45 protein-coding genes and 1 tRNA gene (1 of these 46 running past the window's edge) are annotated in these 43,776 nt (G+C 29.0%); 21 read left to right on the forward strand and 25 right to left on the reverse strand.

Features of this window, described 5'->3' with window-relative positions:
- The 5 genes from rsmA to prfA form a co-directional block, all read left to right on the forward strand.
- Window positions 1–238, forward strand: the 3' portion of a protein-coding gene (gene rsmA, locus L8X33_RS04050; RefSeq protein WP_263670022.1) for a 16S rRNA (adenine(1518)-N(6)/adenine(1519)-N(6))-dimethyltransferase RsmA. 584 nt of this gene lie to the left of the window's left edge; only the last 238 of its 822 coding nucleotides appear in the window; the start codon falls outside the window, past its left edge; its stop codon occupies window positions 236–238.
- On the forward strand, window positions 204–2,162 hold the full coding sequence (locus L8X33_RS04055; protein ID WP_412175224.1) for a ribonuclease J: 1,959 nt from the start codon (window positions 204–206) through the stop codon (window positions 2,160–2,162). The genes rsmA and L8X33_RS04055 overlap by 35 nt, the downstream gene beginning before the upstream one ends.
- Window positions 2,163–2,171: 9 nt before the next feature.
- Window positions 2,172–2,933 carry a pseudouridine synthase gene (locus L8X33_RS04060; protein WP_133319094.1) on the forward strand — a complete coding sequence of 254 codons (762 nt, stop codon included), beginning with the start codon at window positions 2,172–2,174 and terminating at the stop codon, window positions 2,931–2,933.
- A gap of 89 nt (window positions 2,934–3,022) precedes the next feature.
- Window positions 3,023–3,286, forward strand: a complete 264-nt coding sequence (gene rpsT, locus L8X33_RS04065) for a 30S ribosomal protein S20 (protein ID WP_039617063.1) — start codon at window positions 3,023–3,025, stop codon at window positions 3,284–3,286.
- 3 nt (window positions 3,287–3,289) lie between these two features.
- On the forward strand, window positions 3,290–4,357 hold the full coding sequence (gene prfA / locus L8X33_RS04070; RefSeq protein ID WP_263670025.1) for a peptide chain release factor 1: 1,068 nt from the start codon (window positions 3,290–3,292) through the stop codon (window positions 4,355–4,357).
- An 8-nt stretch (window positions 4,358–4,365) separates the two neighbouring features.
- Here prfA and L8X33_RS04075 read toward each other — a convergent pair whose 3' ends face one another.
- From L8X33_RS04075 to L8X33_RS04085, 3 genes are all read right to left on the reverse strand, one after another.
- A complete protein-coding gene (locus L8X33_RS04075) occupies window positions 4,366–4,944 on the reverse strand; it encodes a lytic transglycosylase domain-containing protein (RefSeq protein ID WP_220566962.1) in 579 nt (192 codons plus the stop codon).
- A gap of 68 nt (window positions 4,945–5,012) precedes the next feature.
- Window positions 5,013–6,584 (reverse strand): single-stranded-DNA-specific exonuclease RecJ, encoded by a 1,572-nt coding sequence (gene recJ, locus L8X33_RS04080; protein ID WP_263659219.1) that lies wholly within the window; start codon window positions 6,582–6,584, stop codon window positions 5,013–5,015.
- Window positions 6,574–8,211: a CTP synthase gene (locus L8X33_RS04085; RefSeq protein ID WP_263661397.1), complete on the reverse strand. Its 1,638-nt coding sequence runs from the start codon at window positions 8,209–8,211 to the stop codon at window positions 6,574–6,576. Before L8X33_RS04085 ends, recJ begins: the two co-directional genes overlap by 11 nt.
- A gap of 100 nt (window positions 8,212–8,311) precedes the next feature.
- On the opposite strand from L8X33_RS04085, the gene thyX reads away from it, so the two are divergent.
- Complete coding sequence (gene thyX, locus L8X33_RS04090) at window positions 8,312–8,944, forward strand: FAD-dependent thymidylate synthase (RefSeq protein WP_039617054.1); 633 nt, start codon at window positions 8,312–8,314, stop codon at window positions 8,942–8,944.
- Window positions 8,945–8,957: 13 nt separating this feature from the next.
- On the opposite strand, the gene L8X33_RS04095 is transcribed toward thyX, so the two are convergent.
- The 12 genes from L8X33_RS04095 to dnaA form a co-directional block, all read right to left on the reverse strand.
- Complete coding sequence (locus tag L8X33_RS04095; protein ID WP_263666490.1) at window positions 8,958–9,167, reverse strand: alkylphosphonate utilization protein; 210 nt, start codon at window positions 9,165–9,167, stop codon at window positions 8,958–8,960.
- A 9-nt stretch (window positions 9,168–9,176) separates the two neighbouring features.
- On the reverse strand, window positions 9,177–9,821 hold the full coding sequence (locus L8X33_RS04100) for a porin family protein (RefSeq protein ID WP_263666491.1): 645 nt from the start codon (window positions 9,819–9,821) through the stop codon (window positions 9,177–9,179).
- Window positions 9,822–9,873: 52 nt separating this feature from the next.
- Window positions 9,874–10,260 carry a preQ(1) synthase gene (queF, locus tag L8X33_RS04105; RefSeq protein WP_039617048.1) on the reverse strand — a complete coding sequence of 129 codons (387 nt, stop codon included), beginning with the start codon at window positions 10,258–10,260 and terminating at the stop codon, window positions 9,874–9,876.
- Window positions 10,261–10,306: 46 nt separating this feature from the next.
- The gene (locus L8X33_RS04110) at window positions 10,307–11,059 is read right to left on the reverse strand and encodes an urease accessory protein UreD (protein WP_263661886.1); all 753 of its coding nucleotides are present in this window, start codon (window positions 11,057–11,059) and stop codon (window positions 10,307–10,309) included.
- Window position 11,060: 1 nt separating this feature from the next.
- Window positions 11,061–11,660: an urease accessory protein UreG gene (ureG, locus tag L8X33_RS04115; RefSeq protein WP_039617044.1), complete on the reverse strand. Its 600-nt coding sequence runs from the start codon at window positions 11,658–11,660 to the stop codon at window positions 11,061–11,063.
- Between the two features lie 10 nt (window positions 11,661–11,670).
- Window positions 11,671–12,339 (reverse strand): urease accessory protein UreF, encoded by a 669-nt coding sequence (locus L8X33_RS04120; protein WP_263660418.1) that lies wholly within the window; start codon window positions 12,337–12,339, stop codon window positions 11,671–11,673.
- A gap of 2 nt (window positions 12,340–12,341) precedes the next feature.
- Window positions 12,342–12,809, reverse strand: a complete 468-nt coding sequence (locus L8X33_RS04125) for an urease accessory protein UreE (protein ID WP_263662724.1) — start codon at window positions 12,807–12,809, stop codon at window positions 12,342–12,344.
- Window positions 12,809–14,506, reverse strand: a complete 1,698-nt coding sequence (ureC, locus tag L8X33_RS04130) for an urease subunit alpha (RefSeq protein WP_263670027.1) — start codon at window positions 14,504–14,506, stop codon at window positions 12,809–12,811. Before ureC ends, L8X33_RS04125 begins: the two co-directional genes overlap by 1 nt.
- The gene (ureB, locus tag L8X33_RS04135) at window positions 14,503–15,174 is read right to left on the reverse strand and encodes an urease subunit beta (RefSeq protein WP_133319084.1); all 672 of its coding nucleotides are present in this window, start codon (window positions 15,172–15,174) and stop codon (window positions 14,503–14,505) included. The genes ureC and ureB overlap by 4 nt, the downstream gene beginning before the upstream one ends.
- Before the next feature lie 520 nt (window positions 15,175–15,694).
- Entirely contained in the window at window positions 15,695–18,013 is a 2,319-nt protein-coding gene (gene gyrB / locus L8X33_RS04140; RefSeq protein WP_263665293.1) for a DNA topoisomerase (ATP-hydrolyzing) subunit B, read from the reverse strand.
- Between the two features lie 9 nt (window positions 18,014–18,022).
- A complete protein-coding gene (dnaN, locus tag L8X33_RS04145) occupies window positions 18,023–19,090 on the reverse strand; it encodes a DNA polymerase III subunit beta (protein WP_039617031.1) in 1,068 nt (355 codons plus the stop codon).
- Between the two features lie 132 nt (window positions 19,091–19,222).
- On the reverse strand, window positions 19,223–20,551 hold the full coding sequence (dnaA, locus tag L8X33_RS04150; RefSeq protein WP_133319081.1) for a chromosomal replication initiator protein DnaA: 1,329 nt from the start codon (window positions 20,549–20,551) through the stop codon (window positions 19,223–19,225).
- A gap of 122 nt (window positions 20,552–20,673) precedes the next feature.
- On the opposite strand from dnaA, the gene ruvC reads away from it, so the two are divergent.
- Window positions 20,674–21,150 carry a crossover junction endodeoxyribonuclease RuvC gene (gene ruvC / locus L8X33_RS04155; RefSeq protein ID WP_039627288.1) on the forward strand — a complete coding sequence of 159 codons (477 nt, stop codon included), beginning with the start codon at window positions 20,674–20,676 and terminating at the stop codon, window positions 21,148–21,150.
- Between the two features lie 2 nt (window positions 21,151–21,152).
- Here ruvC and L8X33_RS04160 read toward each other — a convergent pair whose 3' ends face one another.
- Complete coding sequence (locus L8X33_RS04160; protein WP_133319079.1) at window positions 21,153–21,785, reverse strand: hypothetical protein; 633 nt, start codon at window positions 21,783–21,785, stop codon at window positions 21,153–21,155.
- Between the two features lie 122 nt (window positions 21,786–21,907).
- Here L8X33_RS04160 and L8X33_RS04165 point away from each other — a divergent pair, with 122 nt between their 5' ends.
- Window positions 21,908–22,528, forward strand: coding sequence for a DUF305 domain-containing protein (locus tag L8X33_RS04165; protein WP_133319078.1), 621 nt, complete (start codon window positions 21,908–21,910; stop codon window positions 22,526–22,528).
- Window positions 22,529–22,553: 25 nt separating this feature from the next.
- Here the strand turns inward: L8X33_RS04165 and L8X33_RS04170 are convergent.
- The 3 genes from L8X33_RS04170 to L8X33_RS04180 all read right to left on the reverse strand — a co-directional run bounded on the left by L8X33_RS04170 (window position 22,554) and on the right by L8X33_RS04180 (window position 25,022).
- Window positions 22,554–22,629: transfer RNA gene (locus L8X33_RS04170), tRNA-Val, on the reverse strand.
- A 48-nt stretch (window positions 22,630–22,677) separates the two neighbouring features.
- A complete protein-coding gene (locus L8X33_RS04175; protein WP_263666502.1) occupies window positions 22,678–23,868 on the reverse strand; it encodes a replication-associated recombination protein A in 1,191 nt (396 codons plus the stop codon).
- The gene (locus tag L8X33_RS04180) at window positions 23,868–25,022 is read right to left on the reverse strand and encodes a YdgA family protein (protein ID WP_263666503.1); all 1,155 of its coding nucleotides are present in this window, start codon (window positions 25,020–25,022) and stop codon (window positions 23,868–23,870) included. Before L8X33_RS04180 ends, L8X33_RS04175 begins: the two co-directional genes overlap by 1 nt.
- Window positions 25,023–25,160: 138 nt before the next feature.
- Between L8X33_RS04180 and glmM the strand changes: the two genes are divergently transcribed.
- The 3 genes from glmM to hemJ are packed head-to-tail and all read left to right on the forward strand — an operon-like array spanning window position 25,161 to window position 27,389.
- Window positions 25,161–26,498: a phosphoglucosamine mutase gene (gene glmM, locus L8X33_RS04185; RefSeq protein ID WP_039629248.1), complete on the forward strand. Its 1,338-nt coding sequence runs from the start codon at window positions 25,161–25,163 to the stop codon at window positions 26,496–26,498.
- Window positions 26,491–26,946, forward strand: coding sequence for a signal peptidase II (lspA, locus tag L8X33_RS04190; RefSeq protein WP_263666504.1), 456 nt, complete (start codon window positions 26,491–26,493; stop codon window positions 26,944–26,946). The genes glmM and lspA overlap by 8 nt, the downstream gene beginning before the upstream one ends.
- Window positions 26,940–27,389, forward strand: coding sequence for a protoporphyrinogen oxidase HemJ (gene hemJ, locus L8X33_RS04195; protein WP_039629243.1), 450 nt, complete (start codon window positions 26,940–26,942; stop codon window positions 27,387–27,389). Before lspA ends, hemJ begins: the two co-directional genes overlap by 7 nt.
- A 21-nt stretch (window positions 27,390–27,410) precedes the next feature.
- On the opposite strand, the gene L8X33_RS04200 is transcribed toward hemJ, so the two are convergent.
- Window positions 27,411–28,748 (reverse strand): coproporphyrinogen III oxidase family protein, encoded by a 1,338-nt coding sequence (locus tag L8X33_RS04200; RefSeq protein WP_263670028.1) that lies wholly within the window; start codon window positions 28,746–28,748, stop codon window positions 27,411–27,413.
- Between the two features lie 75 nt (window positions 28,749–28,823).
- Here L8X33_RS04200 and L8X33_RS04205 point away from each other — a divergent pair, with 75 nt between their 5' ends.
- Entirely contained in the window at window positions 28,824–29,015 is a 192-nt protein-coding gene (locus L8X33_RS04205; RefSeq protein ID WP_263659238.1) for a mini-MOMP protein, read from the forward strand.
- A gap of 18 nt (window positions 29,016–29,033) precedes the next feature.
- On the opposite strand, the gene L8X33_RS04210 is transcribed toward L8X33_RS04205, so the two are convergent.
- From L8X33_RS04210 to ccoG, 5 genes are all read right to left on the reverse strand, one after another.
- Window positions 29,034–30,476, reverse strand: coding sequence for an efflux transporter outer membrane subunit (locus tag L8X33_RS04210; RefSeq protein WP_263670030.1), 1,443 nt, complete (start codon window positions 30,474–30,476; stop codon window positions 29,034–29,036).
- Complete coding sequence (locus L8X33_RS04215; protein ID WP_263660428.1) at window positions 30,469–33,591, reverse strand: efflux RND transporter permease subunit; 3,123 nt, start codon at window positions 33,589–33,591, stop codon at window positions 30,469–30,471. Before L8X33_RS04215 ends, L8X33_RS04210 begins: the two co-directional genes overlap by 8 nt.
- Window positions 33,591–34,688, reverse strand: coding sequence for an efflux RND transporter periplasmic adaptor subunit (locus L8X33_RS04220; RefSeq protein ID WP_133319066.1), 1,098 nt, complete (start codon window positions 34,686–34,688; stop codon window positions 33,591–33,593). Before L8X33_RS04220 ends, L8X33_RS04215 begins: the two co-directional genes overlap by 1 nt.
- An 83-nt stretch (window positions 34,689–34,771) precedes the next feature.
- Window positions 34,772–35,395, reverse strand: a complete 624-nt coding sequence (locus L8X33_RS04225; RefSeq protein ID WP_133319065.1) for a TetR/AcrR family transcriptional regulator — start codon at window positions 35,393–35,395, stop codon at window positions 34,772–34,774.
- Window position 35,396: 1 nt separating this feature from the next.
- Window positions 35,397–36,770, reverse strand: coding sequence for a cytochrome c oxidase accessory protein CcoG (ccoG, locus tag L8X33_RS04230; protein WP_263670031.1), 1,374 nt, complete (start codon window positions 36,768–36,770; stop codon window positions 35,397–35,399).
- A 185-nt stretch (window positions 36,771–36,955) separates the two neighbouring features.
- Here ccoG and rpsU point away from each other — a divergent pair, with 185 nt between their 5' ends.
- From rpsU to L8X33_RS04275, 9 genes are all read left to right on the forward strand, one after another.
- Entirely contained in the window at window positions 36,956–37,168 is a 213-nt protein-coding gene (rpsU, locus tag L8X33_RS04235) for a 30S ribosomal protein S21 (protein ID WP_002780697.1), read from the forward strand.
- A 42-nt stretch (window positions 37,169–37,210) separates the two neighbouring features.
- Window positions 37,211–37,816 carry a LysE family transporter gene (locus L8X33_RS04240; protein ID WP_263659242.1) on the forward strand — a complete coding sequence of 202 codons (606 nt, stop codon included), beginning with the start codon at window positions 37,211–37,213 and terminating at the stop codon, window positions 37,814–37,816.
- A 77-nt stretch (window positions 37,817–37,893) separates the two neighbouring features.
- Window positions 37,894–38,514 (forward strand): UPF0323 family lipoprotein, encoded by a 621-nt coding sequence (locus tag L8X33_RS04245; RefSeq protein WP_133319062.1) that lies wholly within the window; start codon window positions 37,894–37,896, stop codon window positions 38,512–38,514.
- 11 nt (window positions 38,515–38,525) lie between these two features.
- Window positions 38,526–39,698: a glutathionylspermidine synthase family protein gene (locus L8X33_RS04250; protein ID WP_258107722.1), complete on the forward strand. Its 1,173-nt coding sequence runs from the start codon at window positions 38,526–38,528 to the stop codon at window positions 39,696–39,698.
- A gap of 3 nt (window positions 39,699–39,701) precedes the next feature.
- Complete coding sequence (locus L8X33_RS04255; protein ID WP_263670032.1) at window positions 39,702–40,634, forward strand: D-2-hydroxyacid dehydrogenase; 933 nt, start codon at window positions 39,702–39,704, stop codon at window positions 40,632–40,634.
- Window positions 40,624–41,115 (forward strand): YajQ family cyclic di-GMP-binding protein, encoded by a 492-nt coding sequence (locus L8X33_RS04260; RefSeq protein ID WP_133319059.1) that lies wholly within the window; start codon window positions 40,624–40,626, stop codon window positions 41,113–41,115. Before L8X33_RS04255 ends, L8X33_RS04260 begins: the two co-directional genes overlap by 11 nt.
- Window positions 41,112–41,591: a hypothetical protein gene (locus tag L8X33_RS04265; RefSeq protein WP_263664535.1), complete on the forward strand. Its 480-nt coding sequence runs from the start codon at window positions 41,112–41,114 to the stop codon at window positions 41,589–41,591. Before L8X33_RS04260 ends, L8X33_RS04265 begins: the two co-directional genes overlap by 4 nt.
- A gap of 8 nt (window positions 41,592–41,599) precedes the next feature.
- The gene (locus L8X33_RS04270) at window positions 41,600–43,312 is read left to right on the forward strand and encodes an ATP-binding protein (RefSeq protein WP_220566935.1); all 1,713 of its coding nucleotides are present in this window, start codon (window positions 41,600–41,602) and stop codon (window positions 43,310–43,312) included.
- A gap of 60 nt (window positions 43,313–43,372) precedes the next feature.
- The coding region (locus L8X33_RS04275; RefSeq protein ID WP_263666513.1) for a PepSY-like domain-containing protein at window positions 43,373–43,776 on the forward strand (404 nt) is incomplete at its 3' end.

The raw sequence follows: 43,776 nt of genomic DNA on the forward strand, positions 1-43,776 counted from the left end.
AAAATGTGAAAATATAGAAGCTTTTAAAGAATTTCTTAGAGCTTGTTTTCAAAATCCTAGAAAACAACTCTTATCTAATTTTAAAAATAAAAAAGAAAAAATTCTAAAAGCATTTGAAGCACTAGACATCTCTTCTACCTCAAGAGCTCATGAAATTAGCGTTGATTCATACCTTAAAATTTATGACTATTTAAAGGATGACTATGAGCGAAGAAAACAAAACTCAAGAACAAAATAAAACTAAAAGATTTAATAAATTTAGAAACAAAAGAAAAAAAGATTCACAAAATCAAGAGCAAAATAGCGAAATTAAAAATAAAACAAAAGTAGAAAATGCTCAAACTGAAGCTAGCGAAGAAAAAAAGAAAAAGAAAAAGAATAGAAATTTACCATCTAAATTAAGTGGTAATGAAGAATGGCAAATAGAACTTGCCAAAAGTATAGAAGCTAATAAAATCATGCACGAGCTAAGACTTCACCCTTTAAAACACAACAACTCAAGCGAACATAAAATTCGTATTACACCTTTGGGCGGACTTGGGGAAATCGGTGGAAATATCACTATTTTTGAAACTAATAATGACGCGATTATCATTGATATAGGTATGAGTTTTCCAGATGGAACTATGCATGGAGTAGATATTATCATACCTGATTTTGACTATGTAAGAAAGATTAAAAACAAAATTCGTGCTATCATCATCACCCATGCTCATGAAGATCACATCGGTGCTGTGCCATATTTTTTCAAAGAATTTCAATTTCCTATCTACGCAACACCTTTAGCACTAGGTATGATTTCAAATAAATTTGAAGAGCATGGTTTAAAGGCTGAGCGTAAATGGTTTAGACCTATAACAAAAAGACAAATTTATGAAATAGGTGAATTTAATTTAGAATGGATTCACATAACCCACTCTATCATCGATGCTTGTGCTTTGGCTATTAAAACTAAAGCAGGAACCATCATACACACTGGCGATTTTAAAATAGATCAAACACCAATTGATGGCTATCCAACGGATTTAAGTCGTTTAGCTCAATATGGCGAAGAAGGCGTACTTTGTCTTTTAAGTGATAGTACAAACTCATATAAAGAAGGTTATACAAAAAGTGAAAGCTTCGTAGGACCTACTTTTGATCAAATTTTTGCCAAAACTAAAGGCAGGGTAATCATGAGCACCTTTAGCTCTAATATCCACCGCGTATATCAAGCTATTAGTTATGGTTTAAAATACGGCAGAAAAGTGTGTGTTATAGGGCGTTCTATGGAAAGAAATCTCTATACTACTATGGAACTTGGCTATATCAAACTTGATAGGAAAATTTTCATTGACGCTGATGAAGTAAGCAAATACAAAGACAACGAAGTACTAATTGTCACTACAGGAAGTCAAGGCGAGACCATGAGTGCTTTATATAGAATGGCAACTGATGAGCATAAATTTATCAAAATCAAACCTAGCGATCAAGTTATCATTTCAGCTAAAGCAATACCAGGTAATGAAGCAAATGTTTCTGCTGTACTTGATTTTCTTTTAAAAGCAGGAGCTAAAGTAGCTTATCAAGAATTTAGTGAAATTCATGTAAGCGGACATGCTAGTATAGAAGAACAAAAACTCATGCTAACTTTAGTAAAACCTAAATTTTTCTTACCAGTGCATGGAGAGTATAATCATATCAATAAACATAAAGAAACTGCTCTAAAATGTGGTATACCTGAAAGAAACATCTACTTAATGAGTGATGGGGATCAAGTAGAGCTTTGTCAAAAATACATCAAACGTGTAAAAACAGTTAAAACAGGAAAAGTCTTTGTGGATAATCAAATCAACAAACAAATCGCAGATGATGTGGTAATTGATAGACAAAAACTAGCAGATAGCGGTATAGTTGTCATCATTGCTCAGCTTGATAAAGCAAGTAAAACACTAATTAATAAACCAAGAGTATTTAGTTATGGCTTGGTAGCTGATAAACAAGATGGAGCATTCTCAAAAGAAATGAGTGATGTTTTAAGTCAATTTTTCCCAAATGTAAAAGATGAAATTTTAGATAATCCAAAAGTTTTAGAAGCTCAAATTAGACAAGTACTAAGAAAGCATATTTTTAGAAAAATCAAAAAATATCCAACCATAGTACCAACTATTTTTGTGATGTAAAGTAAAATTATGAGAATTAATAAATTCATCTCACACAATAGCAAATATTCTCGCCGTGAAGCTGATGAGCTAATCAAGCAAGGCTTAGTAAAAATCAATAAAAAAACAGCCTTGCTCAGTGATAGTGTAAATACTGAAGATAAAGTTTTTATCAATGGTAAAAAACTCCATAAAAAAACACAATTTTCAGTCATCATTTATCACAAGCAAAAAGGCGAAATAGTTAGCAAAAAAGATGATAGAGGTAGAAAAACCATCTATCATACTTTACCAAAACAGTTTAGCACTTGGCTTAGCGTAGGAAGGCTTGACTTTGCAAGTGAGGGATTACTTTTACTAACTGATTCACCTGTAATAGCAGATGCACTTATGCATAGTGATTTAGAAAGAGAATATTACTTAAAAGTAAAAGGTAATATAGATAAAAATGTCATCGAAGCTATGCAAAATGGCTTAGAAATTCAAAATGAAAAAAAAGGGGCTCACGCCAAAACTAAAATAACCTCAATGAGTTTTGCTCCATTTTTAGGCTTTGAAATTTTTGGTTCAAGCGGAGGCTATACGAAACTAAAAGTAATCATTAATGAAGGTAAAAATAGGGAGCTAAGACGCTTTTTTGGACATTTTGATTTAGAAGTGATGGATCTTAAAAGAGTGGCATTTGGAGCATTAGATCTTGGTATGTTAAAAGCTGGTAAATATCGTTATTTGGAAAATGGCGAGTATGAAAAACTGCGCGATTTTTTAAAAATAAATGATATTAGGTATTAAAATTAATACTTTAAAAATACTTAAATTAATTAAAATTTAATTTTAATTTTGTATAATTAGCAATTTAATTTATATAAAAAAGGAAAATTATGGCAAACCATAAATCTGCTGAAAAAAGAGCAAGACAAACTATCAAAAGAACTGAAAGAAATAGATTTTATAGAACAAGATTAAAAAACATTACAAAAGCGGTTCGTGAAGCAGCGGCAAATAACGATAAAGAAGCTGCACAAAATGCATTAAAAGTAGCTAATAAAAGCATTCACGCTATGGTAAGTCGCGGATTTTTGAAAAAACAAACTGCATCACGCCGTGTTAGCAGATTAGCATTATTGGTAAACAAATTAGCATAATTAATGTTAGCTGATAAACTCAAACCTTTTTTAGCACGCTTTGATGAGTTAAATGCTCTTCTTAGTGATGTTAATATCTCTAATGATATTTCTAAAATGACAGCTCTATCTAAAGAGCAAAAAAATTTAGAACCCATAGTAGAAAAAGCAAAAGAATATCTCAAAACCTTAGATGATATAGAAGAAAATAAACTTCTTTTATCTGATCCTGAACTAGGTGAACTTGCAAAAGAAGAACTTAAAAATCTCGAAGTTTTAAAGCCACAACTTGAAGAAAAATTAAAAATTCTCTTATTACCTAAAGATCCAAACGATGATAAGAATATCTTTTTAGAAATTCGTGCAGGCACAGGTGGTGATGAAGCTTCTTTATTTGTTGGGGATTTAGTAAAAGCTTATATACGCTATGCTGAAAATCGTGATTACAAATATGAAATTGTAAGTTCAAGTGAAGGTAGCGTAGGTGGATTTAAAGAAATCATCATTCTTATCAAAGGAAATGGAGCTTATTCAAGGCTAAAATACGAAGGTGGCACACATAGAGTTCAAAGAGTACCTGAAACAGAATCTCAAGGTAGAGTTCATACTTCAGCTATTACAGTGGCTATTATGCCTGAAGTTGATGATGTTGAAATTCAAATCAATCCAAATGATTTAAAAATCGATGTAATGCGTAGTAGCGGTCATGGTGGTCAAAGCGTAAATACCACAGATAGTGCTGTAAGAATCACTCACATTCCAACAGGTATAGTTGTAGTAAATCAAGATGGTAAAAGCCAACATAAAAACAAAGAAAGTGCCATGAAAGTCTTAAAGGCAAGACTTTTTGAAATGCAAGAACAAGAACGCTTAGCTAAAGAAAGTCAAGCAAGAAAATCACAAGTTGGAAGTGGCGATAGAAGCGAACGCATACGCACTTATAATTTCCCTCAAAATAGAATTAGTGATCATAGAATAAATCTTACTTTATATAGACTTGATGCGATTTTAGAAGGTGGACTTTTTGATGAAATCATCGAGCCATTAATCGCTTATTATCAAGCAGAGGCTTTAAAACAAGAAAATTTATAATTCTTGTTTTAATTATTGCTTGCTAATAAAATTCTATATTGTTCTTTATCAACATTTATCAAAAGCGAAACTAATTTAAAAGCTCTAAATTTTTCCATTACAAAAAGATCTTTACTATCTTTTAAAACTATAGCAACTAAATTTTTCATTACTTTATCAAGCCAAATATTTTTATATTTATCATTTGCTGAATGATATCTTCCAATAGCATTCCAATTAAACCCGTATCGTTGTATAATTTCATAAAGTAATCTTGCTGCTATGTCTATATTTGCACTAACTTTTACAATCTCTTTTTCGCTAACACCATAACGCTTTAAATGAATGCTATTAATTTGCATTAAACCATAATCTCTTGTTTGATTTTTATTTCTACCAATGATATTATGTTCATAAGCTGCATTCTCTGTCAAAGCTATGGCTTTAAGTAATGCCATGGGTATGTTATACTTTCTAGCCGCGATTTTAAAATCTTTATCATATTTATAAAAATTTTCAGGTATATAAGTATCACCTATAAAAATTTTTGTATCAAAAGCAAAAGTAAAATTAAAAAATATTGCTAATAATAAAATCCTTTTTAACATTTTACTCCTTTATAGTACTTATGCTATAGCAAATTTATAAATAAAAATTATGCAAATAAGTTAATAAATTATCTAAGAATTTCTTTTATAGTAAGTTGAGGGGTGATTAATCCTCTAAAATTATTTTTAGAAATACTAGCTATAAAATCAATATTTTCACCAATTTCTGGCTCATAGTCAAAATTAAAAAATAAAGCTTCTAAAGTCTTATTTCCTTGTGTTAAAATAAGTTTTATATGATTTTCATCTTTACCAAGTCTTTTTTTGTTTTTTACAAAAAGCTTATCAAATTTAAAATATGGTCTTGGGTTTTTATGCCCAAAAGGTTCAAAAAATTCCAATATCTCTAAAAGTTCAAAATCAACTTCATTTGGATCAATACTACCTAAAACCTCATCAGTATTGTAAAAATCATCTTTAGGGATATTTTGACAAATTTCATAAAGCTTATTTTTAAAAATACCAAATTTTTCAAGCTCGACTAAAACTCCAGCTGCACCTTTATGTCCACCATAGCTTAAAACAAATTCTTTAGCTTGTTCTATAACATTTAAAATATCTATCCTACCCACGCTTCTAACGCTAGCTTTAGCCTTTTGCTCACATTCTGAAAAAACAAAGGCAGGCTTGTTAAAATGCTTTGCTAAACGACTTGCAACTATACCCAAAACACCCTCATGCCAATTTTGGCCATTGACAATAATCACAGGATCATTTTCATCAACTTGTTCTAAACATTGTTTAAAAAGCTCGCGCTCTTCATCTTTACGGCTATTATTATAAGTAATAATTTGTTCTAAATAACCCATAACCTCATTAATATTTTTAGAATGCAAAAATTTATAAGAAATAATCGCATCATCCATTCTACCTGCACTATTAATCAAAGGTGCAATTAAAAAACTAATATTATCAAGCTCAAATTTATCCTTACCAAAATACTGTTTGATAGCTTTAAATGCAACTCGTTTTGAATCATTAATACATTCTATGCCTTTTCTAACTAAGGCTCTATTTAAATCTCTAAGCTCCATCATATCTGCGATAATTGCGATAGATAAAAGCTCTATAAATTTACACATATTATAATTAATCTTACATACTTCTTTTATAGCAGCAACTAAATACCAAGCCACTTGAGCACCACAAATTTCAATATCAGGAAATTCACAATCTTGTTGTTTAGGATTAATGATCGCATAAGCTTTTGGTAAAGTAGCTGGAGGCATATGATGATCGGTAATGATTAAATCAATTCCTTTTTGTAAACAAAGCTCTGCTGCATCAAAAGCTGCTATACCATTATCTACAGTGATGATTAAATCTACCCCATTAAGTTCATTGATGATTTCTTCATTTAGACCATATCCATCTTTAAAACGATTTGGAATTTTTACCACATAGTCATATCCGATATCATCAAAAAATTCAGATAAAATCACACAAGAAATCACCCCATCTACATCATAATCTCCAACAATAGCAAGCTTTTGATTTTTTTCAATCGCTTCTTTAATACGTAAAGCACCCTTATAGACATCTTTTAAACAAGATGGCATAGGTAAATCACAAAGCTTTACATGTGTATCATTGATAAAACGCTGGTGTAAAATTTCTTTTATTTTGGCTTTATTTAGCATGATTTGTTAAAGATGCCTTGATAAAAGAAAAAATAGCCGGATTAACCCTAACTAAGCGTGAAGTAAATTCAGGGTGAAACTGCACTGCTAAGAAAAATGGATGATCTTTAAGCTCTACAGCCTCAACTAAACCTTCATTTTCCCCGCTTATAATAAGCCCATTTTTTTCAAACATTTCTTTATATTTTGGATTAGCTTCATAGCGGTGGCGGTGGCGTTCTTTTACGCTTTTTTGATTATCATAAACCTTACTTAAAAGTGTATTTGGCTTGATATGACACTCATAAGCTCCAAGACGCATAGTTCCACCAAGTGGAGTTTTACTTGTTCTAATTTGCTTTTCTCCACTTGCGTCAATAAATTCATCAATCAAAAAGATGATAGGATTTTTACAATTTGGATTAAACTCGTGAGAATTTGCATCTTCTAGTTTTAAAACATTGCGTGCAAATTCCACTAAAGAAAGCTGCATACCCAAACAAATTCCTAAAAATGGAATTTTATTTTCTCTTGCATATTGTATGGCTTTGATTTTTCCTTCTACTCCACGGTAGCCAAAACCACCTGCTACTAAAATCCCATTTACATCTTTAAAGCTTTCTTCGACATTTGCATTTTCTAATTTTTCACTATCGATCCATTTTAAATTTACTCTTGCATCAAGTGCTGCACCTGCATGGATAATGGCCTCTGTTAAGCTTTTATAGCTTTCTTTTAAATCTACATATTTTCCTACAAAAGCAATGCTAAGTTCATTACTTGGAGCGATGACTCTTTTTACTAAAGAATCCCATTCGTTCATATTTGGCTTTAAATTTTGAAGATCCAATAAACTTGCAATAGAATTTAAAATATCTTGTTTTAAAAAATTTAGTGGAATTTGATAAATACTAGCTGCGTCCACACTTTCTATAACACAGTTTTTTTCAACCCCACATGAAATTGCTATTTTGTCTTTTAACTCTCTATCTAAAGATTTTTCACTTCTGCAAATGATCATATCAGGGCTTATACCTATACGGCGTAATTCTCCCACACTATGTTGAGTTGGTTTTGTTTTAAGTTCTCCTGCTGCTTTGATAAATGGCACTAAAGTCAAGTGAATATTAATAGCATTGTATTTACCCACTTCAAGTTTTAAAGCTCTAATAGCTTCTAAAAATGGTAAGCCTTCTATATCTCCTACCGTACCACCTATTTCAACGATTAAAATATCTTTATCAACTCCAGCCTTTTTAATACGATCTTTTATCTCATCAACTATATGAGGGATTACTTGTATAGTTTTTCCTAAGTAATCTCCTCTTCTTTCTTTTTCTATAACACTTTGATAAACTCTTCCTGTGGTAAAGTTATTATCCTGAGTTAAATTCTCATTTAAAAATCTCTCATAATGTCCTAAGTCTAAATCTGTCTCAGCTCCATCTTCAGTTACAAAAACTTCCCCATGCTCCAAAGGACTCATCGTGCCAGGATCTACATTAATATAAGGATCTGCTTTTAAAATACTTACTTTTAAACCTGAATTTTTTAAAATCGTAGCTATAGAAGCTGCTGCTATACCTTTTCCTAATGAGCTTAAAACACCACCGGTTACAAAAATATACTTAGTTTGTTTTAATTTCATAAAATAACCTTAATTTCTTTTTTTGAAATTATAACGAATAAAAAATTTTATTTTTATAAACATTTGTGTAAAATTCAATTATTTTTGAAGGAAATTTTCGATGAAAATCACATTATTAAATCATACTCCACTTTCTGTATGCTCTCATGCAACAAGAACATGTTGGCAAAGTTTTGACAAAGGCGATTGTGGTGGTGAGAAAGACAAAGAATTAATCGATCGAGTGGGAAATAAATTCAAACATGCTTCAACCTTAGAGCATTTAAACTATACTTTTTATATACAAGGTATTTCAAGAGCATGCTTACAAGAAGTTGCAAGACACCGCCACACTAGTCCTAGTGTAAAAAGCACAAGATATACTTTAAAAGAACTAAGAAATGAAAGCGAATTTAAAGAAAATGACTTTGAAAATGCTAAAAGATACTTAGTATTAACCGGAAATGAAGTAGTGGATAATGCAAGTATCAAAGCTTTAGAAAATCTACGTTTGATTTTGCAAAATAGCATTAGTTTAGATATAGCAAAATACTGCTTACCAGAAAGTTATAAAACAGAATTAACTTTAACGATTAATGCAAGAAGTTTGCAAAATTTTATTACTCTAAGAAGCTCAAAATCAGCCCTTTGGGAGATAAGACAACTCGCAAATGCTTTATTTGAAAACTTACCTGAGGAACATCAATTTATTTTTAAACATTGTGTTTATCAAGAAGAAAATTCCCAAGATTGATTGGGAATTTTTACTATATTTTTTTAAGAAATTCAGTTTTTAAAACAATCACACCAAATTTATCTACCTTAGCTTCAATTTCAGTGTCTTTGTTTGTAAGTTTAATATTTTTTATAGTCGTGCCACGCTTTAAAGTAGTGTTTGCACCTTTTACCTTTAAATCTTTCACAACACTTACACTATCACCTGCATTAAGCTCAGTTCCATTTGTATCTTTTGGCATATATTCTCCTTAGAATTTATAAGTATATCCTAGATATAAACCATAATTTGTTTGTTTAGGATCGTAAAAGTTTGAACCTACCTTGCTTTGGTAGAAATTTCTTGTATTATAATGAGTTTGCTCGGCTTTAAAACCAAACTCAATTTCATTTGCTTGATTTAACTCATATAAAGCACCGATTTTTGCTCCATAAGTATAACCATCAAAATCTTGAGATAATGATAAAAAGCTTGTTTTTAAAGTAATATCCGTTCTTGCATAGCCACCATATACACCTAAAACAGCTTTTGTTTTTTCAAAGATTTTTGGAGTAAAATCATAACCAAGCAAAAACTTATGTGTAGTAAATTCTCCATCAATTTTAAACTTTGTAGTATTGATTACATCACTAAATTCGCTTGAATAATTATAAGCACCATAAATTCTATGGTTTTCACTAAAACGATAACCAACTCTTAAACCAAAAACAGGAACATTACCTTCTAAATCACCATTAAATTTTTTATTATTTTTAGTATGATCAAGATCAGATTTTACCTTAGTATGAAACCAACCAGCATCAATACCTAATAATATTCCTGAATTTTCATCAGCTAAAGCTAAATTTGAAACCAAAGCAACACTTGCAACTAAACTAAATAATTTTAATTTCATATTTTCCTCCTTAAAATAAGACTTAATATATCCTTTTATTTTTAATAAAAACTTAATTTTGTGGTACCACTAAATCAGATCTACATTCAATCACAGTATGCACATTACCACGAGGGTTAAAATCACCTACTACTTTTATCCATTTTGGATCAAGTTTTTCTTTTAAAGTATTATAAATTTCATTAATACTTGCTTCATGTGAAACATTTCTATACATAAAGGTATTAATATAAAGTTTGATTGCTTTAAGTTCTACTACTAATTTATTTGGAATGTATTCTAAGTAAATTGTAGCAAAATCAGGATACCCACTACGCGGACAACAACACATAAATTCAGGTAAAGTGATTTTAATCACATAATCATTTTTGGCATCATTTGGCCAAACTTCCATATTTTCTACACTAAATTCTTTGATTTCTTTTTCACCATATCGCATTTATAATCCTTAGTTTGTTTTTAAAACTTTATAATACCACAATATTTTATATTTTATTTTGACAAAATTTAAAAAGCTTATCTTGAAGTAAAAGTAATTTTTCACTTTCATTACTAAGAATTTTTATACACAAACCCTCATAAAAAAGTTGATTTATATCGTCAAATGAAGCTTTTAATTCTTCATAAAACTCATCATATCCAAAAAGATAAATACTCAAATAATGCGTATAATTTGCAAAAAAATTTAAATCATTTTCTTTCATATAAGAAGGATTGATTTTAATTTTATCATTTAAAATTAAAGTATCATTTCTATAAATTTGAGTTAAACTCTCATAATTTTTAAAAGCAAATTTTTCATCCATAGCCACTCTACCAAAAATAACAAAATCAACATAAACTAATCTTGAAAAAGAAGCTAGATTAATCTTTGTATTTTGTATAAAATTTGCATTTTCTTGAAGCAAAAGTGGCTTTGGCATATAAAAAAAGCTTGCATTTTCTTCAAGAGTAAAATCAATATTTTTACTCGCAAAAGAATCTTTAGTATCATATACCTTTTCATAACTTTGTGTGAGTATAGCGGTGTTTGTACTTTTCTTACATATGATTTCAAAACTTAAATGATCCTCTTTAAAAATTCCGGCACTAGAATTTAAAACATATATACTAGTTAATTTTTTATCATAAAAATTCCTCATAAGTTTAAAAGGAGGAGTAAAAAAAGAATTTTTTATGATAGTTTTTTCATTGATAGTATCTAATGTAAGTTTAAAAACACTCTTTTGAGCAAACAAATCAATCCTTTAAAAGTGTGTATTTTTTAATCCAAGTAATGATTTCTTCTAAACCTTCTTTAGTTTGAAGATTGCTCATGATAAAAGGTCTATCTCCACGCATTTTTAAAGTATCTTCTTGCATGATTTTTAAAGAAGCATTTACATAAGGAGCTAAGTCTATTTTATTGATAATCATTAAATCAGATCTACAAATAGCAGGACCACCTTTGCGTGGAATTTTTTCTCCTTGAGCAACATCTATAACAAAGATAAAAAAATCCACAAGTTCAGGTGAAAAAGTCATTGATAAATTATCTCCACCACTTTCTATAAAAATAAGATCTAAATCACTAAAACGCTCTTGTAAAAGTTCAACGGCTTCAAGATTACAAGAAGCATCTTCTCTAATGGCTGTATGAGGACAACCTCCAGTTTGCACTCCAATGATTCTTTCTTTTTCAAGAACGCCTTGTTTGATTAAAAAATTTGCATCTTCATTTGTATAAATATCATTCGTAATCACAGCCAAAGAAAGCTCATCTTTTAAAGCTTGACATAAATTTAATACTAAAGCTGTTTTACCACTACCTACAGGACCACCTATGCCTATTTTAACCATTATAACCCTTTTAAGAAATATAAATTTTAAATGCTAAATTTTGGTGTTTTATACTCAAATAATCATTTAAGATATTGTGATTTTCACACCAATCTTTTAAAGTTAAATTTTGTAATTTAGAAAGAACCTTTTGAAAATCTTGCTGTAATTGAAAAAGTAAAATCTGCCCTTCATTTTGTGATAAAGGCACAATTTTCACAAGAATATTAACAAAATTACTCATTAAAGCAAATAAAAAACTTTCATACATAAAATCAAGTTCATTATCTTTACAAAATAAAGCATACACAAAAGGATAAATAGGAGTTTGATTTTCTTTAATGTATTGATTTAATAAAGGATTTGATAATCCATAAAGACTGACATTTTTTACAAAGCGTTTAGCTAAAAAAACATAAGCTTGACTTTGTTCTTTTGCAACTATACTTGATAAAAATTTTCTTTGAAAGACTAGTAAATTTTTTACATCATTTGCATTTTCATAAGCTATTTTCAAAGCTAAAAGTTCAAAATACAAAATATTAGAATAAAGCTGAGTTTTTAAAACTTTTTTAGCATCTTCTATATTTTTTATATAAGCAAAATTCACATAAGATTCTAAACCAAAAGAATGTGAAAAAGCTCCTATAGGAAAAGAAGAATCACTAATTTGTAAAAGTAAAAAATTTAATTTATTCATCTTTATTCTTTAATAAGTTTAAAATTTGGATCAACTTGGATAAAACTTGGCATATCAAGCATATATTTTGGCTCTAAAATTTCCTCACATTTTTCGTATTTTATATTAAATTTTTCTAAAAACCTTATGATAGAATTTTGCTCTAAAGTAATGAGTTTATGATCTTTATAAAATAAATTTAAATGCATATTGCCCACTTGATAACTTATTAAAGCAAGGTTGTATTCATTTTCTATGTGAATTTTTAAAACCTTTTCAGGTTTAATCTTCACTAAAATCAAAAAATCCTCATCATATAAACAATCATTATGATTTAAACCTTTATTACCAGGCATTTTTATAGCAACATCTAGTCCTTTTAAAGTTGTTGTTCTTAATATCTTTTTAAAAGTATCAAACCAACTAAGCTCTAAAAAATCGCATTCTTTGTTTAAATCATAATGCGTTATTTTATTTTGAAGTAAAATCATTAAATCATAAAATATTTTCTAGCTAAAGCTAAAGAATCAACGCTCTTAGAGCTAATAAGCTCACCATTTATTTTTACTTCATAAGTTTGTGGATTTACTTCTATATCTTGAACTTTATCATTAAATTTCAAATCTTTTTTAGTGATATTTCTACAATTTTTTACTGCAACACATTTTCTTTTTAAGCTTAATTTTTCAGGCATATTAGCTTCTAAAGAAGCTTTAGAAACAAAATGTAAAGCATTTTCATTTAAATTTGCACCAAACATTTTTTCATAGATAATAGGCTCAGGTGTTGGGATAGAAGCATTAGCATCGCCTATTTTTGCACCTACTATCAAGCCACCCTTTAAAATAAGCTTTGGTTTTACTCCAAAAAATTTAGGTTGCCAAAGCACTAAATCAGCAAATTTTCCTACTTCAATAGAACCAACATAACTATCAATCCCATGTGCAATAGCAGGATTTATAGTGTATTTTGCTATATAGCGTTTAATACGAAAATTATCATCTAAATCATTATCTTCTTTCAAGGCACCAAATTCTTTTTTACATTTATCAGCACTTTGCCATGTTCTTAAAATCACCTCACCTACGCGTCCCATAGCTTGAGAATCACTACTCATAATGCTAAAAACACCCATATCATGAAGTTTATCTTCTGCTGCTATAGTTTCAGGACGAATTCTACTATCTGCAAATTCAACATCTTCTTTGATTTTATTATCTAAATGATGACAAACCATAAGCATATCTAAATGTTCATCAATGGTATTTTTAGTAAAAGGCATAGTAGGATTAGTACTTGCAGGTAAAACATTTTCAAAACCTGCCATTTTAATAATATCAGGAGCATGGCCACCACCTGCACCTTCAGTGTGAAAAGTATGGATAACTCTACCATTAATAGCTTTAATCGTATCTTCTACAAAACCTGCTTCATTTAAAGTATCTGTATGGATAGCTACTTGTATATCCATTTCATCAGCTATATTTAAACTAGTATCAATCACACTAGAAGTAGCACCCCAGTCTTCATGAATTTTTAAGCCGCATGCACCAGCTATGATTTGCTCTTTTAAAGCATTTTTATTACTTGAATTTCCTTTACCTAAAAAGCCAAAATTCATAGGGTAATTTTGCGTAGCTTTTAACATAGAATGTATATGATAAGCCCCACTTGTGCAAGTTGTAGCATTTGTTCCCTCACTTGGTCCTATACCACCTCCTATCATAGTAGTAACACCACTATATAAGGCACATTCAATTTGAGTTGGGGAGATAAAATGTATATGAGTATCAATACCACCTGCAGTTACTATTAAACCTTCTGCACCGATAATATCTGTACTTGTGCCTATAACTAAGCTAGGATCAACTCCATCTTGTATATCAGGATTGCCTGCTTTTCCTATACCTACTATATAGCCATTTTTTATCCCAATATCTGCTTTATAAATACCGGTATAATCAACAATCAAAGCATTAGTTAAAACTAAATCCGGAAATTCTCCCTCACTTACACTTTGAGCCATACCATCTCTAATATTTTTACCACCACCAAATTTAACTTCTTCACCATATAAAGTATAATCTTTTTCTACTCTTAAAATTAAATCTGTATCTGCTAATCTTACTCTATCATTAGTTGTTGGACCATACATATTTACATAGTCTTTTTTGCTAATCTTAATCAAAGAAATCCTTTCTCTTTTGCTTTTGATAAAGCTTTAGTTTTATTTTCATCATTGATAAAATCATCACAAAGATTATTAAAACCTAAAACCTTTTTTAAACCACCAAATTCTATTAAACTTACTGTTTTTTCTTCACCTGGTTCAAATCTCACACTTGTTCCTGAAGCGATATTTAACCTTTTACCATAAGCTTTTTCTCTGTCAAAAGACAAAAAACGATTAACTTCAAAGAAATGAAAATGCGAACCAACTTGTATAGGACGATCACCTTTATTGCTTACTTTAATTTCTATAGAAGTTTTATTTTCATTAAGCACAATAAATTCTGATGATAAAAATATCTCTCCAGCTTTTATTTTATCATCATTTGCTATAGGCTCATGTATAGTAACTAATTTTGTGCCATCTTCAAAAGGAAGTTCTATTTGAATTTCTTCAAGCATACTTGCAACACCATCAATCACATCTTCACTTGTAAGTAAAGTTTTCCCTATACTCATCAATTCACTCACACTTAAATTTTTTCTTGCAAGTTCCATTAATTCATAACATATATAAGCTAAAGCTTCATTATAATTTAATTTTATTTTTTGCTCTTTTCTATCTTTAGCGATTTTCCCTGCATAATGAAGCATTAATCGTTGCAATTGCTGCTGAGTAAAATGCATTTTAATCCTTATAAATTTTTTAGATATTATATAACTATTTGCTTGCTTTTAAGCAAAAAATTCTATTACATTTTTTAATTCTATTTTATAGTCTTTTTGAATTTCTATAAAAGGAGGATTTAAATTTTCACATTGAGCTTTAAATTTTTGATGATTTAAAATAAGAGTGTTTATTTCTTCTTTTTCACTAAATAAACGCTTTTCTATGACATTTTCATTTTAATAGATTAATTCATAATTTTGCAAAATATATTTTTTTGAAAAAAGAATAAAAAGTATTTTAATATCAGAATGATTTTGAAATTTTTGTAACTTTTTTAGAGTAAGATAAAATCCTTCAATGATTAAATTTTGTTTATTTTCTATACAAATTTAAATCATACCATCTACAATAGGAAATAAAAATCAGTTATTTTTTCATCCTCATCTACTCTAAAAGGACAATTTTTCAAGAAGTCTTTGAGCAAGCAAGGTCTTTCCACTATGACCTTGCCCTCCAATTAAAAAAATCATTTAAAAATTAAACATCCAAATGTTTAACATCTTTAGCATGAGCTTGTATATACTCACGGCGTGGTTCTACATCATCACCCATGAAAAGGTTGAAAGTATCATTTGCTCTTTGAGCATCTTCTATGGTGATCTTTAACAAACGACGATTACTTGGATCCATAGTTGTTTCCCAAAGTTGTTCAGGATTCATCTCACCAAGACCTTTATAGCGTTGTATATAAGCACCTTTTTTAGCATTTTTTTCAACTTCATCTAAAATTTCTAAAATATCTTTATCAAATTTTAAATCTCTATCTTTAATTTTTTGATAAATATAATTTGCCTCTTCATATAAAGGATTAGCAAATAAATCATCATTGATGATAAGTTCTTCTAAACCATTTTCAGTTTGTACATAAACACGAATTTCATTTTCATTGATATATGAATTTAAGATATTGTGATTTTGTTTTTCTAAAAATTCTTTTATGACTTTAAATAATTCTTCATTAGAAGCTTTTATCAAATCAGGATTTTCTATCAAATACCTAATCACTGAAATTACATTAAATCTTTTTTCTAATTCTTTTAAAACACTTCTATAAGCTGCAACGATTTTTAGAAAATCTTTTAAATCGTTTAATCCTATACCCTCATAAGTAGAACTTTCTATACCTGTTTCGATCAAATAATCATTTAAAGCTTTTTCATCTTTTAGATAAATTTCTTTTTTTTGACCTTTTTTATAGCGATATAAAGGTGGTTGAGCTAAATAAATATGTCCATTTGTTACAAGATCATTCATAAAACGGAAGAAAAATGTCAAAAGCAAAGTTTGTATGTGAGAACCATCTACATCAGCATCTGTCATAATGATGATTTTATGATATCTTAGTTTTTCTATATCAAACTCATCACCGATCCCACAACCAAAAGCTGTGATCATATTTTGAATTTGTTCACTTTTTAAAATTTTATCTAGTCTTGCTTTTTCAACATTGAGTATTTTACCTCTTAAAGGTAAAATCGCTTGGAAAGTTCTTTCTCTACCTTGTTTTGCAGAACCTCCCGCACTATCACCCTCAACTAAATAAATTTCGCTTTCACTCGGATCTTTACTTTGACAATCAGCTAATTTTCCTGGCAAAGTCCCTACACTTGAACTTTCTTTTTTACGGGTTAATTCTCTAGCTTTTTTAGCTGCTTCTCTACCACGAGCAGCCATTAAAGCTTTATTCATGATAGCTTTTGCTTCAATAGGATTTTCTTCAAAATATTTTGTCAAATACTCAAAAGAAGCCTTAGAAACTATAGGTCTAACATAACTTGAACCTAATTTTCCTTTAGTTTGTCCTTCAAATTGTGGCTCAGGTACTTTAACACTTACAACTGCTATCAAACCTTCTCTTACATCATCACCTGTGATTTTAGAGTCTTTCTCTCTAGCACTAGCATTTGCTTCAATGTAATTACTAATAACACGAGTTAAACCCATTCTAAAACCTGCTTCGTGCGTTCCACCATCTGGAGTTTTTATATTATTAACAAAAGAAAGTAAATTTTCACTATAACTATCATTATAAAGCAATGCTACTTCAACATTTACATCTTCTTCATCTACATTGAAAAATATTGCCTTAGTTAGAGTTTGTTTTTTATTTAAATCTGTAACAAATTGACTTATACCACCTTCAAAATGAAAGCTTTCTGCTTTTCCTACACGATTATCTTTAAAATTTATAGTAATTTTTGGATTTAAATATGCAAGTTCACGAAATCTTTTAGCTAAAATTTCATAATCAAAATCAGTCACTTCAAAAATTTGATCATCTGGCCAAAATTCTATGATTGTTCCTGTTTTTTTACTTTTACCTATGGTTTCAAAATTACTTGTAACTTTACCTTCTGAAAATTCTTGGCGATAAATTTCTCCATCTCTATGCACTGTAGCAACTAATTTTTTTGATAAAGCATTTACAACGCTTACACCAACCCCGTGTAAACCACCTGAAACTTTATAAGTATCTTTATCAAATTTTCCACCTGCATGAAGCACGGTTAAAACTACAGTTAAAGTAGGGATATTTTCAGTAGGGTGAATTCCCACAGGAATTCCTCTACCATTATCACTTACTATACAAGAGCCTTCTGTAGTAATTTCTACATTAATCGTATCACAAAAACCTGCCATAGCTTCATCAATAGAATTATCCACTACTTCATAAATCATATGATGAAGACCGCCTATGTTGGTATCACCTATATACATACCAGGGCGTTTTCTAACAGCTTCTAAGCCTTTTAAAACTTTAATATTTCCTGCGCCATAATTTTGATTTTCTTGCATTTATTTTCCTTATAAAATAACTGGCATTATCACAGTTTGTAATTCTTCACTTGAAACTAAGAATGCCATATGAGGTTCATTTATGCTAAGTTTAAATGTTTCACTTTCAATAGAATTTAAAAAGTCAGTAATGAATTTATTTTTAATGCAAAGATTAAATTCTTCATCTATGTTTAATTCCATTTCAAGTTCAGTTTTTGCTTCCATATTATCTAAACTAATACCTTCAAATACAAGTTTATCTTTATGGAAATTTAATTTCATTTTTTCAGTAATTACATTGATTTTTTTCAATGCGTCCATAAATTCTTCTGTTTTAAAAATAAATTCTTTTGTAATATTTTTTGGAATTACTCTTTCATAATCAGGGAATTTATCATTAATAAGTTTTGTGAAAAACTCAAAATTGTCATTTTTTGCAATCAATATATTTTCATCATAATAAATTTCAATTTTTTCAAAAAAGATTTTTTGCATTTCTAAAATAGCTTTTTTAGGGATACAAAGATTAAATTCTTTTTCGTTTGTTTTATTTAGTGTAAAAACCGCTAAGCGTTTAGTATCTGTTCCTACAAAGCTAATGTGGGTTGTTTTTATATCAAGTAAAGCACCATTTAAAGAATACTTTGGATTATTTGTATCAACTGCAGGTAGGATTTTTTTCAAAGATCTACTTAAATCACTTGAATCAATATCAAATTTATCTTTTCCTTCAGTGCTTGGGAAATTTGGAAAATCTTCATAATTAAACATAGGAAGTTTATATTTAGTTCCTTTTTGTCTAATAAAAAGGAAATTTTCTATAGTTTCTAAGACCACATCTTCATTATTTAAACTTTTAATGATATCTAAAATACTTTTAGCATTAGCAGTTGCAAAACCTGCACTTTCAACTTTGATTTTTTTGATTTTATAGTTAATACCTATTTCATAATCACTTGCCCTTATGATTAATTTATCTTCAACTACTTCAAAAAGTAAGTGAGAAGCGATGTTGCTTGAGTCTTTTTTATCTACATAAGAGTTAGTTAAAACTATGGCAGATTCTAAAGTGTTTTTATTAATGCTAATTTTCATTTTTACTTCCTTTGTTTTTTAAATTTATTTTATCATAATAATAAGCAATGTGAAAATGTGAAATGCTTTTTAAAAGCCTTTTTTTATAGAAATTTTACTCATAGAATAAAATTTTTTATTTTTCACTTTTATTCACAGGGTGCTTTTTATTTTTGTTAAAATTTTATTTCTTAATTCTTCTACTATGGCTTTTAGGTTTTCATTTTCACTCATTAACTCTTGAATTTTTTTAATATTATGTGAAATGGCAGTGTGATCTTTCATATTAAAAAATCTAGCAAGTTGAGGCATAGACATAGTTGTAAGCTCTCTTGCTAAATATATCACAACCCTTCTTGCCATAACGATATTTTGTGTTTTTTTATTTGATTTTATATCATTTGATTTAAGATTATAGCTTTTTGAAACATCAGCAAGTATGTCTTCAACACTAATATTTTCTTTTGTTTCTTTAATGTGATCTTTCATAAAGCTTTTAACGATTTCTAAAGTGATTTCTTGATTAAAAAGCCTTGCTTGGGCATTTAGATTTGTAATCATACCTTCAATTTCTCGGATGTTATCTCCCATTGAAGTAGCGATGTAGCTTATGACTTCAGGTTTGAGATAAATAGCATTAAATTCGCATTTTTTCTTGATAATTGCGATTTTTGTATCAAGCTGAGGTGGAGTGATATCTGCGATGATCCCATTTGCAAAACGGCTTTTTAAACGTTCTGTTATGCCTTTTAACATATTTGGAGGATTATCACTTGTCATGATGATTTGTCCAAATTTTTCTTTTATTTCATTAAAAGTAAAGAAAAATTCCTCTTGAATTTTATCTGTTTTACCTAAAAACTGCACATCATCGATGAGTAAGACATCACAATTTTTGTATTTTTCATGAAATTTACTCATAGTTTTGTTATTTAAATGCATGGTAAAATCATTGATAAAATTATCACTTGTAGCATAAATAACCTTATATCCATTATCCAAGCACACATTTCCGACAGCTTGAAGCAAGTGAGTTTTTCCAAGTCCTGTAGGGCCATAGATAAAGATAGGGTTGTATAATTTTCCAAGTTTGCTTTTATCGGTAATGGCTTTGCAAGTTGCATAGGCAAATTGATTAGAATCTCCTACAACAAAGCTTTCAAAAGTAAAAGAAGGATTTAAAATAGTACTTTGAAATTTAATCTGTGAAATATCTGTAGAAAAATGTTTTTTCTCTATCTTTTGATCATTTGTAATGATTTTAACTTGAGGGTTAATCCCTGTTTTTACTTCATAAAAATAAGCTAGTTTTTGTGCATATTTTGTTTGTATAAATTTAGCCAAAAAATGATTTGGTGCGATAAATACTAAGATATTATTTTTACTTAATTTTTCACTAAATTGTAAGTGAGAAATGTAAGTATTGTATTCGTTATTGCTAATTTCAGTTTTAAATTCAAGTAAAAAATCTTTTATATTCATTATTTTTCTTATAAATTATGATGTAAAACTTAAAATTCTAGCTTATTTTTTATAAAAAATGGTTAAAATTATTCACATAAAAATTTAAATTTCACATCTATGTGAATAAAAAGGTGAAAAGTTTGAAAGTTTTAGGGATAGATCCTGGTTCTAGGTATTGTGGATATGCTATTGTAGAAAGAATTAATAATAAAAATCAACTCATAGAAGCAGGGCTTATCAAAATCAAACCTAATGATTTGCAGTATCAAATCACAGAATTATGTGAAGGACTTGATTTAATCTTTAAAAATCATCAATTTGATGAGGTAGCTATAGAAGATATATTTTTTGCTTATAATCCAAAAACGGTTTTAAAACTAGCTCAATTTCGTGGAGCTTTGAGTTTAAAAATCTTACAAATTCATGGAGAATTTGCAGAATATACACCTTTACAAGTGAAAAAAACCGTAACAGGTAAAGCAAAAGCTACTAAAGAGCAAGTAGCTTTTATGGTAAAAAGATTACTTGGAATTTCAAAAGACATCAAGCCACTTGATATTACCGATGCTATCGCAGTAGCTTTGACGCATTTAGCAAATTTGAGAGTAAAAAAGTGATTTTACTTTCCATTTCCTATAAAATAAATTTCAACATCATGTAGAAGTTTTTCACATACAGCAGAATCAGTATTTTTTTCTACTACTAGGTTGATATGATTTTTGGTATCTCTAAAACTTCCTGCAGATTTTGAATTTTTTAATTCTAATTTTTGATTATCTTTTAAATATTTAATAGTTATTACAAATTTATGTGCCGCGGTAGCTTCGCCTAGATTTGTTTCTATCAAAACATTCATATTTGATGCTTTTGCTAGGGTTGCTTGAGTTTTGTTAATCACTTCTTTCATTCTTCTATTGAGTTCTAAAATTCTTGAGATGAATTTATTATCTATACTTTCAAATGCTATTTTTAGTTTATTCATAATTTCTTGATTAGTAGGTTTATCAGGTGCTACATAAACCATATAAAGTCCATTTTTAATATCTACTTTAGTGCTTTTAGTATCACGCCCACTACCAAAAACTTTTATATATATAGCATTATCAAGATATACTCTATCTATCATAGGACCATAGATTTCATATTCTCTTTTTCTTACGATTACTTCTCTTGCGGCTACTTGAATTTTTACTGAACAATCATGAATTATAGGTTCCATTTCTTTTTTTATTTCAAGTAGTTCTTTTAGCATATAACATCCTTATTATTTTTTTTAGTATTATAGATTATAACAAAAAAATGTTTTTTTCTTTGTTAATTTTAGTTTATATAATTTTTATAACATTCCAAAGTTATTTTAAAAAAAGGAAAAAAATGAAAATTAAAACTATAGTTTCAAGTTTAGTTTTAGCAAGTACTTTATTTGCTGCAAATTCTCATCATGCTCATCATGGAGCTTCTGGAAGTATTTCATCACAAATCATGATGAGTATGCATGAACCTATGATGAAAAATCCTTTAGTACAAAGCAATGACATAGAAAGAGATTTTTTAGCTAATATGATTCCACATCACCAAGGTGCTATTGACTCATCTAAGCTTTTATTAGAACATACTAAAAGTGAAGAGATGAAAAAAATCGCTCAAAATATCATAAAAGCTCAAGAAAAAGAAATCCAAGAATTTCAAGAAATTCTAGATAAAAATCTTTATACAAAAACTCAAATTGATGAAGAAACTTATAAAAAATTCGTTCAAGAAGAAAAAGAGTTAATGCAAAAAATGATGATTTTAATGAGTTCGGTTAAAGAAAGCAAAAACATCAATAAAGACTTTCTAGAAGCGATGATAGCACATCATCAAGGTGCGGTAGATGCTTCAAAACAAATTTTATTTTACTCTAAAGACAAAACTATCACCGATATAGCGAAAAAAATCATTTTAGATCAAGAAAAAGAAATCCAAGAATTTACGAATTTGTTAAAGTATATGTAGTGAATTGATCGAAAGAAATAAAAAATGGTGGCTCCGATTGGACTTGAACCAACGACCACCACCATGTCAAGGTGGTGCTCTACCAACTGAGCTACGGAACCTTAAAAAAATAAAAATTATATAAAAATATTTTTACATTGTGCTTAAAATCACTTTTTAATTTTTTTCATATCATTTAACCATAAATCTAGCTGTGCTTCAAAACCTATACCTTTGCTATGATAAAATTTCAAATCTTTTTCTAGATATCTTTGCTTAACCCATCCTCCAAAATCATGTGGGTAAAGGTAGTTTTTTCTTTGTGGGTTGTTATTATCAAGATAAGGAAGTATTTTTAATGCAGGGTTGTTTTGCACATAATTTAGCGCTTCATTTATAGCAAGATAGCTTGAGTTTGACTTAGGCGAACTTGCTAAAAATACCACACATTGAGCTAAGATGATCCTAGCTTCAGGATAGCCTATGTTTTTTACTGCTATGAGTGTGCTTGTGGTTAGATTAAGTGCTTGTGGGTTTGCATTTGAGATATCTTCACTTGCAAATATCACTAATCTTCTAGCGATGAAATCTGCACTTTCACCCCCATCAATCAACCTCGCAAGATAATACAAACTCGCATCCACATCACTTCCTCTTAAACTTTTTATCATAGAACTAGCTAGTCTATAGTGTGTGTCTTTACTTGAAGTGCCATCGCTTAAAACATTTGCTCTTAATTTTTTTAAAGTTTCAAGTGTGATATGAGTGCTATCTAAAGTCAAAGCAAACTCACATAAATTTAAAAAGCTTCTTGCATCATTTGCACTAGAAGTGATTAAAAAGTCTTTAGCATCATCATCGATTTTACATTGGAGTTTTTCTTGCACTTTTGTGGCAAGTTTTTCTAAGTCTTTATACTCTAAACCTTTAAATTCAAAAAGCATACTTCTGCTTCTTATGCCTGAAGTTAAAGTAAAGTAAGGGTTTTCAGTGCTTGCGCCTATGAAAAGGCATTTTTGATTTTCCAAAGGGATTAAAAGCATTTCTTGCTGGGTTTTTGAAAGCCTATGTACCTCATCAATAAATATCAAAGGTTTATATAAAGAATTTTCATAATTACTTAGTATTTTTCTAAGCTCTTCAAGTTTAAAATTCCCTCCATCAAACTCATAAAAATCAAGTTTATACTCATACGCTATTGCTCTTGCAAAAGAAGTCTTCCCGCAACCTGCTGGACCAAAAAATACACTATGAGGGAGTTTTGAAACTTGTATGAATTTTTTAAAAATTTCTACTAAATTTTCTTGTCCTAAAACCTCATCTAAAGTTTTAGGACGAAAAGTTAAGCTTAAATTTGTCATTATAGGTTTGGATTAAATTCTTCTCCATTAAGGATAGCTTTGACATCACTTTTGTTACTATCATCATAGCTAAAATCTAGCGTATAACTTCCATTGTTATCTACAAAATACATATCAAAATTATTAAATTCAGGAATGATTTGGCTTGGAAGAAGTTCAGAGTTAATATTTGCTTGAGCTTTTATGTTGTTATCTTTGATTATAGCTTGAGCTTTTGTTTGAAATTTCTTTTCTTCTTTTGAGAATGAAAAATCATTTAAGAAAATTTCTGGATTGCTTTGTAAAAATTGATTTGATAAAACCATTAGTGAAAAAATATTTCCATCTGATTTTAGGTATTGATCATAAGCTTTTTTAGAGATATTAACCAATTTCATATCCATATTAATATTATCTAATGAAAGATTGTTAGAAGGTAGAGAGAATTTATCCATGCTAAATTTCAATGCGCCATCGTATTCATTATTTGCATTTGTAAGAGTTTTTGCATTAGCCTTTAATTTGCTAACTATTGCATCTTTTAAATCAATCAATTCTATGTCGATTTTTTGCTCACCAGTGCGTGCAGGAGTGAAAATATCTTCGAGTTTTAAATTTTCAAAAGGAAGTTCAGCTATTTTAACATTTTTCAATTCCATTTTATTATAATCATCCTCAAATAAAAAATGATTTAGATTTAATTGGATTTCTTTTACAAATTCTTCTTTAAGATCGATATTTATATCAAAATTTTTAACTAATAATGTTTTATTATCTTTAGTAGTGTTAATATCGTTAATTTTAGCATTGATAGCTATTTTATCATTTGCTTTGACATTAACAAATATTTTCATAATTTCTTTGTTTGTAAATAAATCATTCATATCTTCATTTTCATTGATAATAGAAATTTTTGCATTATTACTTACAAAGAAAATATTTGAAAAATCAATATTAATTGTAAAAATATAAAAATCATTGAATGAAATTTTAAAGCTTCCTTTAGAATCTAAAAAGTTTTTAGTAAAATTGACATCTTTAACTTCATAATAATCTGTGCTTTTGCTTATGTGATTAAAAATTTTTTCATTGACAGAGCTAACATAAGAAGTTGAAATGAAAAATAAAACAACAAGTGTTGTTAAAAGGACGATTCCTGCAATAATTTTTTTCATAATTTTCCTTAAAAAATAAATTTTGATTTTTAATTTTGGTAAGTATTTTAAAAAAACTGAGTATTATAAAATTTTTATATTTATACATTACTTAACTTTTTTTTCTATAATTGCATTATTTTAAATAAAGGTAAAAAAATGAAACTTTTTGGAACAGATGGAGTACGCGGTAAAGCGGGGGAGTTTTTGGATTCATTTTTAGCAATGCGTTTGGCTATGGCTGCTGGAATTTATTTTAAAGACAAAGCCCTTACAAACAATATCTTAGTAGGAAAAGATACAAGAAGAAGTGGTTATATGATAGAAAATGCTATCGTTTCAGGACTTACTTCTATAGGTTATAATGTTATAGAAATAGGCCCTATGCCAACACCTGCTATTGCGTTTTTAACTGAAGATATGCGTTGTGATGCAGGGATTATGATATCAGCTTCACACAATCCTTACTATGATAATGGCATTAAATTTTTTGATGCACACGGAAATAAACTTGATGAGCAAGCAGAAGCGAAAATAGAAGAAATTTATTTTAATGATAAACTCATAGAAGAGGCAAGAACAACAAAATCACAAATTGGTCAAGCAAAAAGAATTGATGATGTGATAGGAAGATATATTGTTTCTATAAAAAATTCTTTTCCTAAAGAGCTGACTTTAAAGTCTTTACGCGTTGTGTTAGATGTGGCTCATGGAGCTTCTTATAAGGTAGCACCTACGGTTTTTAAAGAACTTGGTGCAGATGTGATTGTGATCAATGATAAGCCAAATGGTTTAAATATCAATGAAAATTGCGGGGCTTTACATCCTTTAAATTTAGCTTTAGAAGTAAAAAAATTTAGAGCAGATGTGGGTTTTGCTTTTGATGGGGATGCGGATCGTTTGGTTGTTGTAGATGAAAAAGGCGAAGTAGCTCATGGAGATAGTCTTTTGGGTGTTTTAGCTTTATTTTTGAAAAAACAAGGCAAGTTAAAATCAAGTGTAGTTAGCACTATAATGAGCAATGGTGCTTTAAAAGAGTTTTTAACTAAACATAAAATCACACATGAAACTTGCAATGTAGGCGATAAATATGTACTTGAAAAACTCAAAGAATGCGGTGGAAATTTTGGTGGTGAGCAGAGTGGGCATATTATCTTTAGTGACTATGCAAAAACTGGAGATGGTTTGGTAGCTGCTTTACAATTTAGTGCTTTAATGCTAAGTGAAGCAAAAAGTGCAAGTGAAATTTTAAATCAAGTTAAACCTTACCCACAGCTTTTGCATAATCTTAAAATTTCAGAGAAAAAAGACTTAAGTAAGCTTGCAGGCTTAGAAGAGTTGAAAAAAGATTTAGAAAAAAAAGGAATTGCTAGTTTGTTTAGGTATTCAGGTACAGAAAATTTAATACGCTTATTACTTGAAGCAAAAGATATTAAGCTTTTAGAAAAAGAAATGAAAGCTGTTGAAAGCTTTTTTATGAAAGCATTGAATGCTTAAAATTTTATCTTTAAAATTTTGGCTTGTTTTTGCTTTAGTTTTTATACTAGATCAAGTAAGTAAGTATTTGTTTTTGCAAGGGCTTGAGTATAGGGGTGAATTTTTTGATTTAGTTTTAACCTATAATACTGGTGTAGCCTTTTCAATGTTTGCATTTTTAGGAGAGTATTTAAAATACATACAACTTGTTTTTATTTTGGCTTTGTTTGTGTATTTGCTTTATCAAAAAGAATTTTTTAAAACACATTCGATCGCTTTTGCTATTATGCTATCTGCTGGGTGTTCAAATTTACTTGATCGTTTTGTGCATATAGGTGTGGTGGATTTTGTATTTTGGCATAAGTGGTTTGAATTTGCTGTGTTTAATTTAGCTGATGTGATGATAAACATTAGTGTAGCTTTGATTTTAATAAAAGAAATTTTTAATAAAAAAGGAGAAAAATGTTAGATTTTTTAACTGACTGGTATTTGTGGATTAAAATGGTGCATTATTTAGCTTTTGTTTCTTGGATGGCTGGATTGTTTTATTTACCAAGACTTTTTGTCTATCATACAGAGCATAAAGATAATAAAGGCTTTGTAGAAGTGGTAAAAATTCAAGAAAGAAAATTGTATTTTTATATCCAAACTCCTGCGATGATAGTAACTTTAATAAGTGGAAGTTTGATGTTGCATGTAAATAAAGTTTTGATGGTTGGATCAGGATTTATGCATGCTAAATTAACCTGTGCTTTGCTTTTGATTATTTATCATTTGCAAAATTATTATTATTTAAAACAACTTCAAAATGATACTTGCAAAAAGAGTGGGAAATTTTTTAGAGCTTATAATGAAATTCCAACGATATTATTTATAATTATTGCTATTATGATGGTGGTAAGACCATTTTAGTAAAAAGCCTTTAAAGGCTTTTTATCCTTTAAACTCCATACTTTTAAAATCAAGTGGATCAACATTTTCTTGCATGATATTAATGTGTTCTTTATCTTGTAAGCGTTTATTATCTCTAAATACAGCACGCACTAAATCCATACCGGTGTAAAAATCTTTCATTAATACCATAAACAAATAACGCCCAAATTCACTTGTGTATAAAGTGTTATTTTCTTTTTTTATAGCCTTGCTTAGCTTAAGACCTAAAAGTTCTATGAAAAGATCTTTTTCTAGGTTGCATTCTAAGGTTTTATTAAATTTATCGATCTCGATTTTACCGGCAAACATTTCAGTTAAAAAGACATATTTGATGATTTCTTTTCTGCTAAAATTAGCTTTAGCGATATTAGCATTTTGTTTTTCTTTGATGAGTTTAGAATAATCATTTAAATTAAAAGCATTGATTAAAAGCTCTCCATCTAAAAAGCTAAAAGCCCCACTTCCCACGCCTAAATACTCATGATGGCTACTTACATACTCATCATTAAAGCTACTTTTTTCTAAAGAAAATGACCATGCATTATTTCTTTCATAATCTTTGAAAAAATCTATAATGATTTTATAAAACTCAAATTCATTATCTTTAAAACTTACTCCTAGAGTTTTTGCGATATTATCTTTTGTGAGGTTTGATTTCATTAAAGGATAAGTTGTGATTTGTTGAGGTTTTAAATTTTTGGCTATTTCTAAATCATTGAGTAATTGCTCTTTAGTTTGAGAAGGAAAGTTAAAAATCAAATCAAGACTCATAATAGGAAGCACGCCTATAGCTTTAGAAAGCTTTTCTTGAAGCTCTTTGTTTGAGCCAAATTTATGATACCTTGCTACTTTTTTTAAAGTATCATCATCAAAACTTTGTATACCACAACTTAAACGATCTATAAGCCCTTTAAACATTTCTAGCTTTTTAGGTTCGATATGATTAGGATCGCTCTCACAAGAAATTTCTTTAATATTAAATAATTTTTTGCAAAGTTCTAAAGTTTTAGCAAGTTCTTCTTCGTTGATCAAAGTAGTGCCGCCACCCACATACATAGAAGTAAAATCAAATCCTTTGTCTTTGATTTGTTTGATTTCTTCTCTTAAGCTTTCAAAATATCTTTTTGCTAAATCTTCACTATAATAATACTTATGAAAACTACAATATGGACAAAAAGTATGGCAAAATGGTATATGAGCATAGAGCATATAAGATTTTTTTGGATTAACTTTTTTTTCTTGTCCTTCTTTTAAAAGTTTCACATCAAAACCATTCTCTAAAGATTTTTGCATGGCTTTATGTGAGTAAGAAAGAGCTAAGTTTTGTAAAAAATTCATATTTTTCCTAAAAATTTCATTTTGTAGTTATTTAAAAAGACTATAATTGTATCATATTTTTACAAAGGCTTTATAATGAAAAATATTTTTATAGCATTTTTTGTATTTTTATTAGGGCTTATAAGCGTGTCAAATTCTGCACCTTTAGATGAAATTTTTCAAGATGTTAATGTTTCAGGTAATATGCGTTATCGTTTTGAGCATAATAGCCCAAAAGATAGAGGAAATAATAATTTTAATCAAAGAATTCAAATTCAAATGCATTAACAACTAAGCCTTAAAGGCTTAGTTGTTATAAAAGTTTTCTTTTAAGTTTTCTTCCATAGCTTTGATATTTTCTTTTGATTCTTCTTTAGCGTTAAATCCACCACCAAAGGCTTTCATAACATCTACAATGGAATTTGCAAGCTCGTAAGATGAGTTAGTGTAAGAAAGTTTAGCATTTAGGTAATTTCTTTGATCTTGTAAAAAATCAGCTAAATTAATCACGCCATTTTCATATCTTAAGGTAGAAATTTCATAAATTTTACTTTGAGCTAGAAATAAATTTTTATAATTTTGCTCATTTTCATAATAGCTTTGGCGGTTAAATAAAGCAAGTCTTATTTCTCCAAAGGCTGTTTTTAAGGTGTTTTCATATTGTAAAAACGCTTCATCTTTGGTAAGTTTTGCGATATTAACATTATTCATAATCTCACCCCAATGAAAAATCGGCATTGCAAAATTTCCAGCTACATTCCAAGTATTACTTCCATGTTTAACTAAAAGATCTAAATCATTACTTTGAAAACCCAAAAGTCCTGTTAAAGAAAGGTTTGGTAAAAATGCAGTTCTGGCTACTCCAACAAGATAGTTTTTTTCTTCTAAAATTTTTAAACTAGCTTGTATATCAGGTCTTTGAAGTAAAATTTCACTACCAATACCTTCAGGTATGCTAAGCTCGTATTGTCCTATTTTTTTATACTCTATGCTATTATAAAGTATATCATCAATATCATTTGAAGTTAAGATTTTTAAAGCTTTGGTATTAGCTTCTTTTTGAATTTTAGCATTTGTGAGTAAAACTCTTGAATTTTCAAGTTCAGCTTTAAATTTGTTAAGCTCATACTCACTAATTACTCCAAGTTTAAAATGCTCTAATTTTAACTCATAAGTTTTTTGATAACTTTGGGTTGTTTCTTCTAAAATTTTTACTTGCTCACTTAAGCTTGCTAGATTAAAATAAGTTTTTACTACATTAGAAATTAAGCTTAATCTTGCACTTTCATAGTCAAACTCACTAGCTTGTAATTTTGCTTTTGAAGCATTATAAGTATCTCTGTATTTACCCCATAAATCTACTTCATAACTTAAATTTAAACCCATATTAAAATCATTGCCATAGACAAATTCATTACTTTTGTTGCTTGGAGCATTGATACTAGTTTTTGCTCTTGCTCCGCTAGCACTTCCATCTAGTTTAGGAAGTAGATCGCTTCTTGCTATACCTAAAGCTTCATAAGCTTTTTGTAAATTCATATATGCAATTTGCAAGTCGTTATTGTTTTTTAAAGCTTGATCGACTAAGGTGTTTAAATAATTATCATCAAAAGCTTTCCACCATTGTTTGTTAATGCTAATGTTTTGATCTAAGCTTTTAGTGTAATTTACATCTTTAATTTCTAAATTTGGTTTTAAACTGCAAGCTGTTATTAAAAAACAACTTGCAAAAATTATTAACTTACGCATTGATTTTACCTCTTTTTTTATCAAGCCATTTATTAAAACTTTCTAGTAAATAGAAAAATAAAGGTACAAAGAAAATGGCTATAGTAGAAGCTGCTATCATACCACCTATAATACCTGTACCTATCGCATGGCGGCTTGCGCTTCCTGCTCCATATGCAAAGAAAAGCGGTAAAATACCACAAATAAATGCCAATGAAGTCATTACAATAGGTCTAAATCTCAATTTTGCTGCACTAATAGAAGCTTCAAAAATACTCTTTCCTTTTTTAAGATGCTCTTCCATAGCAAATTCAACAATCAAAATGGCATTTTTAGCAGAAAGGCCTATTAAAAGTAAAAGTCCTGTTTGAAAATATATATCATTTTCTAATCCTCTAAGCCATACAAAAAGCAAAGAACCAAATACTGCAAAAGGCACAGCCGTAATTACTGCTAAAGGCATGAGCCATCTTTCATATTGTGCTGCTAGAATTAAAAATACAAATAATAGTCCTAGCATAAATGCTATTTGTCCAGCACCGCTACTTGTAACTTCTTGATAAGCTGAACCTGACCAAGCAATAGAATAATCCTCTCCTAAAGTTTCTTTTGCCACTTGTGCAATTGCATCAATGGCTTGTCCTGAAGTATAGCCAGGAGCAGGATCACCTTGCACTAAAGCCGATGGAAACATATTAAAGCGTTTTACATCATCAGGACCAACACTTCTTTGTAATGTTAAAACGCTATCTAGAGCTATCATAGAACCATCTTTTGATCTAACAAAGATGTTTTTTAAAGCATTTTGAGTATTTCTAAAATCTCCAATTGCGCTTATATTTACACGATAATTTTTTCCAAGCATAGAAAAATCATTTACATAATAAGTTCCTATGGTGGCATTTAGAGTGCTAAATACATCAGCTAAATTTAAACCATAAAGTTTTACTTTATCGCGATCAATTTCTAGTTTTAATTGCGGAAAATTAGTATCAAGCGTTGTTCTTACATTGTGAAGTTCGGGACGCTTGTTTGCTGCTTCAACTAATTTATTTACATCAATTTGAATTTGATCATAACTTTTTCCGCTACGATTTTGTGCATACATCTCAAAACCACCAGTTAAGCTTAAACCTTGGATTGGTGGTGGATTAACAAAGAAAGTTTGAAAATTTGGATTTAAGAAGTATTGTTTGTTATAAGATCCAACTAAATCAAAACTACTAATATCTCTATCATCCCAATTTTTCAAATTAACAAACATTGCTCCAGAATTTTCTTTTAAAGAACCTGTAAAAAGATCATAGCCTATAAGTCCTACCACATTAGTTACATTCTCATTTTTGCGGATTTCTTCTGCCATAGCATCCATTGATTGAGTAGTTCTATTAAGCGAAGATGCTGCGGGTAGATTGACAATAGTTAAAAAGTTTCCTTGATCTTCATTTGGAACAAGTGAATTTGGAACAAGTTTGAAAAGTCCATATAAACCACCCAAAAAGATTACAAAAATTAACATAAAACGCACTGTTCTTTTAAGTATATAAGCCACACCAGCGCCAAAAACTTCGGTAGACCAATCAAAAATATCATTAAATTTTTTCACAAAGTAAAAAGGTTCACCTTCATTTCTTCTTAAAAAAATTGCACATAAAGAAGGAGTTAGTGTTAAAGCTACAAAGCCTGATATAGTAACAGATATTGCTAAGGTTATGGCAAATTGTTTTTGGATTTCTCCTACAAAACCTGATATAAATGAAACGGGTATGAAAACCGCACAAAGTACAAGAACTATAGAAACAACAGGTGCAGCAACTTCATCCATAGCTTTAATAGCTGCTTCTTTTATGCTTATATTTGGATCTTCATGCATAATTCTATCGATATTTTCAACTACTATAATTGCATCATCAACAACAATACCAATAGCCAATACTAAGGCAAAAAGCGTAAGTAGATTGATACTAAAACCTAAGACATATAATCCTGCAAAAGTTCCCAAAATAGAAACAGGAACAGCAATCATTGGTATAATAGTTGAGCGGAAATTTTTTAAGAACAAATACATTACAATTACAACTAAAATTAATGCTTCAAAGAAAGTTTTTACCACTTCTTTAATGGAAGCTTTAATAAATATAGTTGTATCATAAGGCACTTTATAAGTTAATCCTTCAGGGAAATTTTTAGAAAGTTCTTCAAATTTTTTCTGCACTAATTCTGCTGTATTTACAGCATTTGCTCCGGTTTGTAAGAAAATCAAAATAGGAGTAGCGTCATTTCCGTTTAATCTACCTTTAAAAGTATATTCTCTTGATCCTAAAGAAACTTCGGCTACATCTTTAAGTCTTAAAAAAGAGCCATCACTATTTGCTCTTATGATAATATCTTCAAATTCTTTAGTATTTTTTAATCTTCCTTGCATAGTTACTGAATACACATAAGGAGATCTTTCCACCACAGGTTCTTGACCTATCTTACCAGTAGCATATTGAGCATTTTGCTCGCTAACTGCAGCAATAACATCAGTTGCAGTAACTTGATATTTGTTTAACAAATCAGGATTAAGCCAAATTCTCATAGAATAATTTCTTGCACCAATAGCTACGGCATTACCCACACCAGGAACCCTAGCAAGATCATCTAAAATATTTAATGCAGCATAATTATACACTTCGAGTGAATCCATAGAGCCATCAGGAGAATATAAAGTAGCAACTTCTAATATACTTGAACCGGTTTTTCTTACACTAACGCCAGTTTTTTTAACATCTTCAGGTAGTTTTGCCATAGCAGCTGAAATTCTATTATTAACATCAACTGTTGCTTGGTCAGGATCTGTACCTATATTAAAATATACACTTAAGCTCATATCTCCTGAAGAGCTTGAAGTTGAATCCATATAAATCATATTTTCAACCCCATTGATTGCATCTTCAAGAGGAATAGCCACCGTTTGAGCCACCGTTTGAGCATCAGCTCCTGAGTAAGTTGCACTTACCTTAACAACGGGTGGAGTTAAGGAAGGATATTGCTCCACGGGTAAAGAATAAAGTCCTATAATACCTGCTAAAGAAATGATAATAGCTACAACAGAAGCAAATACAGGTCTTTCTATAAAGAATTTAGAAAACATTATTTATTCTCCATTACGCTAACACTTGCACCAGGACGGATTTTTTTGAAGTTATTTAAAATCACTTTATCCCCATTTTTTAAGCCCTTATCAATAATTGCTTTATCAGAAGTTTGATAAATAACATTAACAATAGTTTTAACTACTTTTCCATCTACAAGGGTATAAACATAAGTAGCACTATCATCTTGCAAAAGCGCAACTTGAGGAATTTCAAAACCATCTTTTTGAACAAAACCACCAACATGAACATTTGCAAAAGAGCCAGGCATTAAGTTTGAATTGTTGTTATCAAAAATAGCCTTTGCTTTTACTCCACCACTATGAGTATCTATAACGCTATCTACGAAATATAATTTTCCATTGAAAAGTTCTCCACCAACATTAGCTTGTACTTGGATATTTTCTAATTTCCAATTGCCGCTTTGAATATTTTTATTCATATTGATTTTATCTACATCAGAAATATAAAAATCTGCAAAAATTGGGTTAATGTTTGTAATGCGTACAAGTTCAGTAGATGAAGCATTTACATAATCACCCACATCCATTAATGCATCACCTAAAATTCCATCAAAAGGAGCACTTACTATGGTGTATTTTAAGTCTAATCTTGCATTAGCAAGTTTTGCTCTAGCGCTTTCTAGATTAGCTTTTGTGGAGTTAAATTTAGCTAAACTTGCATCAAATTCTTTTTGCGAAATAGCATTTTTTTCTATTAAAATACTATCTCTTTTAAAATTTTTTTCAGCATCATCAAAATTAGCTCTTGCTACCAAAGCTTCTCCATAAGCCATATTTACACTTGCTTGGTATTTGTCAGGTTCTATAAGAAAAAGCTTATCGCCTTTTTTTACAGCTTGACCACTTTTGAAGTATTTTGCTTTGATTTCACCGCTTACTTTAGGTTTGACTACTACATCTAATTCAGTACTTAATCTCGCAGGATAAGTAAATTCTAAAGGTAAATTAGCACTTTGCATAGTCATAATACTAACAGGTTGAGGAGGGAGTTGTTTAACTTGTGCATTCTTATCATCTGAACATGCTATAAAGATAAGAGAAGCGCAAGCTAGAGTTAAAAGTTTTGTTTTCATTTGTTTCCTTAAGTTATTTATTTAGCTAAATAAAAAGTAATTTATATTACAAAATTAATAAATACTATTTTATCAATCTTTAGTTAATTAAAATTAACAAGACCTTGAGTAAAAAGCTTTACGATTTTTTTTGCGTGGCTTTGTTGTTCTTTTTTATTCATTGAAACTTTATTTTCAAAAGTGCTTTGTATAAAAAATGTCCCTCTAAGCATAGCGCAAAAAGTATAACTTAAAAATTCAGCATTTTGAGCTAAAATTTCATTTTCTTCTTCAAATCTTTTTCGAAGAACATATTCTACTTCTTTTCTATTGCTTCCTTTAAACCATTTTCCAAAATCAAATTTTTCATTATAAATTTCAGAATATAAAAGTCTTACTATAGCTATAGTTTTAGTATCGTTAAAAATCCCTAAATAAGCTTTTGCAAATTGATATAAGAATTCTTCTAAATTAGCATCAGGTGAAAGTCGCATATTTTTTTTCAAAATAGCTAAAAAATGATTTTCTGCAAAATCATTTAAAACCGCTTCAAATAAACCTTCTTTACTTTTAAAATGCTCATATACGCAAGAAAAAGATCCACCAGCTTGTTTGATAATATCTTTAAGATTAGTTGCTTCGTAGCCATTTTTTAAAAATGACTCCGCAGCGATTTGTTTGATTTTTTCAAGCCTTGCTTGAGATTTTGAAGAAATTCTTTTTTTCATTTTAGTATTTTTTATGCTCTATGATAGAATTTTTAGGATATACAAAATTACTCTCGCGTAATATGACAATATTTTTATCATCAAGTGCATAGGCTTTGATGGTTAATGGTATTACAGTGTCTTTTCTATCATTATCGGCTAGTTTTTTAGTAGCTTTTAAAACAACTATATGTTTATCTTTTTCGCCAGCTTTTAGTTTAAAAGATTTTTTAGGTCTAATGATTTCTAAGCCATCTTCAATGCCTTGTAATTTCACATCAAAATAATACTCATGAGTTTTATTATCGGTGTTTTGAAATAAAAATACATAAGCATTACTAATAATTAATTCTCCATCATGGGTTTTTCTGATTTGATAAAGCTCGCTAGAGCGGTTGATATTTAAAAGCATATTTTCTTTTTTACTTCCCATTAAAACTAAAGCCACAAAAACACCACACAAAACAACTAAATATCCAATAGTTCTAAATCTAAAATATTTTACTTTTTCCCTTGTTTCAATAGCTTTTGCACTAGTCCAATTAATTAAGCTAGGACGATTAAATTTGGCTTGAACTTTTGAACAAGCATCGGCACATTCAAGACAATTAATACACTCAAGTTGCATTCCTTGGCGTATATCTATATGTGTAGGACAAATTTTTACACAGGCTTCACATCCTATACATTCACCTTGTGGTGGCTTTTGATAAAGTTTGGTATGTCCATCATAAATCACACCTCCTCTTTTATCATCATATATTACTTGAACGGTGTTATTATCAAACATTACAGATTGAATTCTTGCATAAGGACATACATAAACACAAAATTTTTCACTCAAATATACTATATCAAAAGTAAAAGCCAAAGAAGCACAAAATAAAATCCCTAAAAGCAATAAATGATCAGCAGGATTTTGAATGTATGTAAAAAAATCTTCAGGTGGTACAAAATACCATAAAAATGCACTCATCATTAACAATGAAAAAAGATAAAAAATCACAATACTTAAAGCTTTTTTGACGAAAAATCCACTGACTTGCTTTTGTTTATTTGCTGTGCTTTTATGAATTTTAAAGATTTTTGTTTGTAAAAGATCTCTATAAATAACTCTAGCAATAGTTTGAGGACAGCTCCAAGCACACCAAATTCTTCCTGCTAAAGTAGTAACAAAAAGTATAGTTAAAAACATACCCATGATAACAAAAGGCATTAAATACAGCTCTTGAGTATCAAAAGCGATAAAAAATAAATTAAGTTTTTTATGATCAAAGCTTAATAAAAAGAAATGATTTCCATTTATTTTTATAAAAGGTAGTGCTATAAAAATAATCATAGAAATGATATAAGCTATATATCTTTTTTTAGTATAGTTTGTGATGTGAGCATTCATTTTATTTTCCTTAGAAATATTTCTTTATATTGTAGTATTAGAAAAATTAAATCAAACTTTGTCTTAATTAATAATTTATATTTAATTTTTATTTATATAATTATTACAAAAATAAGTTTTCTTTTCAAGAAAATTATGATATAATCTTTATTTTAAAATTTATTTAAAGAAAGGTGGTGAGGGTCGTGCCAGGAATCAAGGTACATCCTAATGAGTCTTTTGACGAAGCGTATAGAAAATTCAAAAAGCAAGTAGATAGAAATCTAGTTGTTACTGAAGTTCGCGCTAGAAGATTTTTTGAGCCTATGACTGAAATTCGCAAAAAACAAAAAATTTCAGCACGCAAAAAAATGCTTAAAAGACTTTATATGCTTAGACGCTACGAGTCAAGACTCTAATACCAAAAAGCCGAGAAATCGGCTTTCTTCGTTAAAATATTTATGTTTTTTTGGATTATAATTATTCATTTTTTCGGACTTATTTTACCAGGACCTGATTTTTTCTTAGTAAGTTCATATGCATTAAGAGAAGGGGTTAAAAGTGCTTTAAAGGCAAGCTTGGGAGTAAGTTTAGCTGTTAGTATATGGATTATACTTTCTATACTCGGATTAAATGTCGTTTTTCATAAATTCCCATTTTTACAAATTATACTATCAAGTTTTGGAGCATTTTATCTTTTGTATTTATCTTTTAAGATTTACAAGAATACAAAAAATGACAAAATTAAAGTTCAAAAAACTTATATATCTGCATTTTTAAGTGGAATGATTACAAATTTATCTAATCCTAAAGCAATTTTTTATTTCGCTAGTGTTTTTGCAAGTTTTGATTTTACACAAATGCGATGGATGCTGATAGTCTTGATATTTGTTTTGATTTTAGAAACTATAATTTATTTTTCTTTGATTTCTTTATTATTTTCTAAACCATTTATGGTAAGAATTTATCAAAAGAATTTAAAACTTATTGATTATCTAAGTGCTTTTATATTTTTTGCTTTTGCTGTGTTTATTTTAAGTAGTAATTTAATGACTATGATAAACTAAAACAATTAATTTTTATTAATACTTTTTTTGTTAAAATCTTATTAAGTTAAATTTATAAATTTTTTATAGGAAAGATTATGAAACATATTAAAACTATACTCAAACTTAGTATGATAAGTGGTATTGCTGCAATTAGTGCAGGTGCTTTAAGTGCATGTAGTAATAATACAAATGATTCTAGCAATAACGCTTTAAGTCAAGCGGCAAATACTCAAGGGGCCTTTGTTATTATTGAAGAAACCGCTCCAAATCAATACAAAATCAAAGATCAATTTCCAAGTGATGAAACTAGGGTAGTCTTAAAACAACTTGATGGAACTGAAAGGGTTTTAAGCAAAGAAGAAATGGATAAATTAATCCAAGAAGAAGCCGCTAAAATAGACAATGGTACTTCAAATTTAACAAATCCAAACAATGCCCAAATGAGTAGCGGGGGGCTTTCTTTAGGCGAGACATTGCTTGCGAGTGCAGCTGGAGCTATTTTGGGAAGTTGGATAGGTTCAAAGCTTTTTAACAATCAAAATTTTGCAAATCAACAAAGAGGAGCATTTTCAAATCAAAGTGCTTATCAAAGAAGTGTAAATAGCTTTAATAAAGCAAGTACAAGTGCTACTTCAGGATCAAATGCAAAAAAATCAGGCTTTTTTGGTGGTGGCTCTAAAGCTACTTCAAGTTCTACAAATTCTTTTGGCTCTTAAAAGGTGAAAAAATGAATTTTTTAAAAGTAAATCCTTTAGAAAAATCTTATTTAGAGCAAATAGGTTTTTCATGGCATACGGATAATGATGGAAGTGATTATTTAGATTCTAATTTAGTTTGTGTAAGGGAAGATGAAGCAAATGCATACTACGAAGCAGTTAATGAGCTTTATGATATGTTTGTAGCTGCTGCACAAGAAGTGATTGATAATGATCGTTTTGACGAGCTTGGAATTCCTTTTAATTTGGTTGATGCGATTAAGATGAGTTGGGAAAATGATGTACATTGGCATTTATATGGTAGGTTTGACTTAGCAGGTGGGCTTGATGGTAAGCCTATAAAACTAATAGAATTTAATGCTGATACTCCAACATCTTTATTTGAAAGTGCTATTTTGCAATGGGCTATTTTAAAGCAAAACAACCTAGATGAAAGCTCGCAATTTAATAATATATATGAAGCTTTAAGAGATAATTTTAAAAGACTTATAACCTTAGAAGAAGATGTAAGTGAATTTGAAAAATATTATGAAGGTTGGAAAATATTGTTTTCTTCAATTGCAGGTAGTGATGAGGATATGATTACAACAAAACTTTTAGCACACATTGCTAGTGAAGCTGGTTTTGAGAGTGAATTTTCTTATATTGATGAGGTAGAATTTTCACCCGAAGGAATTTTTAAAAATGATGTAAATTTTGAGTATTTTTTCAAACTCATTCCTTGGGAAAGTATAGCTATAGAAGAGGGTGAACTTGCTATGCTCTTAACTCAAATTATGCAAAATCAAAAAGCAATTATTTTAAATCCTGCTTATACTTTACTTTTTCAAAGCAAGGGCATAATGAAAATTTTATGGGAGCTTTATCCAAATCATCCTTTATTACTTGAAACAAGCGATGAGCCTTTAGTGGGTAAAAAATGTGTTAAAAAGCCTGTTTTTGGTAGAGAAGGAGCAAATGTTTCTATTATAGAAGCTAATGGAGATATAAGTTTTGAAACAAGTGGAGATTATCAAAACAATCGTTTTGTGTATCAAGAATTTGCTGAGTTTAATCAAAATGAAAATGATTATTATCAAGCAGGAGTTTTCTTTGCTTATGAGGGTTGTGGTTTAGGTTTTAGAAAAGGTGGTTTGGTGCTTGATAATTATTCTAAATTTGTAGGGCACATTGTTAAAGGATAAAAAATGAAAATAGTATGTTTAGATGCTGCTACTTTAGGTGGAGCTGATTTAACAGCTTTTGAAAGTATTGGGGAATTTATAAGTTATGAACTTACATCTAAAGATGAGGTTATCTCAAGAATATCTGATGCACAAGTTGTGATGATAAATAAAGTCATCATTGATCAAGAAGTTATAGATAACACCAATTTAAAGCTCATTTTGCAGCTTGGCACAGGGGTAAATAATATAGATGTAGCTTATGCAAATTCTAAAGGTATAATAGTAAAAAATGCAGCTGGGTATTCTACCAAAAGTGTTTTAAGTCATACATTTGCTTTACTTTTTGCTTTTTTAAATCAAATCCCATATTATGATGGATGGACCAAACAAGGGCTTTGGGTAAAAAGCCCAATATTCACTGATTTTAGTAGAACTTTACATACTCTAACAGGAAAAAAACATGGTATTATAGGGCTTGGAGTTATAGGTAAAGAGGTAGCTAAGGCTTCGCAAATATTTGGAGCAAATGTTTGTTATTATTCTACCTCAGGGGTTAATAATGATGATACATATGAGAAAGTAAGCCTTGAAGAGCTTTTAAAAACTTCTGATGTGATAAGTATCCATGCACCTTTAAATGAAAAAACAAAAAATTTATTAAGCAAGAAAGAATTAATGCTTTTAAAAGATGAGGCCATTTTAATTAATGTAGGTCGTGGTGGGATTATTAATGAAGTAGATTTAGCTCAAATTATGGATGAAAAAAATATTAGAGTAGGGCTTGATGTACTTGAAATAGAACCTATGGTTGAAAATCATCCTTTGCTTAATATAAAAAATAAAGAAAATTTAATTATCACTCCACATGTTGCATGGGCTAGTGAAGAATCCATACAAAATTTAGTCCAAATCGTATTTAATAGTCTTAAGGAGTTTATAGAAAATGGCAAATGAACATAGTTTTGACATTAGTGGGGAAATTGACAAACAAGAGCTAAAAAATGCTTTAGAGCAAGCTAAAAAAGAGCTTGATAGCAGATATGATTTAAAAGGCATTAAAAGTGAAATAGAGCTAAATGAAAAAGAAAGTATTTATAAGCTTACTTGTTCAAGTGAAGCAAAAATTGAAGTGCTAAAAGATATTGTTATTTCAAAACTTATCAAAAGAGGGATTAACCCTAATGGTATTAAAGAGTTAAACAGGGAGAGTGGAGCAAATTTTAGATTGAATTTAAAAGTTAATGATGCTATTGATGCTGATAGTGCTAAGAAGATTAATAAAGCTATAAAAGATAGTAAGCTAAAGGTAACTTCAAGTATTAGAGGCAATGAAATTCGCGTAGTTGGTAAGCAAATTGATGATTTACAAAGCGTGATGAAAATAGTAAAAGAGCTCAATTTAGAACTTAATCTTAGTTTTAAAAACCTTAAATGATAAAGTTACTTCAAATAGTTTTTTTGTGTTTTGTGTGTGTTTTTTTAAGCTCTTGTGCTTTAAAAAGTAAAACACAATCACAAAGTGCTTATATTGTTTTAAAAACCCCTCAATTTAGATTTGCTGATTATGGCTTTTTATATGAGGGAAAAAATTTTACAAGTTTAGAACTTTATAGTGCCTCTAAGGCTTTACTTGAGTTAAAAATCATGGATAAAATTTGCATTAATGGTGTATGTTATGCAAAAACTTTTTTTAATAAAAGATTTTTTAATAATGAATATTATGATGATTTTTTGCAAGATTTAATTTACAAAAAACCTATTTTTTATGGGAAAAATAAGCAAATCACTTCTTGTGGTTTTACTCAAAATATTATAAGCAAAAATTATGATATTTTTTATGAGGTTTGTGATAAAAATATGAGTTTTAGTGACAAAAAATCTAAAATTAAATTTAGCATAAAATCAATATAAAGGAAAATATGAAAGATTTAAAACTTTTTCTTAATGATACTTTTAAAAGCAATATTTATAAAAACTTACAATGCAGTGAAGATGAAATTTTAATTTTAAAGCATTTGTGTAAAAATTATTTACAAGCAAATGTAAGCATTAATGCCTATAATCTTCTTAGTGAAGTTTTTAAAAATGATGAATATGAGTATTTAGATCATTTAAAAGATCTTAAAAATCTTATAGAAAAAGGTTTTATTATTCAAATTTTTTCTGATTTTAAATCGAGTAAAAACTCAAGTTTATTTTTAAATTTGTTACAATGCGAGTTAAGTTTAAGTGAGGTTTTTTTACAAATTTTAGAAAATAAAACTATACAAGATTTTATGCAAGATCAAATTTATGAAGATCATATTGCATATTTAAAAGATGAATTTTTTAAAATCGAGCTATATCAAAGATTGCGTTTTTTTGCTAAAAGCTCTCAAAGTAAGAATATTAAAAAAGATATAGCTATATTTGAAGCATATATTAAAGAGCGTTTAAAAAAGAGTAAAATTTCTAATGTTTTGGCAGATATTTTTAAAGAGTATGCTTTAAACGATAAAGAATGTTTGATATTTATTAGTTTATTAAAAGAAGAGTATTTGCTAAATACTGAAAATTCTTATAGTAGAGATTTTAATTTTTTACTTCATTTAATTAGCGAAGATGATGTTCAAAAACAAGAAAACAAAGTCTTACTAGAAGAAGATTCTAAGCTACTTAGTTCAAATCTTTTAGAATATGATGAATTTGTTAATTCTTTGGGTGATATAACTAAGATTTTTTATTTAAGTGATGATATTTTACAAAGAATTATTAATTTTAAAGAACCAAAGAAGAATAAAAAAATTAAACTTCAAAATTTAGTTAAAGAACAAGATATTTTTGAGCTAATTGAGCCAAATATTAATATAGATGATGTTATTATGCCCCAAAGCACTAAAGATCTATTGGAAAGTATATTAAAACAACAAGATAAAAAGGTTTTGGAAAGATTAAATAAATGGGGTATAAAAACAAATAAAAACATAGAAGCTAAGATAATTTTCTATGGTCCTGCTGGCACGGGTAAGACTATGAGTGCGCTAAGTATGGCAAAAGCTATGAAAAAATCTATTTTGAGTTTTGATTGTTCTAAAATTTTAAGCAAATATGTGGGCGAGAGCGAGCAAAATGTAAGAAAAATTTTTGATACTTATAAAGAGCTTTGTCAAACAAGCAAACAAAGTCCTATTTTGCTTTTAAATGAAGCTGATCAATTTTTAAGTACTAGGGTAGAAAGTAGTGGCGGTGCTGATAAAATGCACAATCAAATGCAAAATATTTTTCTAGAACAAATTGAGCGTTTTAGCGGAGTTATCATAGCTACGACTAATTTTTTAGAAAGTTTAGATGTGGCTTTTTCAAGAAGATTTGAGTATAAAATAGAATTTAAAAAGCCAAATTACGAACAACGCTTGATGATATGGCAAAAAGCTTTACCTAAAAATGCTAAATTTGATGATAATTTTGATTTAAAAAACCTTGCTTTGTATGAGCTAAGTGGAGCTCAAATTGCTATGGTAGTTAAAAATACAGCTTTGAAAGCAGCTATTTCTAAGGATGGTGTTTTTAAAATGAGTGATTTTTTACATACAATAGAAAAAGAAATAGAATCTTCATTTGATAAAAATAAAATAGTTGGTTTTAAAAATTAAATTCACATAAATTTCACAAGCAGTTAATATCATTTTTTACTTTTATTTAAAGGAGAAAAAATGAAAATAAAATTAATGTTAGCTAGTTTAGTTTGTGCAAGTTCTATGTTTGCAGATATGGTTGTAAGTCCAAATGCTCTACCTCAAAAAGCTCAAGAGTTTTTAAACACTCATTTTAAAGGTGTAAATGTAGGTTATGTAAAACAAGATGTAGATTCTTATGAAGTAAATTTAGTCGATGGGACTGAAATTGACTTTATCATCAATGGAGACTGGAAAGAAGTTGATGGTAAATACAAAAGCATTCCAACAGGATTTATCCCAAAAGAAATTATTGCAAAAGTACAAGCAGTACAACCAAATGCAGCTATTGTAGAAGTAGATAAAAAAATAAATGGCTATAAATTTAGAACAAACAATATGATGGAAATTTATACAGATTTTAAAGGTAATATTTTAGGCCA

It is taken from the genome of Campylobacter sp. CNRCH_2014_2849, assembly GCF_025772845.1.
Taxonomy (GTDB): domain Bacteria; phylum Campylobacterota; class Campylobacteria; order Campylobacterales; family Campylobacteraceae; genus Campylobacter_D; species Campylobacter_D lari_D.

What these genes read in the sequence shown, in the direction of transcription:
- recJ (WP_263659219.1), bottom strand. Translation starts at nt 6,584, where the DNA reads ATGCTAAATAAAGCCAAAATAAAAGAAATTTTACACCAGCGTTTTATC.
- L8X33_RS04100 (WP_263666491.1), bottom strand. Translation starts at nt 9,821, where the DNA reads ATGAAATTAAAATTATTTAGTTTAGTTGCAAGTGTTGCTTTGGTTTCA.
- L8X33_RS04160 (WP_133319079.1), bottom strand. Translation starts at nt 21,785, where the DNA reads ATGCTAAAAGAACTACTTGAAATAAAAAAAGAAATGGAACCTATAATT.
- glmM (WP_039629248.1), top strand. Translation starts at nt 25,161, where the DNA reads ATGAAACTTTTTGGAACAGATGGAGTACGCGGTAAAGCGGGGGAGTTT.
- ureB (WP_133319084.1), bottom strand. Translation starts at nt 15,174, where the DNA reads ATGCATTTTACTCAGCAGCAATTGCAACGATTAATGCTTCATTATGCA.
- L8X33_RS04165 (WP_133319078.1), top strand. Translation starts at nt 21,908, where the DNA reads ATGAAAATTAAAACTATAGTTTCAAGTTTAGTTTTAGCAAGTACTTTA.
- dnaN (WP_039617031.1), bottom strand. Translation starts at nt 19,090, where the DNA reads ATGAAAATTAGCATTAATAAAAACACTTTAGAATCTGCCATAGTTTTA.
- hemJ (WP_039629243.1), top strand. Translation starts at nt 26,940, where the DNA reads ATGTTAGATTTTTTAACTGACTGGTATTTGTGGATTAAAATGGTGCAT.
- ureG (WP_039617044.1), bottom strand. Translation starts at nt 11,660, where the DNA reads ATGGTTAAAATAGGCATAGGTGGTCCTGTAGGTAGTGGTAAAACAGCT.
- L8X33_RS04225 (WP_133319065.1), bottom strand. Translation starts at nt 35,395, where the DNA reads ATGAAAAAAAGAATTTCTTCAAAATCTCAAGCAAGGCTTGAAAAAATC.
- L8X33_RS04125 (WP_263662724.1), bottom strand. Translation starts at nt 12,809, where the DNA reads ATGATTTTACTTCAAAATAAAATAACGCATTATGATTTAAACAAAGAA.
- gyrB (WP_263665293.1), bottom strand. Translation starts at nt 18,013, where the DNA reads ATGCAAGAAAATCAAAATTATGGCGCAGGAAATATTAAAGTTTTAAAA.
- L8X33_RS04120 (WP_263660418.1), bottom strand. Translation starts at nt 12,339, where the DNA reads ATGAATAAATTAAATTTTTTACTTTTACAAATTAGTGATTCTTCTTTT.
- rpsT (WP_039617063.1), top strand. Translation starts at nt 3,023, where the DNA reads ATGGCAAACCATAAATCTGCTGAAAAAAGAGCAAGACAAACTATCAAA.
- L8X33_RS04095 (WP_263666490.1), bottom strand. Translation starts at nt 9,167, where the DNA reads ATGCCAAAAGATACAAATGGAACTGAGCTTAATGCAGGTGATAGTGTA.
- prfA (WP_263670025.1), top strand. Translation starts at nt 3,290, where the DNA reads ATGTTAGCTGATAAACTCAAACCTTTTTTAGCACGCTTTGATGAGTTA.
- L8X33_RS04055 (WP_412175224.1), top strand. Translation starts at nt 204, where the DNA reads ATGAGCGAAGAAAACAAAACTCAAGAACAAAATAAAACTAAAAGATTT.
- L8X33_RS04085 (WP_263661397.1), bottom strand. Translation starts at nt 8,211, where the DNA reads ATGAAATTAAAACAAACTAAGTATATTTTTGTAACCGGTGGTGTTTTA.
- thyX (WP_039617054.1), top strand. Translation starts at nt 8,312, where the DNA reads ATGAAAATCACATTATTAAATCATACTCCACTTTCTGTATGCTCTCAT.
- L8X33_RS04240 (WP_263659242.1), top strand. Translation starts at nt 37,211, where the DNA reads ATGTTTTTTTGGATTATAATTATTCATTTTTTCGGACTTATTTTACCA.
- L8X33_RS04270 (WP_220566935.1), top strand. Translation starts at nt 41,600, where the DNA reads ATGAAAGATTTAAAACTTTTTCTTAATGATACTTTTAAAAGCAATATT.
- L8X33_RS04220 (WP_133319066.1), bottom strand. Translation starts at nt 34,688, where the DNA reads ATGAAAACAAAACTTTTAACTCTAGCTTGCGCTTCTCTTATCTTTATA.
- L8X33_RS04210 (WP_263670030.1), bottom strand. Translation starts at nt 30,476, where the DNA reads ATGCGTAAGTTAATAATTTTTGCAAGTTGTTTTTTAATAACAGCTTGC.
- L8X33_RS04060 (WP_133319094.1), top strand. Translation starts at nt 2,172, where the DNA reads ATGAGAATTAATAAATTCATCTCACACAATAGCAAATATTCTCGCCGT.
- L8X33_RS04245 (WP_133319062.1), top strand. Translation starts at nt 37,894, where the DNA reads ATGAAACATATTAAAACTATACTCAAACTTAGTATGATAAGTGGTATT.
- L8X33_RS04180 (WP_263666503.1), bottom strand. Translation starts at nt 25,022, where the DNA reads ATGAAAAAAATTATTGCAGGAATCGTCCTTTTAACAACACTTGTTGTT.
- L8X33_RS04205 (WP_263659238.1), top strand. Translation starts at nt 28,824, where the DNA reads ATGAAAAATATTTTTATAGCATTTTTTGTATTTTTATTAGGGCTTATA.
- lspA (WP_263666504.1), top strand. Translation starts at nt 26,491, where the DNA reads ATGCTTAAAATTTTATCTTTAAAATTTTGGCTTGTTTTTGCTTTAGTT.
- L8X33_RS04255 (WP_263670032.1), top strand. Translation starts at nt 39,702, where the DNA reads ATGAAAATAGTATGTTTAGATGCTGCTACTTTAGGTGGAGCTGATTTA.
- L8X33_RS04175 (WP_263666502.1), bottom strand. Translation starts at nt 23,868, where the DNA reads ATGACAAATTTAAGCTTAACTTTTCGTCCTAAAACTTTAGATGAGGTT.
- L8X33_RS04250 (WP_258107722.1), top strand. Translation starts at nt 38,526, where the DNA reads ATGAATTTTTTAAAAGTAAATCCTTTAGAAAAATCTTATTTAGAGCAA.
- L8X33_RS04260 (WP_133319059.1), top strand. Translation starts at nt 40,624, where the DNA reads ATGGCAAATGAACATAGTTTTGACATTAGTGGGGAAATTGACAAACAA.
- L8X33_RS04215 (WP_263660428.1), bottom strand. Translation starts at nt 33,591, where the DNA reads ATGTTTTCTAAATTCTTTATAGAAAGACCTGTATTTGCTTCTGTTGTA.
- L8X33_RS04075 (WP_220566962.1), bottom strand. Translation starts at nt 4,944, where the DNA reads ATGTTAAAAAGGATTTTATTATTAGCAATATTTTTTAATTTTACTTTT.
- ccoG (WP_263670031.1), bottom strand. Translation starts at nt 36,770, where the DNA reads ATGAATGCTCACATCACAAACTATACTAAAAAAAGATATATAGCTTAT.
- L8X33_RS04265 (WP_263664535.1), top strand. Translation starts at nt 41,112, where the DNA reads ATGATAAAGTTACTTCAAATAGTTTTTTTGTGTTTTGTGTGTGTTTTT.
- L8X33_RS04200 (WP_263670028.1), bottom strand. Translation starts at nt 28,748, where the DNA reads ATGAATTTTTTACAAAACTTAGCTCTTTCTTACTCACATAAAGCCATG.
- queF (WP_039617048.1), bottom strand. Translation starts at nt 10,260, where the DNA reads ATGCGATATGGTGAAAAAGAAATCAAAGAATTTAGTGTAGAAAATATG.
- dnaA (WP_133319081.1), bottom strand. Translation starts at nt 20,551, where the DNA reads ATGAATATAAAAGATTTTTTACTTGAATTTAAAACTGAAATTAGCAAT.